This is a genomic window from Brevundimonas sp. GW821-FHT02A10 (assembly GCF_059422025.1).
On sequence record NZ_JBWKWC010000006.1, the window covers coordinates 52,513 to 105,904 of the forward strand.

Annotated in this window: 59 protein-coding genes, 1 tRNA gene and 1 pseudogene (2 of these 61 running past the window's edge); 34 read left to right on the forward strand and 27 right to left on the reverse strand. The window is 67.5% G+C overall.

From position 1 onward, the window contains the following. Both AC07U0_RS15310 and AC07U0_RS15315 read left to right on the forward strand, forming a co-directional pair. Positions 1–86: the 3' end of a c-type cytochrome gene (locus tag AC07U0_RS15310; protein ID WP_494720839.1), read on the forward strand. 757 nt of this gene lie to the left of the window's left edge; only the last 86 of its 843 coding nucleotides appear in the window; the start codon falls outside the window, past its left edge; the stop codon is at positions 84–86. 33 nt (positions 87–119) lie between these two features. Then, the gene (locus AC07U0_RS15315; RefSeq protein ID WP_494720840.1) at positions 120–659 is read left to right on the forward strand and encodes a hypothetical protein; all 540 of its coding nucleotides are present in this window, start codon (positions 120–122) and stop codon (positions 657–659) included. Positions 660–663: 4 nt separating this feature from the next. Here AC07U0_RS15315 and AC07U0_RS15320 read toward each other — a convergent pair whose 3' ends face one another. Continuing rightward, positions 664–1,926 (reverse strand): DNA polymerase IV, encoded by a 1,263-nt coding sequence (locus tag AC07U0_RS15320; protein WP_494720841.1) that lies wholly within the window; start codon positions 1,924–1,926, stop codon positions 664–666. 127 nt (positions 1,927–2,053) lie between these two features. On the opposite strand from AC07U0_RS15320, the gene AC07U0_RS15325 reads away from it, so the two are divergent. Further along, the gene (locus AC07U0_RS15325; protein ID WP_494720992.1) at positions 2,054–2,443 is read left to right on the forward strand and encodes a response regulator; all 390 of its coding nucleotides are present in this window, start codon (positions 2,054–2,056) and stop codon (positions 2,441–2,443) included. Beyond that, positions 2,440–3,804: a PleD family two-component system response regulator gene (locus AC07U0_RS15330; RefSeq protein ID WP_494720842.1), complete on the forward strand. Its 1,365-nt coding sequence runs from the start codon at positions 2,440–2,442 to the stop codon at positions 3,802–3,804. Before AC07U0_RS15325 ends, AC07U0_RS15330 begins: the two co-directional genes overlap by 4 nt. 78 nt (positions 3,805–3,882) lie before the next feature. Here the strand turns inward: AC07U0_RS15330 and rpmG are convergent, their stop codons facing one another. From rpmG to AC07U0_RS15355, 5 genes are all read right to left on the reverse strand, one after another. Beyond that, a complete protein-coding gene (gene rpmG / locus AC07U0_RS15335; RefSeq protein WP_207870951.1) occupies positions 3,883–4,050 on the reverse strand; it encodes a 50S ribosomal protein L33 in 168 nt (55 codons plus the stop codon). Between the two features lie 83 nt (positions 4,051–4,133). Continuing rightward, on the reverse strand, positions 4,134–4,535 hold the full coding sequence (locus tag AC07U0_RS15340) for a DUF5990 family protein (RefSeq protein ID WP_494720843.1): 402 nt from the start codon (positions 4,533–4,535) through the stop codon (positions 4,134–4,136). A gap of 4 nt (positions 4,536–4,539) precedes the next feature. Continuing rightward, positions 4,540–5,178 carry an NUDIX hydrolase gene (locus tag AC07U0_RS15345; protein WP_494720993.1) on the reverse strand — a complete coding sequence of 213 codons (639 nt, stop codon included), beginning with the start codon at positions 5,176–5,178 and terminating at the stop codon, positions 4,540–4,542. A 104-nt stretch (positions 5,179–5,282) separates the two neighbouring features. After that, positions 5,283–5,639: a VOC family protein gene (locus tag AC07U0_RS15350; RefSeq protein WP_494720844.1), complete on the reverse strand. Its 357-nt coding sequence runs from the start codon at positions 5,637–5,639 to the stop codon at positions 5,283–5,285. Next, on the reverse strand, positions 5,636–6,289 hold the full coding sequence (locus AC07U0_RS15355) for a hypothetical protein (protein WP_494720845.1): 654 nt from the start codon (positions 6,287–6,289) through the stop codon (positions 5,636–5,638). The genes AC07U0_RS15350 and AC07U0_RS15355 overlap by 4 nt, the downstream gene beginning before the upstream one ends. Positions 6,290–6,441: 152 nt before the next feature. Here AC07U0_RS15355 and AC07U0_RS15360 point away from each other — a divergent pair, with 152 nt between their 5' ends. Then, entirely contained in the window at positions 6,442–6,960 is a 519-nt protein-coding gene (locus AC07U0_RS15360; RefSeq protein ID WP_494720846.1) for a TetR/AcrR family transcriptional regulator, read from the forward strand. Position 6,961: 1 nt separating this feature from the next. On the opposite strand, the gene AC07U0_RS15365 is transcribed toward AC07U0_RS15360, so the two are convergent. Both AC07U0_RS15365 and AC07U0_RS15370 read right to left on the reverse strand, forming a co-directional pair. Beyond that, positions 6,962–8,134 carry an MFS transporter gene (locus AC07U0_RS15365; protein ID WP_494720847.1) on the reverse strand — a complete coding sequence of 391 codons (1,173 nt, stop codon included), beginning with the start codon at positions 8,132–8,134 and terminating at the stop codon, positions 6,962–6,964. 11 nt (positions 8,135–8,145) lie between these two features. Then, entirely contained in the window at positions 8,146–9,180 is a 1,035-nt protein-coding gene (locus tag AC07U0_RS15370; protein WP_494720848.1) for an aldo/keto reductase, read from the reverse strand. Between the two features lie 99 nt (positions 9,181–9,279). On the opposite strand from AC07U0_RS15370, the gene AC07U0_RS15375 reads away from it, so the two are divergent. Further along, complete coding sequence (locus AC07U0_RS15375) at positions 9,280–10,188, forward strand: LysR family transcriptional regulator (protein WP_494720849.1); 909 nt, start codon at positions 9,280–9,282, stop codon at positions 10,186–10,188. On the opposite strand, the gene AC07U0_RS15380 is transcribed toward AC07U0_RS15375, so the two are convergent. The 4 genes from AC07U0_RS15380 to AC07U0_RS15395 form a co-directional block, all read right to left on the reverse strand. Next, positions 10,185–10,751 carry an NADPH-dependent FMN reductase gene (locus AC07U0_RS15380; protein ID WP_494720850.1) on the reverse strand — a complete coding sequence of 189 codons (567 nt, stop codon included), beginning with the start codon at positions 10,749–10,751 and terminating at the stop codon, positions 10,185–10,187. The two genes, AC07U0_RS15375 and AC07U0_RS15380, sit on opposite strands and share 4 nt — an antisense overlap. Then, positions 10,748–13,105, reverse strand: a complete 2,358-nt coding sequence (gene rnr, locus AC07U0_RS15385) for a ribonuclease R (protein ID WP_494720851.1) — start codon at positions 13,103–13,105, stop codon at positions 10,748–10,750. The genes AC07U0_RS15380 and rnr overlap by 4 nt, the downstream gene beginning before the upstream one ends. Before the next feature lie 60 nt (positions 13,106–13,165). Next, complete coding sequence (rcdA, locus tag AC07U0_RS15390; protein WP_494720994.1) at positions 13,166–13,699, reverse strand: protease adaptor protein RcdA; 534 nt, start codon at positions 13,697–13,699, stop codon at positions 13,166–13,168. 146 nt (positions 13,700–13,845) lie between these two features. Beyond that, the gene (locus tag AC07U0_RS15395; RefSeq protein WP_494720852.1) at positions 13,846–14,052 is read right to left on the reverse strand and encodes a DUF1192 domain-containing protein; all 207 of its coding nucleotides are present in this window, start codon (positions 14,050–14,052) and stop codon (positions 13,846–13,848) included. Between the two features lie 76 nt (positions 14,053–14,128). Between AC07U0_RS15395 and AC07U0_RS15400 the strand changes: the two genes are divergently transcribed. Continuing rightward, on the forward strand, positions 14,129–15,100 hold the full coding sequence (locus tag AC07U0_RS15400) for an NAD(P)H-quinone oxidoreductase (protein WP_494720853.1): 972 nt from the start codon (positions 14,129–14,131) through the stop codon (positions 15,098–15,100). A gap of 3 nt (positions 15,101–15,103) precedes the next feature. Here the strand turns inward: AC07U0_RS15400 and AC07U0_RS15405 are convergent, their stop codons facing one another. Then, entirely contained in the window at positions 15,104–16,003 is a 900-nt protein-coding gene (locus tag AC07U0_RS15405) for a beta/gamma crystallin-related protein (protein WP_494720854.1), read from the reverse strand. A gap of 222 nt (positions 16,004–16,225) precedes the next feature. Here AC07U0_RS15405 and AC07U0_RS15410 point away from each other — a divergent pair, with 222 nt between their 5' ends. Continuing rightward, a complete protein-coding gene (locus AC07U0_RS15410) occupies positions 16,226–16,894 on the forward strand; it encodes a DUF1013 domain-containing protein (RefSeq protein ID WP_494720855.1) in 669 nt (222 codons plus the stop codon). 86 nt (positions 16,895–16,980) lie between these two features. On the opposite strand, the gene AC07U0_RS15415 is transcribed toward AC07U0_RS15410, so the two are convergent. After that, a complete protein-coding gene (locus AC07U0_RS15415; protein ID WP_494720856.1) occupies positions 16,981–17,154 on the reverse strand; it encodes a YdcH family protein in 174 nt (57 codons plus the stop codon). 126 nt (positions 17,155–17,280) lie between these two features. Here AC07U0_RS15415 and AC07U0_RS15420 point away from each other — a divergent pair, with 126 nt between their 5' ends. The 5 genes from AC07U0_RS15420 to AC07U0_RS15440 all read left to right on the forward strand — a co-directional run bounded on the left by AC07U0_RS15420 (position 17,281) and on the right by AC07U0_RS15440 (position 20,157). Next, a complete protein-coding gene (locus AC07U0_RS15420) occupies positions 17,281–17,907 on the forward strand; it encodes a UbiX family flavin prenyltransferase (RefSeq protein WP_494720857.1) in 627 nt (208 codons plus the stop codon). Then, complete coding sequence (locus AC07U0_RS15425) at positions 17,904–18,371, forward strand: TIGR02444 family protein (RefSeq protein WP_494720858.1); 468 nt, start codon at positions 17,904–17,906, stop codon at positions 18,369–18,371. Before AC07U0_RS15420 ends, AC07U0_RS15425 begins: the two co-directional genes overlap by 4 nt. A gap of 56 nt (positions 18,372–18,427) precedes the next feature. Continuing rightward, positions 18,428–18,652 carry a YdcH family protein gene (locus AC07U0_RS15430; protein ID WP_207870958.1) on the forward strand — a complete coding sequence of 75 codons (225 nt, stop codon included), beginning with the start codon at positions 18,428–18,430 and terminating at the stop codon, positions 18,650–18,652. Positions 18,653–18,742: 90 nt separating this feature from the next. Beyond that, complete coding sequence (gene tgt / locus AC07U0_RS15435) at positions 18,743–19,852, forward strand: tRNA guanosine(34) transglycosylase Tgt (RefSeq protein WP_494720859.1); 1,110 nt, start codon at positions 18,743–18,745, stop codon at positions 19,850–19,852. 2 nt (positions 19,853–19,854) lie between these two features. Continuing rightward, a complete protein-coding gene (locus tag AC07U0_RS15440; RefSeq protein WP_494720860.1) occupies positions 19,855–20,157 on the forward strand; it encodes a hypothetical protein in 303 nt (100 codons plus the stop codon). Here AC07U0_RS15440 and AC07U0_RS15445 read toward each other — a convergent pair. Then, positions 20,154–20,690, reverse strand: a complete 537-nt coding sequence (locus tag AC07U0_RS15445) for a hypothetical protein (RefSeq protein ID WP_494720861.1) — start codon at positions 20,688–20,690, stop codon at positions 20,154–20,156. The two genes, AC07U0_RS15440 and AC07U0_RS15445, sit on opposite strands and share 4 nt — an antisense overlap. A gap of 92 nt (positions 20,691–20,782) precedes the next feature. On the opposite strand from AC07U0_RS15445, the gene AC07U0_RS15450 reads away from it, so the two are divergent. The 4 genes from AC07U0_RS15450 to AC07U0_RS15465 all read left to right on the forward strand — a co-directional run bounded on the left by AC07U0_RS15450 (position 20,783) and on the right by AC07U0_RS15465 (position 24,062). After that, a complete protein-coding gene (locus AC07U0_RS15450; protein ID WP_494720862.1) occupies positions 20,783–21,565 on the forward strand; it encodes an ATP-binding cassette domain-containing protein in 783 nt (260 codons plus the stop codon). Beyond that, entirely contained in the window at positions 21,558–23,111 is a 1,554-nt protein-coding gene (locus tag AC07U0_RS15455) for an ABC transporter permease/substrate-binding protein (RefSeq protein WP_494720863.1), read from the forward strand. Before AC07U0_RS15450 ends, AC07U0_RS15455 begins: the two co-directional genes overlap by 8 nt. Next, positions 23,108–23,578, forward strand: a complete 471-nt coding sequence (locus AC07U0_RS15460; protein ID WP_494720864.1) for a YybH family protein — start codon at positions 23,108–23,110, stop codon at positions 23,576–23,578. Before AC07U0_RS15455 ends, AC07U0_RS15460 begins: the two co-directional genes overlap by 4 nt. Before the next feature lie 70 nt (positions 23,579–23,648). Then, entirely contained in the window at positions 23,649–24,062 is a 414-nt protein-coding gene (locus AC07U0_RS15465; protein WP_494720865.1) for a cupin domain-containing protein, read from the forward strand. Position 24,063: 1 nt separating this feature from the next. Here the strand turns inward: AC07U0_RS15465 and AC07U0_RS15470 are convergent, their stop codons facing one another. Beyond that, entirely contained in the window at positions 24,064–24,591 is a 528-nt protein-coding gene (locus AC07U0_RS15470) for a gamma carbonic anhydrase family protein (RefSeq protein WP_494720866.1), read from the reverse strand. Positions 24,592–24,882: 291 nt separating this feature from the next. Between AC07U0_RS15470 and AC07U0_RS15475 the strand changes: the two genes are divergently transcribed. Next, complete coding sequence (locus tag AC07U0_RS15475) at positions 24,883–25,674, forward strand: PhoH family protein (RefSeq protein WP_494720995.1); 792 nt, start codon at positions 24,883–24,885, stop codon at positions 25,672–25,674. Between the two features lie 58 nt (positions 25,675–25,732). Here AC07U0_RS15475 and AC07U0_RS15480 read toward each other — a convergent pair whose 3' ends face one another. Further along, entirely contained in the window at positions 25,733–26,548 is an 816-nt protein-coding gene (locus AC07U0_RS15480) for a DUF2306 domain-containing protein (protein WP_494720867.1), read from the reverse strand. A gap of 198 nt (positions 26,549–26,746) precedes the next feature. Between AC07U0_RS15480 and AC07U0_RS15485 the strand changes: the two genes are divergently transcribed. Next, positions 26,747–27,715, forward strand: a complete 969-nt coding sequence (locus AC07U0_RS15485; protein WP_494720868.1) for a helix-turn-helix domain-containing protein — start codon at positions 26,747–26,749, stop codon at positions 27,713–27,715. On the opposite strand, the gene AC07U0_RS15490 is transcribed toward AC07U0_RS15485, so the two are convergent. Further along, complete coding sequence (locus AC07U0_RS15490; protein WP_494720869.1) at positions 27,712–28,941, reverse strand: cation:proton antiporter domain-containing protein; 1,230 nt, start codon at positions 28,939–28,941, stop codon at positions 27,712–27,714. The two genes, AC07U0_RS15485 and AC07U0_RS15490, sit on opposite strands and share 4 nt — an antisense overlap. Before the next feature lie 318 nt (positions 28,942–29,259). On the opposite strand from AC07U0_RS15490, the gene ppdK reads away from it, so the two are divergent. From ppdK to AC07U0_RS15510, 4 genes are all read left to right on the forward strand, one after another. Next, entirely contained in the window at positions 29,260–31,950 is a 2,691-nt protein-coding gene (gene ppdK, locus AC07U0_RS15495; RefSeq protein WP_494720870.1) for a pyruvate, phosphate dikinase, read from the forward strand. A 6-nt stretch (positions 31,951–31,956) separates the two neighbouring features. Next, positions 31,957–32,673, forward strand: a complete 717-nt coding sequence (locus tag AC07U0_RS15500) for a hypothetical protein (RefSeq protein WP_494720871.1) — start codon at positions 31,957–31,959, stop codon at positions 32,671–32,673. Between the two features lie 75 nt (positions 32,674–32,748). Further along, positions 32,749–33,654 carry a 2-dehydropantoate 2-reductase gene (locus AC07U0_RS15505; RefSeq protein WP_494720872.1) on the forward strand — a complete coding sequence of 302 codons (906 nt, stop codon included), beginning with the start codon at positions 32,749–32,751 and terminating at the stop codon, positions 33,652–33,654. A gap of 176 nt (positions 33,655–33,830) precedes the next feature. After that, positions 33,831–34,358 (forward strand): porin family protein, encoded by a 528-nt coding sequence (locus AC07U0_RS15510; protein WP_494720873.1) that lies wholly within the window; start codon positions 33,831–33,833, stop codon positions 34,356–34,358. A 74-nt stretch (positions 34,359–34,432) separates the two neighbouring features. Here AC07U0_RS15510 and AC07U0_RS15515 read toward each other — a convergent pair whose 3' ends face one another. Continuing rightward, positions 34,433–34,714, reverse strand: coding sequence for a hypothetical protein (locus AC07U0_RS15515; protein WP_494720874.1), 282 nt, complete (start codon positions 34,712–34,714; stop codon positions 34,433–34,435). Between the two features lie 200 nt (positions 34,715–34,914). Between AC07U0_RS15515 and AC07U0_RS15520 the strand changes: the two genes are divergently transcribed. Next, positions 34,915–36,111, forward strand: coding sequence for a M48 family metallopeptidase (locus AC07U0_RS15520; protein ID WP_494720875.1), 1,197 nt, complete (start codon positions 34,915–34,917; stop codon positions 36,109–36,111). Between the two features lie 4 nt (positions 36,112–36,115). Here the strand turns inward: AC07U0_RS15520 and AC07U0_RS15525 are convergent, their stop codons facing one another. From AC07U0_RS15525 to AC07U0_RS15540, 4 genes are all read right to left on the reverse strand, one after another. Continuing rightward, a complete protein-coding gene (locus tag AC07U0_RS15525; protein ID WP_494720876.1) occupies positions 36,116–37,237 on the reverse strand; it encodes a beta-ketoacyl-ACP synthase III in 1,122 nt (373 codons plus the stop codon). A 74-nt stretch (positions 37,238–37,311) separates the two neighbouring features. Continuing rightward, the gene (locus AC07U0_RS15530; RefSeq protein WP_494720877.1) at positions 37,312–39,375 is read right to left on the reverse strand and encodes a capsule polysaccharide biogenesis protein; all 2,064 of its coding nucleotides are present in this window, start codon (positions 39,373–39,375) and stop codon (positions 37,312–37,314) included. A 32-nt stretch (positions 39,376–39,407) separates the two neighbouring features. Then, positions 39,408–40,253: an HpcH/HpaI aldolase/citrate lyase family protein gene (locus AC07U0_RS15535; RefSeq protein ID WP_494720878.1), complete on the reverse strand. Its 846-nt coding sequence runs from the start codon at positions 40,251–40,253 to the stop codon at positions 39,408–39,410. 27 nt (positions 40,254–40,280) lie between these two features. Next, on the reverse strand, positions 40,281–40,775 hold the full coding sequence (locus tag AC07U0_RS15540) for a GAF domain-containing protein (RefSeq protein ID WP_494720879.1): 495 nt from the start codon (positions 40,773–40,775) through the stop codon (positions 40,281–40,283). Positions 40,776–41,141: 366 nt separating this feature from the next. On the opposite strand from AC07U0_RS15540, the gene AC07U0_RS15545 reads away from it, so the two are divergent. Both AC07U0_RS15545 and AC07U0_RS15550 read left to right on the forward strand, forming a co-directional pair. Beyond that, on the forward strand, positions 41,142–42,572 hold the full coding sequence (locus AC07U0_RS15545) for a tetratricopeptide repeat protein (protein WP_494720880.1): 1,431 nt from the start codon (positions 41,142–41,144) through the stop codon (positions 42,570–42,572). Between the two features lie 14 nt (positions 42,573–42,586). Next, on the forward strand, positions 42,587–44,209 hold the full coding sequence (locus AC07U0_RS15550; protein ID WP_494720881.1) for a hypothetical protein: 1,623 nt from the start codon (positions 42,587–42,589) through the stop codon (positions 44,207–44,209). A gap of 1 nt (position 44,210) precedes the next feature. On the opposite strand, the gene AC07U0_RS15555 is transcribed toward AC07U0_RS15550, so the two are convergent. Beyond that, positions 44,211–45,377, reverse strand: coding sequence for an aminotransferase (locus AC07U0_RS15555; protein WP_494720882.1), 1,167 nt, complete (start codon positions 45,375–45,377; stop codon positions 44,211–44,213). A gap of 143 nt (positions 45,378–45,520) precedes the next feature. On the opposite strand from AC07U0_RS15555, the gene AC07U0_RS15560 reads away from it, so the two are divergent. Continuing rightward, positions 45,521–45,658 carry a hypothetical protein gene (locus AC07U0_RS15560; protein WP_494720883.1) on the forward strand — a complete coding sequence of 46 codons (138 nt, stop codon included), beginning with the start codon at positions 45,521–45,523 and terminating at the stop codon, positions 45,656–45,658. A gap of 20 nt (positions 45,659–45,678) precedes the next feature. Here AC07U0_RS15560 and AC07U0_RS15565 read toward each other — a convergent pair. Continuing rightward, positions 45,679–45,754, reverse strand: a tRNA-Ile gene (locus tag AC07U0_RS15565). A gap of 195 nt (positions 45,755–45,949) precedes the next feature. Here AC07U0_RS15565 and AC07U0_RS15570 point away from each other — a divergent pair. Both AC07U0_RS15570 and AC07U0_RS15575 read left to right on the forward strand, forming a co-directional pair. Continuing rightward, complete coding sequence (locus tag AC07U0_RS15570) at positions 45,950–46,711, forward strand: SIMPL domain-containing protein (RefSeq protein ID WP_494720884.1); 762 nt, start codon at positions 45,950–45,952, stop codon at positions 46,709–46,711. An 87-nt stretch (positions 46,712–46,798) separates the two neighbouring features. Then, positions 46,799–48,040, forward strand: coding sequence for a dipeptidase (locus AC07U0_RS15575; RefSeq protein WP_494720885.1), 1,242 nt, complete (start codon positions 46,799–46,801; stop codon positions 48,038–48,040). Between the two features lie 530 nt (positions 48,041–48,570). Here the strand turns inward: AC07U0_RS15575 and AC07U0_RS15580 are convergent. Continuing rightward, positions 48,571–48,646, reverse strand: a pseudogene (locus AC07U0_RS15580). A gap of 429 nt (positions 48,647–49,075) precedes the next feature. On the opposite strand from AC07U0_RS15580, the gene AC07U0_RS15585 reads away from it, so the two are divergent. Next, positions 49,076–49,762 carry a hypothetical protein gene (locus AC07U0_RS15585; RefSeq protein WP_494720886.1) on the forward strand — a complete coding sequence of 229 codons (687 nt, stop codon included), beginning with the start codon at positions 49,076–49,078 and terminating at the stop codon, positions 49,760–49,762. 115 nt (positions 49,763–49,877) lie between these two features. After that, complete coding sequence (locus AC07U0_RS15590) at positions 49,878–50,351, forward strand: hypothetical protein (RefSeq protein WP_494720887.1); 474 nt, start codon at positions 49,878–49,880, stop codon at positions 50,349–50,351. Here the strand turns inward: AC07U0_RS15590 and AC07U0_RS15595 are convergent. Further along, positions 50,348–50,794, reverse strand: coding sequence for a tRNA (cytidine(34)-2'-O)-methyltransferase (locus tag AC07U0_RS15595; RefSeq protein ID WP_494720888.1), 447 nt, complete (start codon positions 50,792–50,794; stop codon positions 50,348–50,350). The two genes, AC07U0_RS15590 and AC07U0_RS15595, sit on opposite strands and share 4 nt — an antisense overlap. Positions 50,795–50,992: 198 nt before the next feature. Here AC07U0_RS15595 and petA point away from each other — a divergent pair, with 198 nt between their 5' ends. The 3 genes in view from petA to AC07U0_RS15610 are tightly spaced (at most 14 nt apart) and all read left to right on the forward strand, a layout consistent with a single transcriptional unit that may run on beyond the window. Continuing rightward, the gene (gene petA / locus AC07U0_RS15600) at positions 50,993–51,529 is read left to right on the forward strand and encodes a ubiquinol-cytochrome c reductase iron-sulfur subunit (protein WP_494720889.1); all 537 of its coding nucleotides are present in this window, start codon (positions 50,993–50,995) and stop codon (positions 51,527–51,529) included. 14 nt (positions 51,530–51,543) lie between these two features. Beyond that, entirely contained in the window at positions 51,544–52,872 is a 1,329-nt protein-coding gene (locus AC07U0_RS15605; RefSeq protein ID WP_494720890.1) for a cytochrome b, read from the forward strand. A gap of 5 nt (positions 52,873–52,877) precedes the next feature. Continuing rightward, on the forward strand, positions 52,878–53,392 hold the 5' portion of the coding sequence (locus AC07U0_RS15610) for a cytochrome c1 (RefSeq protein WP_494720891.1). 346 nt of this gene lie beyond the right edge of the window; 515 of the gene's 861 nt are visible here — the first part of the coding sequence; its start codon is at positions 52,878–52,880; the stop codon falls past the right edge of the window.

The window sequence follows — 53,392 nt, forward strand, 5'->3', positions numbered from 1 at the left end:
CTCGCGAGAACTTCAGCGCCTTCACCGATGCGGACATCGCCGCAATCCACGCCTATCTGACCGCGCGGGCGGAGAAGGCGCACTAGCTGGATCGCCGATCTTCGGATTTACTCGCCAGCATGACCGTATCGCCCCTTCTGCGCCGCTCGTCCGCCGTGTTCAGGCGGGGGGTGGTGGTGTTCTACTGGCTGCTTCTGCCGGTTCTGCTGGCGCTCGTCATGGCATGGGCCCTCAGCGCGGTTCTGCAGCCCGCCAGCGTCCGGAACTGGTCGGGCCTCGCCGCGCTCGTGGCCTTTACGGCCCTCATCGCCTGGCGGCTCTGGCTCAATCGACGGGCGGCGGGGCTGACAGGGGCCTTGCCGGGACCGGCACGCCTGGTGAAGGTCTTTCTGCCTCTGGGTTTGCTGGCCCTTGCGGGCTTTCTGGCGGTGGCGCTGGGACTGGGCTGGATGGCGATCGGGGTCTTGGCGGCGCGGGATCTGGGTCTGGCCGGCGCGTTGAGCGCTCCCGAGGGGCGCATCGATCTGTTCCAGATCGGCGCCGGGGCGGTGGTGGCGGTGATCGGTCTGGCCCTGTGCGCGCCGTTCTGGCGGCGATTGACCGCCAGGGTTCCGGCGGCGGTTGCCGAGGTCAGCGAACCGGCGGCTCTTCAGGACTGACTGGTCAGCGTTTGAGCGCCCGCCCGGCCACCACTGCGTCCTTGCCGAACCTCGCGCGCAGCTTGTCGATGGTGGTCTCGGTCTTGAGGGCGCGGCTTTCGGTGGAGGCGAACAGGCTGGTGGGGCCTTCGACGGCATCGACGACATCCGCCATGCCGATGCCGATCAGGCGATAGGGCAGGCCGAGTTCCGGCTTGAGCAGGTCGCGGCCGATGGCGAACAGGGCGCGGGCGGTCTGGATCGGTTCGGGGGCGGTGATCCGGCGGGTGATGATCTTGAAGTCGGTGCGGCGCAACTTGAGCACCACCACCCGGCTGGCCACGCCGTCGCGCCGCGCCTTGGAGGCCAGCTTCTCGCACAGGGGCCAGAGCTCGGCTTCGAGATCCTCGGCGGTGGTCAGATCGGTGTTGAAGGTGGTCTCGGCGCTCATCCCCTTGCGGTCGTGCTCGGGGCGCACCGGGCGATTGTCGCGGGCGTGGGACAGGTCGTGCAGCCGCAGGCCCGCCTCGCCGTAGCGTTTGACCAGATCCTTCACATCGGCGGCGGCCAGGTCGCCGATGGTGTTGAAGCCGTCGCTCCTCAGGGTCTTGCCGAACACCGGCCCGACGTGGGGCAGGGCGGTGACGGGACGGGGCGCCAGAATGGCCCGGGCGTCGCGCTTGGAGACGACCGAGAAGCCGCGCGGCTTGTCCATCTCGGAGGCCATCTTGGCGAGGAAGCGGTTGGGCGCCAGGCCGATGGAGACGGTCAGCCCGGTCTCGTCCTCGATGCGCTTCATCAGCCGGATCAGTTGCAGGGCCGGCGGGCCACCGTTCAGCCGTTCGGTGCCGGCCAGATCGATCCAGGCCTCGTCCAGCGACAGGGTCTGGACCAGCGGGGTCAGCTCGCCGACGAAGCCGAAGATACGCTGTGATTCAAACACGTACTTCGAGAAGTCGGGCTTGATCACCACGGCGTCAGGACAGGCCTTGAGCGCCTTGAACATCGGCATGGCCGAATGGACGCCGTACAGCCGCGCGACATAGCAGCAGGTCGAGACCACGCTCCGCACCCCGCCGCCGACGATGACCGGCCTGTCGCGCAGTTCGGGCCGGTCGCGCTTCTCCACCGAGGCGTAGAAGGCGTCGCAGTCGAGGTGGGCGATGGTCAGTTGGTCCAGCTCGGGATCGCAGATCATCCGGCGCGAACCGCACTCCGGACAGCGCCCGTCGCCCGGCGCCTCGGCCCCGTTCCACAGACAGTCGCGGCAGATCGCCGTGATGGCCAAATCTGATTTCTCCGGGCCGGTTCCGGCTTCACGTCAACTTAAGACCCGGGCGCCCATATTGCACGGGAAGAAGGCGACCCAGCCTCCACGCCGTAGCGCGACCGGAGGCGAACCAGACCAGGTGATGATGTCCAAGAAAGTCCTCATCGTCGAGGATAACGAGCTGAACATGAAGCTGTTTCATGATCTGCTCGACTCGCAAGGGTACCAGACCCTGCAGACCCGCGAAGGGCTGCAGGCGATGGCTCTGGCGCGTCAGCACATGCCCGATCTGATTCTGATGGACATCCAGCTGCCCGAGATCTCGGGTCTCGAAGTCACCAAGTGGCTGAAGGACGACGAGGAGCTGGCCCACATCCCGGTCATCGCCGTCACCGCCTTCGCCATGAAGGGCGATGAGGAGCGGATCCGTCAGGGCGGCTGTGAGGCCTATATCTCCAAGCCGATCTCGGTGATGCATTTCCTCGAGACCGTCCGGAAGCACCTGGGCGCGCCCGTGCCGGTGACCGGCCGATGACCGCGCGCATTCTGGTCGTCGACGACGTCGAGCCGAACGTCCGTCTGCTCGAGGCCAAGCTGACGCTCGAATACTATGACGTCCTGAGCTGCCACGACGGTCTGACGGCCATCAAGCTGGCCTCGGCCGAGAAGCCCGACATCATCCTGCTGGACGTCATGATGCCCGGCATGGACGGGTTCGAGACCTGCAAGCGGCTGAAAGCCGACCCCGAGACGCGTCATATCCCGGTGGTCCTGGTCACCGCCCTGGATGGCCGCGAGGACCGTATCCGCGGGCTGGACGCCGGCGCCGACGACTTCCTGACCAAGCCGCTGGACGATCTGGTGCTGTTCGCCCGGGTCCGGTCGCTGGTCCGGCTGAAGCTGATCATGGACGAGCTGCGCGAGCGCGAGGAGAGCGGGCGTCGCCTGGGCGTCTCCACCGACGGCGCGGGGCGTCTGCGCGGTTCGGGCGGTCGGGTCCTGATCGTCGACGACAATGAGCGCCAGTCGGCGAAGATCGTCGAGGAGCTGTCGCGTGAACACCGGCCGGTAGTCGAGACCGACGCGGGCGCCGCCCTGATCGCCTCCAAGGGTCTGATCGATCTGATGATCGTCAATACGGCGGCCGACACCTTCGACGGCCTGCGCCTGATCGCCCAGGTGCGTTCGGCCGAGCCGACCCGCCACCTGCCCATCCTGGCCATCGTCGACGCCGCCGAGCGGCCGCGTCTGGTCAAGGCGCTGGAGCTGGGCGTCAACGACATCTTGTCCAAGCCGATCGATTCGGAAGAATTGGCCGCGCGGGCCCGGACCCAGATCCGCCGCAAGCGCTATACCGACTTCCTGCGCGAGAAGCTGGACTACAGCCTCGAGATGGCGGTCACCGACGCCCTGACCGGGCTGCATAACCGTCGCTACATGGCCGGCCAGCTGCAGGCCTTCGTCCAGCGCGCCAATCACGGCGGCGATCCCGTCGCGGTGCTGGTGCTGGACATCGACCACTTCAAGTCGGTCAACGACGGCTTCGGCCACGACGCCGGGGACGAGGTCCTGACCGAGTTCGCCGTGCGGCTGGCGACCAATGTCCGCGCCGTGGACCTGCCCTGCCGTCTGGGCGGGGAGGAGTTCGTGGTGGTCATGCCCGACACCACCCTGGCCGACGCCCACCGCATCGCCGACCGTATCCGCCGCGACATCGGTCTGGCCCCGTTCCGGGTCATGGGCGGCAAGGAACACCTGACCGTCACGGTCTCGATCGGGGTTTCCGCGACCCTCGGATCCGACGACACCCCCGAGGCCCTGCTCAAGCGGGCCGACGAGGGCGTCTATGAGGCCAAGGCCTCGGGCCGCAACCAGGTCATCGCCAGAGCGGCCTAGTCGGCGGGCGCGACCCCAAACGAAAAACGCCCGGTCATCGCTGACCGGGCGCTTTCAATTCAGGCAGTTGGCCAGATCTTACTTGATCTTGCCTTCCTTGAACTGGACGTGCTTGCGCGCGACCGGGTCGTATTTGTTGACGACCATCTTCTCGGTCATGGTGCGGGCGTTCTTCTTGGTGACGTAGAAGAAGCCGGTGTCGGCGGTCGAGTTCAGGCGGATCTTGATAGAAGCTGGCTTGGCCATCGGAATTACCTCTGCGACGGCGAAAGCCGCTTAAAATAAGAGGCGCGGAACATACTCAGGCGCGCCCGGAAGTCAACGTGGATTCAAACGGCGCGCCACGGTTCGATGGGTTTGACCGTCGCGCAGGCCGGAAGACCGTCCTTGTCGCGGCCCGGAAGGGTCACCGCAAGGGTCTTTCCGGCTCTCGCCTGATCCAGCAGGGCGCCAAGCTGGTGGACGTCGATCTTGGCGCGGCGGCTGACCGTCGTATGGCCGCCAGCCTGCCCTCCGATGGCGATATAGACGAAGCGTCGCTCCGGCCCCTCGCGGCGCACGAATGGCCCCGTCAGACGGTTGTCGTCGGACAGCTTGGCCGGCACGTCGAACGACAGGGGCGCGTCGGTAGCGACCACCGGGCCTACGGGGACCGACTTCTGGTCCTGAAGGCTGTAGGTCATGCCCGGAACCGGGTCGGCGATGGTCAGGCGCAGGGTGATTCCGGTCATGGCGTCAGTCCCTTGTGATCACATGCGATCCGCGCACGAAGCGGACGAAGGGCGGGACGCGACCCGGATCGGCGCGGCGCTCGGCCGCCTCGCCCAGCACCATGCGGGTGATGGCGGGCAGCTCCAGCGTCCGGGCTTCGGCCAGGGGCATCCAGGCGATCTCGTCCAGCTCGCCCGATCCTGCGGTGGGTTCGGGCGTCAGCAGGCCCGAGGCCTCGGCCATGAAGAAACGGGCGTCGAAACGGCGGGTGCGGCCCGGCGGGGTGATGGCGCGCGCGACATAGGTCAGGACCGACAGGTCAGGCAGGGCGCCCACGGACCGGAACTCGCGCCAGCCGCCGGCGACGGAGGCGATGGGGGCCGGCCGCGCCAGCATCATCCCCGTCTCCTCGAAGGTCTCGCGGATGGCGGCGAGGGCCAGAGCCCGGGCGCGGCGGGCCGGCACCTCGGCCTCCAGCCGCGCGGCCTCGACCAGGTCGCCGGTGGAGGCGGCAGTGAAGTCGCCGCGCTCGACCCGACCGCCGGGGAAGACCCATTTGGAGGCCATGAAGACGTGCCCGGGCGCGCGGCGGCCCATCAGCACCTCGGGACCGGAGGCTCCATCACGGAAGAGAATCAGGGTCGCCGCGTCCCTGGGCCGCATCCGCCCGCCGACGCGCGGGGCGTCCTTCAGATCCTGCCGGGCGTCGAAGGGTTCGGTCTCACTCACCCAGCCGTCATAGGACCGGGGCGAGGGCGTGAACAGGGTCAGCGAACCGCGCGGCCGATGCGGACCAGGGTCCCGTTGGGATCACTGACCGCGAACTCATAGGTCCCCCGGGGCTTCAGGTGCGGCGTGCCCGGCTCGATGATCAGGTCACGGACCCGGTCGGCGACGGCATCGACATCCTCGACATAGAGGTAGAGGCCCAGCGGATTGTCCTCGACTGTCGCCGGCCAGCCCGTGACCCGGTTCAGATGCAGCCGCCAGCCGCGCCCGTCGGCCAGCAGCCGATAATGGCCGTGGTCACTGATCACCTCCAGCCCCAGCCGGCGATAGAAGGTGGTGCTGACCTCCAGGTCGCTGGCGGGCACGATGGCGGCGATATGGTGGGTGTCGGTCATCGAATCTGGCCCCGGATCAGCTGGACGGCGACGATCAGCGACCAGACGGCGAAGACCGTCAAGGCGATCACGGCGGGCATCAGGCTGAAGTCGCCGTGGCCGTGGATCAGCCACCAGCCCGAGAGGATGGCGACCCCGACGCCGAGACCGCCCGCGACCTTGGTCATCAGGCCCATCCGCAGCATCCGCACGGCCCAAAGGGCGCAGGCGAGGCCGATCAGGATCATGCCGAAGAAGGCCAGCACCTGATTGAGGGAGCCGAAGGGCGAGGCCTGAAGCCGGGCCAGCTCGTGATTGGCCGCGTGGGCCATGATCCGGGGCACGGCGAAGCCGTTGACCAGGGCCGCGCCGATCAGGGCGGCCATACCGCCGTTGAAGGCGAGGGCGCCGGCCCGCACCGACAGATACTGCTCGCCCAGCCGCCGCGGCAGGACCGAGGCTCCGGCCATCAGGACCAGGATGCAGGCGATCATCCCGCCGTGGACCAGTCCATTGCTCCAGTCGCGCATCAGATGGCCGTCGTCCGGCCCGTGCAGGGAGGTCGGGTGGTGCAGCATCAGGAACAGGGCCGCCAGGGTCCCGCTCAGCATCAGCCCGCCGCCGAGACGGTCCTCTGCTTGTGTGTTCGAGTTCGTGGTCTCGTCGGTCATCCGCCCCTCCTGAAATGGTCGCACGAGGGTGGCGAGGTAGGCGGGGCAGGGCGAGGGACGATCGGGCGCGGAGTCCGTTTCCGGACTTTCGCTGTCATTTGTCCGGAACACGACGGCTGAACAGGGGCCGGCGGATGCCCTATCGTGGGTGAATGACCCATGACGCGCAGGAGACGGACCGACGCATACGCCGCACGCGCGCGGCGATCTCGGAGGCCTTCATCCGGCTGATGTTCTCGCGCCGCTACGACGCGATCCGGACGGCGGATGTGATCGCCGAGGCCGGGGTCGGGCGCTCGACCTTCTACGAGCATTTCCGCAACAAGGACGAGGTGCTGGTCGCGGTCATCGACCCCCTGTTCGACCCGCTGGCGGACGCTGCCATGGGGCGCGGCGACATCTACCGGCTGCAGGCCATGCTGGCCCATCTGTGGGAGCAGAGGTCGCTGGGGCGGATGCTGTTCGCCTCGGGCCTGCTCGACAAGCTGCAGCGCAAGCTGGCGGCGATGATCGCGGCGAGGCTGGAGGATGCCGGCAGCGAGGGACCGGCGGCCCTGATCGCGGCGGGGGCGGCGGCGGGTCAGCTGGCCATGCTCAAGCAGTGGATGACCGGGGAGGTCTCTTGCCCGACCGCTGACCTCGCCCGGCTGATGGCGAAGCGGGCGGCCTAGCTCAGGCCGCCCCCTCGGCCGTCGCGACTACCCGCCGAGGCCTCGCGAGGAACAGGGCGAAGATCAGACCCGCGGCGGCGGCGACCGCTCCGGCCAGAGCGACCGCGGGAAGGCCGAGGCCGCCCGCGATCACCGCCCCGCCCAAGGCCGCGCCGATGGCATTGCCGAGGTTGAAGGCGCCGATATTGACGGCCGAGGCCAGGTTGGGCGCGTCGGCGGCGGCGGTCATGACCCGGACCTGCAACGGCGGGACGAGGGCGAAGCTGGCCACGCCCCACAGGAAGATCACGATCGCGCTGGGCGCCGCGAAGGGCATGACGAGGGCGAAGGCGACCAGCAGGACGGCGAGGGCCGCCAGGGTGACGATCAGGGTGCGGTCCACCGACCGGTCCGCGAACCGCCCGCCCAGCCAGTTCCCGAGCGTGAGGCCCAGGCCATAGGTCACCAGCATGGCGGTGACGAAGCCGAGGGAGGCGTGGGTCTGCTCCTTCAGGATCGGGGCGATATAGGTGAAGACGGTGAACATGGCGCTGGATCCGATCACGGTCAGGGCGAGGGCCGAGAGGACCGATCCCTTCGTCAGGACGCGCAGTTCGTCGGCGACATTGCCGCCCGTCGGCGCGGGCAGGGCGGGCAGGGTCAGGCGCAGGGCGGCCATGACCACGGCGCCGATCCCTGCGATGCCCCAGAAGGAAGCGCGCCAGCCGAGCACGTCCCCGGCCCAGGTCGCGAGCGGCACCCCGACGACATTGGCGATGGTCAGGCCCATGAACATGGCCGCGACCGCGCCCGCCCGCTTGTTCGGTGCGACCAACCCGGCGGCGACCACCGAGCCGACGCCGAAGAAGGCGCCGTGGTTCAGGGAGGTCACGATCCGGGCGATCAGCAGCATCGTATAGTCGGTCGAGACCGCCGACAGCAGGTTGCCCACGGTGAAGATGCCGACGAGGCCGATCAGCAGGGCCCGTCTGGCAACCCGGCCGGTGGTCAGGGTCATCAGCGGCGCGCCGAGCATGACGCCGAGCGCATAGGCGCTGATCAGCAGGCCCGCCGTGGGGATGGAGACGCCGAGGTCGGTGGCGATCACGGGGAGCAGGCTCATGGGGGCGAACTCGGTCACGCCGATGCCGAAGGCGCCGGCGGCGAGGGCGAGGAGGGGGAGGTTCAGTTTCATGGTTGGGCGTCTCAGACGAGCGGCGGGTTGAGGCGGGCGAAGCCGGCCTGCTGGCGATAGGGGGTGTGGGGATAGGCGGGCAGGACGTCGCTGGCCGCGTCGAGGACCGCGACCTGTTCGGGCGTCAGGTTCCAGCCGACCGCGCCGAGGTTCTGGCGCAGCTGTTCCTCGTTGCGGGCGCCGATGATGACTGACGACACGGTCGGGCGCTGCAGCAGCCAGTTCAGGGCGATCTGGGGCACCGTCTTGCCGGTCTCGGCGGCGACGGCCTCGAGCGCATCGATGACGCGATAGAGATGCTCGTCGTCGACCGGCGGGGCGAAGACGGCGGTGTCGTGCAGCCGGCTGCCAGCCGGGATGGGGGCGTCACGACGGATCTTGCCGGTCAGCCGGCCCCAGCCGAGCGGGCTCCAGACCAGGGCGCCGATGTTCTGGTCCGCCGCCAGCGGCATCAGGTCGGCCTCATAGGCCCGGCCGATCAGGGAATAGTAGACCTGATGGGCGACGAACCGGGGGCGGGCGTCGCGGTCGGCGATGCCTTGCGCCTTCATCAGGGCCCAGCCCGGATAGTTGGAAACGCCGGTGTAGCGGACCTTGCCGGAGTTCACGAGCGTATCGAGCGTGGCCAGCAACTCCTCGGCCGGGGTCGAGGCGTCGAAGGCGTGCAGCTGCAAGAGGTCGATATGATCCGTGCCGAGCCGCTTCAGGGCGTCCTCGACCGAACGGATCAGCCGGCTGCGCGACACGCCCCAGTCGCCGGGACCGTCGTCGGTGGGAAGGCCGGTCTTGGTTGAGATCAGGACCTGATCGCGGCGACCTCTGATGGCCTCGCCCAGCACCCGTTCGGAGGCGCCGTCGGAATAGACGTCGGCGGTGTCGAACAGATTGACCCCGGCCTCCAGACAGATGTCGATCAGGCGGCGGGCTTCATCGACGTCGCTGGTGCCCCAGGCGCCGAACAAGGGGCCGGAGCCGCCGAACGTTCCCGTGCCGAAGCTGAGAACGGGCACGCGCAGGCCCGAGGCGCCGAGTTGACGATATTCCATGACTGACCGCTCCATTGTGTGCCGGCACTGTTTGACAGCGCACAAATGGACGACGCGCCCGGTCAGGTTTAGTGGGGTCTCAGGCCAAGGATATTTGCTTTGAACGCACAGACGCCCACGGGTGGAACGGATCGGGCGCGGGAGATGGAGGTCTTCGCCGCCGTGGTCGATGCGGGCAGCCTGTCGGCGGCGGGACGACGGCTGGGGCTGACGCCCTCGGCGGTCGGGCGGACCGTCGACCGCATCGAGACCCGGCTGGGCGTGCGGCTGATGCTGCGAACCACGCGGCAGCTGACCCTGTCCGCCGAAGGCCAGTCCTATCTGGCGGCGGCGCGGCGCATTCTGGCCGATATCGAGGACGCCGAGCAGTCGGTCGCCGACCAGGGCGCGCCGAGGGGGCGGCTCAGGGTCAGTGTCGCCCTGGCCCACGGACGGCTGGTCATTGTGCCGTTGCTGCGGGAGTTCACCGCGCTTCATCCGCACATTCTGGTCGATATCGGCCTGACCGACGGGCTCGTCGATGTGGCGGCGGGGCAGGCGGATGTGGCCATCCGTTTCGGCCTGCTGGCCGACAGCGGCCTGACGGCGAGGAAGCTTGGCGAGACCGGGCGGGTGGTGGTCGCCTCGCCCGACTATCTGGCGCGGCGTGGCGAGCCGAGGGTTCCGGAGGACCTGCTGACCCACGACTGCCTGAACTTCAACTTCCGCCGGGCCGAGCCGGTCTGGCCGTTCCGGCGCGACGGGCGCGACTTCGCCCTGACGGTGCATGGGCCGGTCGAGGCCAACAACGGCGAGACCCTGACCCAGCTGGCGCGGGACGGGGTCGGGATCACCCGGGTCGGGGCGTTCAGCGCCGTGGACGATATCCGCGAAGGGCGACTGGTCCCCCTGCTGGAGGCCTTCAATCCCGGCGACCGCGAGCCGATCCACGCGGTCTTCGTAGGCGGCGCCAATATGCCGGCGCGGGTCCGGGTGTTCGTCGACTTCCTGACGGAGCGGCTGGCCTAGCCGACCTTCACGCGTTCGCAGTGGCCGGCGAAGCCCGCGACAAAGGCGGCGAGGCGGCGTTTGACGGCCTCGTCGGTCAGCTCTCCGTTCTCGTTGAAGACCGAACCGGCGCGCTGGACCATCAGCCGCTCTCCGGCCCAGTGGTCGGCGCCGAGGGTGCGCAGAACGGGCAGCCAGGCGGCCTGTGACAGGATGGTGCCGAATCCGCCGGGCGAGGCGCCCAGCACCGCCACGGGACGTCCGCCGAAGATGCGCCCGATGTCGGACGAGGGGCGGCTGAGCCAGTCGATGGCGTTCTTGAACACCCCGGGGATGCCGTTGTTGTACTCGGGCGTGAACAGCATCAGGCCGTCAGCGCCGACGATCAGGTCCTTGAGCACCGTGACGGCGGGAGGGATGCCCTGATCCCGTTCCAGATCGCCGTTGTAGAGCGGGATGCCCTCGATCGAGCCCGCGACCAGCTCCACGTCGGGCGGGGTCATGCCTTGCGCCGCATGCAGCAGGGCGGTGTTGAAGGAGCCGGCGCGCAGGCTGCCGGAGACGCCGATCAGTCGAACCGTCATTTGCGCTTGCCCTTTCTCACGCCCTTCAGTCCGCCGGAGGGCTTGCCCCCACGCGGAGGCTTGGGACCGCCGGGACGGCCGGAGCCGCGCTTGGGCGGGCCGTTGCCGCCGGGACCGCGATCGCGGGCGCGGACGCCGTAACGGGGGGCGGGGGCGTTGGGGTCGCGGGGCTCGGGATCGGACAGCATCTCGAACAGCAGGCCGCCGGTGACCGGGGTGGCCTCCTTCAGCTTCACCTGCACGGCGCGGCCCAGGGTATAGCGCTGGCCCGAGCGTTCGCCGACCAGGGCGTGGGCGCGATCGTCGTGGGTGAAGTATTCGTCGCCCAGCGAGGAGACGGGCACGAGGCCGTCGGCGCCGGTCTCCTCCAGCCGCACGAACAGGCCGAAGCGGGTCACGCCGGTGATGCGCCCGTCGAAGGTCGCCCCGACCCGGTCCTCGAGGAAGGCGGCGACATAGCGGTCCATGGCGTCGCGCTCGGCGGCCATGGAGCGGCGCTCGGTCTGGGTGACTTGCTCCGCGATGGCCTGCAGCTCGGCGATCTCGCGGTCCGTCAGTCCGTCCGAGCCCAGTTTCAGCGCGCGGATCAGGCCCCGGTGCACGATCAGGTCGGAATAGCGCCGGATCGGCGAGGTGAAGTGGGCGTAGCGGTCGAGGTGCAGGCCGAAGTGGCCGACGTTGTCCGGCGAATAGACCGCCTGCATCTGGCTGCGCAGCACGACCTCATTGACGACGTCGGCGTGCGGGCCGTCGCGGGTCTGGTCCAGCAGCTTGTTGAACCGCTTGGTCGTCGCCGGCTCGCCCTTGTTCCAGGGCATGGCGATGGTGGTCAGGAAGTCGGCCAGGTTGAAGATCTTCTCCTGACTGGGCGCCTCGTGGACACGGTAGATCAGGGGGACCTTCTTCTGCTCGAGCGTTTCCGCCGCGCAGACGTTGGCCTGGATCATCATCTCCTCGATCAGCCGGTGGGCCTCAAGGGATTTGCGCGGGACGATGGCGGCGATGCCCCCGTCCTTGCCCATCAGGATGCGGCGTTCGGCGCTTTCGATCTGCAGCGGGCTGCGCTTCAGCCGGCCCTTCAGCATCGTGTGATAGGCGTTCCACAGCGGGTACAGGATCGTGTCCATGATCGGACCCGTCGTGTCGTCCGTCCCGCCGCCGTTCTCGACCCCGTCGATAGCGGCCTGGGCCTGCTCGTAAGAGAGCTTGGCGTGGCTGCGCATCAGGCCGCGATGGAATTTGTGGCCCGTCTTCTTGCCCTCCTTGTCGAAAACCATGCGCACGGCCAGGGTGGCGCGGTTTTCGCCTTCCTTGAGGCTGCACAGGCCGTTCGACAGCCGCTCGGGCAGCATGGGCTCGACGCGGTCGGGGAAGTAGGTGGAATTGCCCTTGGCCCGGGCCTCGCGGTCGAGCGCCGTGCCGGGGCGGACATAGGCGGCGACGTCGGCGATGGCGACCCAGACGATCCAGCCGCCGGGGTTCTTCTCATCCTCGTCACGCTGGGCGAAGACGGCGTCGTCGTGGTCGCGGGCGTCGGCCGGATCGATGGTGACGAAGGGGATGTCGCGAAGGTCGTCGCGGCCCTTCAGCGTGGGCAGGTCCTGGTTTTCTGCCTCCTTCTCGACGGCCTCGGAGAAGCCGGTCGGGACGCCGTGGGCGTAGATGGCGATCAGGGAGGCGGCGCGGGGATCATCCTCCTTGCCGATGACCTCGAGGATCTTGCCGCGCCTGGGGCCGTGGCGATGGTCGGACTTCTCCGCCGTGGCCAGGACCAGGTCGCCGTCGCGCAGGTCCTCGGCCAGCAGAGGCGGGATGAACAGCACGTCCTTGGAGCGACGGTCGACGGGCTCGACCCGCGTTTCGCGGTTCGACTTGCGGATAACCCCCAGAATGCGACCGTGACCGTTGTCCAGCTTCTTGACGACGCGGGCCTCCCAGCCGTCGTTTCCGCGCTCGAACTTGACCAGCAGGCGGTCGCCCATGCCGGGCGCCGGGCCGGTCTTGCCGGACTTGTCGGGGATCAGGACGGCGCGCGGGGCGTCGGCGGCGGCCTCGACCAGCCGGACATAGAGTTCGCCGTCGATATCCTTCTCGACCACATCGACCACGCCGACGGGGGGCAGGGCGCCGGCCTCGGAGAAGCCCTTCTTGCCGCGCTTGCCCAGCTTTCCTTCAGCCTCAAGCTCGCGAAGCATTTCGCGCAGGGCGCGGCGTTCCGCGCCTTTCAGGCCGAAGGCGCGGGCCAGATCGGATTTGTCGGCTTCACCCGCCTCGCGCAGAAAGCGCAGCAGGGTTTCCTTGTCGGGAAGGCCGCCGGTCGAGGGACCGGACGGGCGGCGGGGAGGTTTGACCATGAATCGAGGTTAGCGCGGATCGCCCGCGCGCACCACGGAGCCTTGAGACGGGGGCAGGCCTTAGGAGCGGAAGGCCGCTTCCAGCATGCCCAGCTGGCTGAGGACCGGATTCGCCTCCGCCTCGGCGGGGGCGTCCAGATACATGCGGCGGTCCAGATACAGCACCCGGTCGTGCAGCTTCTCGGCCCGGACGACATATTCGATCAGGGCGATGGGCAGTTCGGCGTGGCTCGGCTCGCTTTCCAGCGGGCGGGCGGTCAAACGATAGCGGGCATCGCAGGCGGCCTCGGGCTCCATGTCGCCTTCACGGACGGCGCGCTGGACCAGCAGCCAGGAGGCGACCTGCATCAGCCGGGTCGTCAGCTTCATGCTTTCGGCGGCATAGGCCAAGGCCGCGGCGCGCGACAGCAGTTTGGATTCGCGACGACCGTCGCCGTCGAGATAGGAGGCGGTGTCCTCGACCAGCTCCATGCCTTCGCGGAAGGTGCGCTCGAACAGTTCCGAACGGGCGAAATCATGGATCTCCGCCGCACGGCTGCGCGCGCGGGTCGGGTCGCCGGACTGGGAATCGTCGCTGGCCATCAACTCAATCATACTCATGGAAATCGTGCGCGTCCGTCTCGTTTTCAGCGCACAACGGCGCCGCTGTGATCGGGTGTGCAACCGCCATGCCATGAACGGGGACGCGCGAAAACCATTCCGGGACGTCCATCCCCACCAAAACCGTCATCTGTGTTCTGTCAGGAGCGGAAGTTGAACAGGGCGTCGGCGGCGTTTTTCTTGGCCTGTTTGCCGTCGATGGCGGCCCGGGCCCGGTCGATTTCGGCCTGCAGGGCCTCGATCCGCTCGTTCAGCTCTTCCACCGAATAGAGGTCCAGGTCTTCCTTGGCGAGGGCGGTCAGGGTCGCGCCGCGTCCCGAACGGGGCTCCAGATCTTCGAACGTCATCGTCGCCTCCATGGTCAGGGCCGGTACGGACGACTATCTGAGCGCTCACCTCATCCTGATTGCAAGGTTTGCCCGAATGCGGACGATCGAGATCACCGGCGGCGCCGGTCCCGCCGAGGCCCTGAAGCCGGGCGAACGCGCCGATCCGCAGGTCGGTCCCGGACAGATCCGCATCCGGGTAAAGGCCGCCGGGGTCAATCGTCCCGACCTGCTGCAACGCCTGGGCTACTATCCCGCACCGCCCGGCGCGCCGGACATTCTGGGCCTTGAGGTCGCGGGCGAGGTGGATCAGGTGGGGGAGGGCGTCAACCGCTGGAAGACCGGCGACCGGGTCTGCGCCCTGCTGGGCGGGGGCGGTTATGCCGAATACGCGGTGGTCGACGCCCGGCACGCCCTGCCGATCCCGGAGGGGCTGGATTTCATTCAGGCCGCGGCCTTGCCGGAGACCGTCTTCACCGTCTTCACCAATGTCTTCGAGGGTGGGGCGCTGAAGGCCGGCGAGACCCTGCTGATCCATGGCGCGACCAGCGGTATCGGCGTCACGGCCATCCAGATGGCCAAGGCGGCGGGCGCCCGGGTCATCGCCACCTCGCGCGGGCCGCAGAAGACGGCGGCGGCGAAGGCGCTGGGCGCCGACATCAGCCTGGATGCGAAGACGGATGATCTGGCCGCAGCCCTGGCCGAGGCGGGCGGGGTCGATGTGGTGCTGGACATGGTGGGCGCCGACTACGCCGCCCTGAACCTGAAGGCGCTCAAGCCCTTCGGCCGCTGGGTGGTGATCGCCACGCTTTCGGGCGCCAAGGCCGAGGTCAATCTCTCGGAACTGATGATGAAGCGCATCGTCCTGACCGGCTCGACGCTGAGGGCGCGGCCTGCCGACGAGAAGGCGCGGCTGGCGGCGGCAGTCGAGGCGACCGTCTGGCCGTGGGTGGAGTCCGGGGCGGTGCGACCTCCGGTGGAGGCGACCTTCCCGCTGGAACAGGCCGATCAGGCCCACCTCCGGCTGGAGGCGGGCCATCACATCGGCAAGGTGGTCCTGACGGTCTGAAGCCTACCAGCCGCGAACGGGACGCAGCGACGAGATCCGGTCGTTGACCATCGACGAGTTCAGGTTGCGGACGTCACCGGTGAAGGTCTGGCAGGTGCCCCTGAAATAGGGATCCGTGCAGACTTCCCAGGTTCCGTTCATCTGCATGGAGCTGATGTTGTCGTTCAGCTGGCGACGACCGAGGTTGGGCATTTCGCCATTGAAGGTCGCCGAGGCGCCGCGGAAATTGGCGTCCTCATAGACGGTGATCGAGTTGCGGCCGCCCCAGCCACCGCCGGGGCCGCCGTTGCCCGGGCCGTTGCCGCCGCCCCAGCCGCCGCCGTTGTTGCCCCCGCCGTTGCCGGGACGGTCATCACGTTCGAACCGGCCGAGCGTGCCGGTGCAGGTCAGCAGGCCATTGCTGTTGCCGATATCGCCACGGCACAGGCCGAACTCGATCGAAGTCGAGCGACGGTCGCGGCGGGTGTCGAGGCATTGGGCGTAGAGGCGGCCGTTCTGGATGCGGGCGTCGTTGCAGCTCTGGGCATAGCTGCCGTTGGGGAGGCGGCCGTTGTTCCCGCCGCCCCAGCCACCACCGTTATTGCCGCCACCGTTGTTGCCGCCGCCGTTGTTGCTCTCGAACCGGCCCTGGGCGCCGTTGCAGACCAGCAGGCCGTCGTTATTGCCGATGTCGCCGACGCAGCGGCCGTATTCGATCGAGCTGACGCGTGAGCCGCGGCTGCTGGTGCGGCATTCGGCATACAGGCGGCCGCCATCAATTCGGGCGTTCGAACAGCTCTGGATATAGCTGCCGCCGGGCTGGCCGCCGCCGTTGCCGCGCTGGGCGCTGGCCGACATCGGGGTCAGCAGGGTCAGGGCGGCCACGGCTGCGGCGGAAATTGAGAGGCTGGTCTTGATCGACATGGTGTTCCCTCCAGAACGACTGCGCGGCCGAAGCCGCCTTGATCCTCACGCTCGTCTACTCAACCTGAACCGTAGCTGTACGACGATGACAGTTCTTGTCACGCAGCGTTTTCTTTTGCAGCGAAACGGCCTATATCCCGACCATCGCGCCCGGCCGAAAGGTCGGGCGCCGTTGTATCCAGAACCCGCCAGATCGGGTCGAACCTTCCGGGACTTACGCCCATGACCGACATCCTCATGCCCAAGGCCACTGCGGTCTGGATGGTGGATAACACCTCTCTGACCTTCGAGCAGATCGCCGATTTCTGCGGCCTGCACCCGCTGGAAGTCCGCGGCATCGCCGACGGCGACGTCGCCCGCGACATCCGCGGCGTCGATCCCATCACCGGCGGCCAGCTGACGCGCGAAGAACTCGACAAGGCCCAGGACAACGCCGACTACCGCATGCAGGCCGTGGTCAGCCGTCACGCCGAACTGCTCAAGTCCAACAAGCCGGCCCCGAAATACACCCCGGTGTCGCGCCGTCAGGACCGTCCGGACGCCATCGCCTGGTTCGTGCGCAACCACCCCGAGGTGACCGACGCACAGATCGCCAAGCTGCTGGGCACCACCAAGTCCACGATCGAGAGCGTGCGCAACCGCACCCACTGGAACAGCCCCAACATCAAGCCGGTCGATCCGGTCACCCTGGGTCTGGTCGGTCAGCTGGTGCTCGACGACCTGATCTCCAAGGCCGCGGCCAAGAAGAACAAGGACGACCTCAAGAAGGGCGGTGGCGTCCTGCAGCCGGTCGAACCGGAAGTCGTCGAGGAAGAAGAGTTCGTCCCCGAGGCGGCCGAGCGCCGCACCGCCGAACCGACCGCCGCTTCGGTCTTCGGCACCAAGGACTAGGGCTTTCCGCAGCGGAACAGCAAAAAGGCCCCGGGATCGCTCCCGGGGCCTTTCCAATTTCGCACTCGTCTACTGCTACCCCCGGGCTATCCCGCCCGGGCCTCGAGACTGGTAATCTCCTCCTTCAGTCGGAGCTTTCTTCGCTTGAGCTCCCTGACCTGCAGCGGATCCGTAGCCGGGTGGCCCACCTCCCGCTGGATCGTCTCATCCAGCTGGCGGTGACGATTTCCCAGTTCGCGGATACGAGCTTCGATGGTCATGGCTTGCGCCTCCATGTCTAAGGGACCACACAGTGAGCGCCCGGATCAGCGGTCTGGGAAATCACGGTTGAGTGACGTCGCCAAGGCCTTGAAACTGCTCCGGACCCGGTGAGTCTGACCCCCAAAATGGACCCTGATGTGAACGGAGCTGTACGGAACCCTGCGACCTCTGGACGCCCCCGGCTTGTGGTCGGCGTTTCAGGCGCTTCAGGCGTGATCCACGGCGTCCGCGTACTGGACGCCCTGCGAGAGCTGGATGTCGAAAGCCATCTGGTGGTGACCCGCGCGGCCCTGCTGACCCTGTCGCAGGAGACCGATCTGACGCCCGACGACCTGACCGGCCGCGCCGATGTGACGCACAGGCTGAACGACGTAGGGGCCTCGATCGCCTCGGGCTCGTTCCGCACGCTGGGGATGATCGTTGCGCCCTGTTCGGTGCGGACCATGAGCGAGATCGCGACGGGAGTGACGTCCTCGCTCCTGACCCGCGCGGCCGACGTCGTGCTCAAGGAACGGCGGCCGCTGGTGCTGATGGTGCGCGAGACGCCGCTGCACCTGGGCCACCTCAGGACCATGACCGCCCTGGCCGAGATGGGCGCGACCATCGCCCCACCTCTGCCGGCCTTCTATGCCAAGCCCTCCTCCATCGCCGAGATGGTGGACCAGTCCGTCGGGCGAGCGCTGGACCTGTTTGGGCTCGACTGGTCGCCGGTGAAGCGCTGGGACGGTCTCAAGGGCCCTGCAGAAGAATGAGCGGCCTCTGGGATTGGGCGCTCAAGGCCTATGCGGCGCCGGGCGTTGCAGACGCCTGTCTGCATCTGCAGGACGCCGCCGAACAGAATGTGCCCCTGCTGCTGTGGGCCGCCTGGGTCGCGGAGACTGGCCGCCAGCCTGACGAGGACGACATCGAGGCCGCCTGCGACACCGCCCGGGCCTGGGACGGGAGCGCCGTCTCGCCGCTGCGCGCCATCCGCCGGACCCTGAAGGCGCCGATCCCGGACATGGACGACGTCGCGCGCGAGGCCGTGCGCGAACAGATCAAGGCGGCGGAGCTTCTGGCCGAGCGCAAGCTGCTGGAGGCGCTGGAAGCCCTGGCCCCGGCGCCGTCCGGTCCGCCGCGCCGCGCCATCGAGGGGCTGGTCGAGACGGCGCGTCTGTGGGCCCGCGTCATTCCTCGTCCGGCGTTGGTCGTGCTCTCGGAACGCCTTCCGGCCTGAGCGCCGGTCAGGTATAAATCCAGCAGCCGTTCCGGGGGGAAGGGCAGGACTGATTCATGAACGACGACCAACCTTTCCTGACCGACGACGAGCTGGCGCTGCACGACGAGGTCAAGCATCTGCGGCAGGAGCACGCCGACCTGGACGCGGCGATCGAGGCCCTGGGTCACATGCCGATCCCGGACCAGCTGCGTATCGCCCGGCTGAAGCGCAAGAAGCTGCAGCTGCGCGATGAGATCGTGAAGATCGAGAGCCAGATCCTGCCGGACATCATCGCCTAGGCCGGCTGACGGCGGCGGATCGCTTTTTCACAGTTTCGCCCCACGCGATCCTGTATGACGCCCGATCTCTGAAGACGCCCGGATCCCGCTTTGCCCTTTCCGTTTGAAATCTCCGCCACCGAAGGCCGCGCCCGCACCGGCGTGCTGAAGACCTCGCGCGGCGACATCCGCACCCCCGCCTTTATGCCCGTCGGCACCGTGGCCACGGTCAAGGCGATGACAGTGGATCAGGTCAAGCAAACCGGCGCCGACATCATTCTGGGCAACACCTATCACCTGATGCTGCGCCCCGGGCCGGAGCGGATGGAGCGTCTGGGCGGGCTCCACAAGTTCATGGGTTGGGACAAGCCGATCCTGACCGATTCAGGCGGCTTTCAGGTCATGTCCCTCGCCGGCATTTCCAAGGTGAAAGAGGAGGCGGTGACCTTCTCCAGCCATATCGACGGCTCCAAACACGTTCTGTCGCCGGAACGGTCGATCGAGATCCAGGCCGACCGGATCGGCGCCGACATCTCGATGCAGCTGGACCAGTGCGTCGCCTACCCCGCCGAGAAGGACGCCGCGCGCAAGGCGATGGAGCTGTCGATCCGCTGGGGCGCGCGCTCCAAGGCCGCTTTCGGCGTGCGTGAGACGCAGGGCCTGTTCGGCATCCAGCAGGGCTCGACCTTCGAGGACCTGCGTCGCCAGTCCTCGGAACAGCTGCAGGAGATCGGCTTCGACGGCTACGCCATCGGCGGTCTGGCCGTGGGCGAGGGGCATCAGGCCATGTGCGAGGTGCTGGATTATGCGCCCGAGATGCTGCCCGCCGACCGCCCCCGCTATCTGATGGGGGTGGGCAAGCCCATCGATCTGGTCGAGGCGGTGTATCGCGGCGTCGACATGTTCGACTGCGTCCTGCCGACCCGGGCCGGGCGGCACGGTCAGGCCTGGACCTGGGACGGGCCGATCAACCTCAAGAACGCCCGCTTCGCCGAGGATCAGGACCCGCTGGACCCGACCATCGACGGGCCGTCGTCACAGTATTCCAAGGCCTATCTGCACCATCTGGTCCGGGCCGACGAGATCCTCGGCAAGGTGCTGCTGAGCTGGCACAACATCGCCTTCTTCCAGGCCCTGACCGCCGCAATGCGCGACGCCATCGCCCACGGCCGGTTCGAGCAGTTCCGGCACGACTTCCACGCCCGGCATACGTCGAACTGATCATGCGCATCGAGAAGTCAGGCTTCCACGCCTACAACACCTACCTCGAGGAAGCGCCCCGCCCGGACGGCAACGAGAGGGCGCTGCACCGGCACGTCATCATCATCGGCGGCGACAAATATTCCTTCTTCGCCCACTGGTCCGGCAAGTTCGCGCACAAGGGCGAGAAAATCTCCTTCGACTGGGACTGGGACAGGACCGGCGAGTTCCGGAATATCGAGAAGACCTCCTTCGAGGCCTTCACGAAGGACGGCTCGGTCCAGATCCGGGGCGACCGCAGCGATACGGTCCGCCGCCCGCGTTAGCGCTGGCTCCCGCCCCTCGGCCTGAACCAAGCGGGTGAGGCCGGCGGGGCGCAGTTTAGCTGCATGCCCAGTCCCTTGAGGAAGGCGCGGCGCAGGCGGCCGGCCTCGATAGCGTCCTGAACCGTCTTCGAACGGGCCTGGGCGCCGGTCAGCATGCGGATCCAGTTGCGATAGGGGATGAAGTCGGTCGCGGCGTTCTTGATCGCGTCCAGCGCGGCCTTGGCCAGGGCGTCCTGAGTCCGTTCGTTCAGGGTCGAACCGTTCGGGGCCGGCGGTTCGTCGCGGTCGGGACCGAGCGCCTCATCCAGCCGCATCACCTCGGCGCCGACGGTCGAGCACTGGTTCAGATTGCGCTGGTCGTAGGGGTTGGCCTGGGCCTGCAGCAGCACTGTCGGGATCTGGTCGCGGCGGACGTTCAGATCCACCAGCGGCGCGGTGACGGCGTCGCCGAAGCCGCGCTGTACCTGTCCGGCGGTCGAGCAGCCGCCCACAACGAGACACAACAGGGCAATGGACGGCAACGAAATACGCATGCCGCCATTCACCACGACGGGCCCGTTCCGACAACACTCGCTTTGGGCTCCGACCTGACCCATTGTGGAGCTTCCTCATCCAAAGGCCGCCGATGACGTCAGCCCTGATCCTGTCCGGCCTCGGAAAGTCGTTCGACGGCGGCCGGATATGGGCCGTGAAGGACCTGTCGCTGGAGGTGGCGAAGGGCGAGTTCCTGGCCCTGATCGGCGGCTCGGGCTCGGGCAAGACGACCCTGCTCAAGATGATCAACCGGCTGATCGAGCCCGAAGCGGGCGAGGTCCGCATCGACGGGGCGCTCAACACCGCGACGCCCGCGCCGGAGTTGAGGCGGGGCATCGGTTACGTCTTTCAGGGAGCAGGCCTGTTCCCGCATATGACCTTGGCGGAAAACGTCGCGGTGACGCCGCGCCTGCTGGGCTGGTCCGAGGCGGAGATCGCGGCGCGCGTCGCCGAACTGATGGATCTGGTTGAACTGCCGGTCGGGGTCTGGGGCGCCCGGCTTCCGGCCAGCCTGTCGGGCGGCCAGAGGCAGCGCATCGCCTTCGCCCGGGCGCTGGCGGCGCGGCCGTCGCTGGTGCTGCTGGACGAGCCTTTCGGGGCGCTGGACGCAATCTCGCGCGATGGCCTCGCCGAGGCCTATCGCCGTCTGCACGACAGTCTGGGCCTGACCACGGTCATGGTCACCCACGACGTCAACGAGGCCCTGCTGACCGCCGACCGGCTGGGCGTGATGCGTGAGGGACGTCTGGTCGCAGCCGGGCCGCCCGCCGAATTGATGGGGGAGGGCGTCGACCCGTATGTCCACGACCTGCTGGAGGCCCCACGTCGGCAGGCCGCCCGGATCGCCTCGAAATTCGGGGGCGCGCATGGATAGCCCCGTCGCCGCCGCTTGGGCGCGGTTGCCCGACTATCTGGGCCAGCACGTGATCCTGAGCGCCCTGGCCCTGTTGCTCGGCGCGGCGATCAGCCTGCCTCTGGCGGTGCTGGCCAGCCGACGACCCGCCCTGCGCTGGCCGCTGATGACCGGATCGGGCCTGATCCAGACCATTCCGAGCCTGGCCTTGCTGGCGCTCTTCTATCCGCTGTTGCTGGGGCTTTCAGGCCTGACGAAGAGCCTGTTCGGCGTCGGCTTCTCGGCGCTGGGCTTCCTGCCCGCGCTTCTGGCCCTGACCCTCTATTCCATGCTGCCGATGGTCCGGAACACGGTCGCGGGCCTGACCGGGCTCGACCCAGCGTTGCTGGAGGCAGCGCGGGGCGTCGGCATGACGCGGCGCCAGTCCCTGTTCCGCGTCGAGCTGCCGCTGGCCGCGCCGGTCATTCTGGCGGGGGTGCGGACCAGCGCCGTCTGGGTCATCGGAACGGCGACCCTCTCGACGCCCATCGGCCAGACGTCGCTGGGCAACTACATCTTCACCGGCCTGCAGACCGAGAACTGGGTGTTCGTCCTGTTCGGCTGTCTGGCCTCGGCAGGGTTGGCTCTGGTCGTTGACCAGCTGCTTGGCCTGATCGAGAGCGGGCTGGCCAGGCGCAGCCGCAGGCGCGTCATCGCGGGCGCCGCGGTCCTGCTGGCCGGGCTCGCGCTGGCTGTCGCCCCCACCCTGATCCCCAAGCCCGCCACCTATGTGATCGGCTCCAAGACCTTTTCGGAGCAGTTCATCCTCTCGGCCCTGATGGCGGACGAACTGAAGGCGAAGGATCTGAACGCCTCCGAGCGTAGCGGTCTCGGCTCCACCGTCATCCTGCGCGCCCTGAGCCAGAACGACATCGACGTCTATGTCGAATATTCCGGCACCGTCTGGGGCACGGCCATGGGCCACACCGACAATCCGGGCCGGGAGGAAGTCACCAGACAGGTCACGCAGTGGCTCAAGGACAAGCACGGGATCACCGTCCTGGGCGGCTTCGGCTTCGAGAACGCCTATGCCCTGGCCATGCGCCGCGACCGGGCGGCGGCGCTGAACATCCGGACGCTCGACGACCTCGGCTCTCGTTCGGAAAGCCTGAGCATCGGGGCCGACTATGAGTTCTTCTCCCGGCCCGAATGGACCGCGCTGAAGACCGGCTACGGCCTGAACTTCCGGCAGCAGAAACAGTACCAGTCGACCTTCATGTACCGGGCGGTGGTCGACGGAGACGTGGACGTCATCTCCGCCTTCTCCAGCGACGGGCGGATCGCGGCGGATGATCTGGTCGTCCTGGCCGATCCGAAGGGCGCGATCCCGCCCTATGACGCCCTGATCCTGATCGCGCCGAAGCGGGCGAACGACGCCCGGCTGCGCGCGGCCCTCGAGCCCTTGATCGGCGCCGTCTCCGTCGAGGCCATGCGCGAGGCGAACCAGCAGGTCGACGGCGACACGAACAAGCAATCTCCCGCAGCCGCGGCGCGGTGGTTGAAAACGCAGCTGAGGCCCGCCCCGTGATCCGCACCGTCCTCGCCGCACTCATCCTGTGTTTTGCCTTCGCCGCCCCGCTACGGGCGCAGGAGGCGTTCGATGAGACGACCGAACGCGCCGCCATCCTGACCGTCGTCTCCGATATGCAGGCGGCGTGGAATCGGGGTGACTACCGGGGCTACATGCAGGGCTTCAAGAACCCCGACGTGGTCTTCGTCTCGGGTGGGAAGATCAAGAACGGCTGGCAGGGCGCGCTGGACGACTACATCCGCAACTACGGCCCGACGCCGGAGAGCCGCGGAACCCTGACCTTCTATGACATGACGGTGGAGTTCCTGGCCCCCGACGCCGCCCAGCTGATCGGCCATTACCGGCTGGACCGGCCTGAGCGGCCGATGGAGGGGATCAACACCCGGCTCTTCCGCAAGATCGACGGCCGTTGGGTGATCGCCCTGAACCACGTCTCCGCCTATGAGGTCGCTCCTTCTCAGTAGGGCGACCGGTCGCAGTGTCCACCGGTGTCATTGCGGGCTAGTCTTGCGGCCTCGACTCTGGAGACCCGCCATGATCCTCGCCGGACTGTTCGCCGCCGCCCTGATCGCCCAAACCGCCGAGCCGCGCCCGATGGTTGTGGTGAAGGAAACCGATGTGCAGGTCGAGCAGTCGCCGCCGCCGCACAACGGCGTGGGTCGCAGCACCGCCTTCCGCCTGTCGGACGCGGCTCCGGGCCGGAACTTCGAGTTCCGCAAGCGCGTCCTGCACCCGGGCGCGACCATCGGCCTGCACGTCCTCACCCATGACGAGATCTATTATGTCGTCAGCGGGCAGGGGGAAGTGGCCTCGGACGGCCGCACCGAGACCATGGGTCCGGAGACCGCCGCCTATCTCTATGAAGGCGCCGACGTCGGCATCAAACAGGTCGGCGAGGAGCCCCTGGTCCTGATCATCGCCTATCCGCTGGCGGCGAGGACGCAGTAGGTCAGAGCGGCTTCAGCTCCGCCGCGAACCGCTTCCAGTTCTGGACATAGTGCTGCGCCGACATCTCGAGCGCGGCGATCTGCCCCTCGTTCAGTTCCTTCACCACCTTGCCGGGCTGGCCCACGACCATCGATCCGTCCGGAATGACCTTGCCCTCGGTGATCAGGGCGTTGGCCCCGATCAGGCAGTTCTTCCCGATCACCGCCCCGTTCAGAACCACGGCCCCGATGCCGATCAGGCTGTTGTCGCCGATGGTGCAGCCGTGAAGCATGACCTTGTGCCCCACAGTGACGTTCGCCCCGATGGTCAGGGGCACGCCGGCGTCGGCGTGCAGGACGCTGAGGTCCTGGATGTTGCTGTTTTCACCCACTGTCAGGATATCCGTGTCACCGCGCAGCACGGACCCGAACCAGACGCTGGCGCCCGGTTTCAGAATCACGTCCCCTAGCACCACAGCATTGGGCGCTATCCAGTATTCCCCCTCGGGTGGAAGCTGCGGTTTCTTGTCGCCAAGCGAATACACAGTCATCACAACACCGTCACATCTAAGGAAAAAGAGCGCTTTAAGCTCTCGTAAACCACGTTAGCATCAAAGTGTTGATGCGATTCGAGACCGGTCTTTCTGGTCCCGGATCCGTAACCGGATCAAGCCCGGTCCGGTCTAGCCCAGGGGAACGTGAGTGACGCGTTCGGTTCGGCGGCGAGAGTCCTCGCCGGAGATTGGCCTCTCTTCCGACCCCGGACGGCGTATCGCCGCTTCCCTTCTCCTCCCCACCGTCGTTCGAGGCGATGCTTTTGAAGCATCGCCTTTTTTCATGCCCTGGAGGCAATCATGACCAAGCGTGCAGCCCTGAAGCGCCAAGCTCGTGAAGGCGTTTTCGATTCCAGCTCGTTCATCGAGGATTCGAAAATCCGCCGTCTGCCGACATCGCACAACAACAGTCATCAGGCCGCATGGTCGCCCCATCCCTCGAACGATCGGGACCAGGGCTATCTGAAGACCCTGAAACCCAAGTCCGAAGGGCAGGCCGAGCTTCTGAACGCCATCGACACCTCCAACCTGTGCGTGGCGCTCGGCCCGGCAGGCACCGGCAAGACCTATCTGGCCGTGGCCAAGGCGGTCGAGGCGCTGGAGGCCGGCAAGGTCGGCCGCATCGTCCTGAGCCGCCCCGCCGTCGAGGCCGGGGAGTCGATCGGCTTCCTGCCGGGCGCCATGGAAGACAAGCTGGCCCCCTATCTGCGGCCCCTCTACGACGCCCTGTCGGACCGGCTGTCGATGAAGCGGGTCGGGGCCCTCATGGCAGAGGGTCTGATCGAGATCGCCCCGGTCGGATACATGCGCGGCCGTACGCTGAACAACGCCTTCATCGTCATCGACGAGGCCCAGAACTGCACCTACACCCAGCTGAAGATGCTGCTGACGCGACTGGGCTGGCACTCGACCATGGTCGTCACCGGTGACCCGGGCCAGACCGACCTTCTGCCCTCGCTCTCGGGCCTGGCCGACATCGCCCAGCGTCTGGAAGCCGTGCCGGAAATCTCGGTGGTGCGCCTCGCCGAACAGGACATCGTCCGCCACCCGCTGGTCGCGAGCATGATCGGCGTCCTCTGACGCTGGATAAAGACTGAACGGTTCGGGGCGCGCTTCGCGAGAGGCGCGCCCCTTTCTGTCAGAGGTAGGGCCCCCACATCAGGGCGAAGGCTCCGACCGACCCCAGGGCCGTCCAGGCGGCGGCGGCCAGCACCAGTCCGGCCACGACGATGCGGAAGATCAGCCAGCTGCTGCGTCCAGCCATGAAATAGAGCTCCAGCACCGCCAACGGGATCAGATAGCTGCCGAAGGTCAGGACGATGTCCGCAGGACCCGACATGGTCTTGGTCATGCCGACGGGACCCTGGTTGATCAGGACCCAGCCCATCAGCCCGACCCGCAGGAACCAGACCCCGCTGACCACCATGAAGGCCCGCATGGCCCAGCGCCGATGGCTGTCGAACCGGCGTCTGATCGCCTCACGCCAGGCGAGTCCGGCGAAGATCAGGATCAGCAGACCGTTGATGCCGATGGCCACGGCGGAGACGACGGACAGATACGATCCGCGCGCCACGGACATCCACAGGCCGCTGAGCGCCAGGAAGCAGGCGATGACCAGAAAGCTTCTGCCGGTCCAGCGGTGCAGGGCGGGAAAGCGCCGTCTTAGCGCCGGTATCAGCTGCATCAGCCCGCCGAGCGTCACCACCGCCGCCAGCAGGACGTGGGCGGCGAACACCAGATTGCCGACGCCGTCACCCTCGACATAGCCGGTGATAAGGGGCTTGTCGTTCCAGGCCGCGAAACGCCCCGACAGGGTGCGAACGCCGTAGAACAACACAATGAAGACGATGAAGGCCGTCTGGCCGGCCGCGGCGACGACGAACCAGGCGACGCCCGCCCGGCTGAGCAGTTTCGCGCCGACGGGGGGAGGCGGCAGGGGGAGAGAGGTCGACATGAGGGCTCCGGACACGACCCCGGGACAGGGTCTCGCCGACGCTGCAGGTCGGATATCTCTGCCGTCTCGCCGATTTGAAAATCGGCCAGAAAGAGTTGGGCGAGGGGTTTGACGCCGGGGGCGGCGGACCGACACAGTGCGAAAGACCGCGACGATCGCGGCCGACGGGATGACCGGATGGCGATGACGACCGCCTCTATGACCTCAGGGACAACCGGCCCGTGGCGCGCGCCCGGCCGACTGGCCGCCTATGGGATCGCCATGGCGGTGTCGTTCGCCTGCTATGCCGTCGGCCATGTGCTGAACGGCGCGGGCGGATTGGCCGGGCACCTGCTCGACATGATCGGGTTAGGCGCCTGCGGTTGGGCCTGGCTGATCGCGCGCGCCCTGTTCGATTCGGCGAAGCACGACGCCTGGTGGCCCCGGATCGTGGTGCTGGTTCTGGTCGTCAGCGGCGCCCTGACGGTGCTGTCCTTGCCGACGGGCCCGCGCCAGACCGCTGAGAATATCTATGCCCTCAGTGGATCAGCGGCCCTGCTGCTGACCTTCTTCGAGCCCTTCCATCGTTACCGGCGCGACTTGCCGCAGAGTGAGAAGCGGTTCCGGCTCGCCTTCGTGATCGTCTATGCGGCCCTGGTCACGGTTTCGATCCTGGCCCCGCACGGCCCGGCGGTGACGGCGGCTGCGGCGTATCGGCTGGACCTGATCAACAGCGGTTGCGCTTTGGGCGGCCTCGTCGCCGGGGCGGCGGCGATCGCGTGGCGGCTGCGGCATCCGCTGGCTGAGCTGGCGCGGCCCACGCGGCGTGCGCCGACGGCCGAGGATCAGGAGCTCGCCGCCCGTATCCTGCGGCTTCTGAAGGAACAGCAGATCCACGCCGAGCCGAACCTGAAGGTCGCCGACGTCGCCGCCCGTCTGGGCCAGCCCGAATACCGGGTCTCCCAATGCGTCACCGGTGTGCTCGGCTTCGAGAACTTCAACCGGATGATCAACCACCACCGCATTGAGCGGGCCAAGGCGCTGCTGCGCGACCCGGCTCGCCGGCCGATCCTCGACATCGCCTTCGACTGCGGCTTCGGCTCGGTCGGGCCGTTCAATCGCGCTTTCAAGGCCGAGGTCGGTGTGACGCCACGGGCCTTCCGCGCCTCGACGGGCGAACAGACCTAGACCACGTCCACCAGCTTCACCGGCTTGTCCGCGACCGGGGCGGGGGGCTTCGGCTTGCCGCCAAGACGATCAGTCAGGGCGAAGACGAAGGGGTTCAGCGAGATCGACAGCAGGGCGGCGGCCAGGATCAGGTCGTGGGTCTGCTGGCTCAGCGCGCCGAGAGAGACGCCCAGCGCGGCGAGGATGAAGCTGAACTCCCCGATCTGGGCCAGGCTGGCTGCGATGGTCAGGCTTGTCGCCTTGTCGAGCTTGAAGGCGAAGGTGATGGCCAGGGCCGCTACGGCCTTGCCGACGATGACGATGCCGAGGATGCCGAGCACGGTCAGCGGCTTGTTCACCAGGATCATCGGGTCGAACAGCATCCCCACCGAGACGAAGAACAGCACGGCGAAGGCGTCGCGCAGGGGCAGGGACCGCTCGGCCGCATTGTGACCCAGCGGCGAGGAGTTCAGCACCAGACCGGCCAGGAAGGCGCCGAGCGCGAAGGAGTGGAACATCCAGTAGGCGATGAAGGCGATGCCCAGGGCGATAGCCAGAACGCCGAGGGTGAACAGCTCGCGCGACTTGGTGTGGGCGATCCGGACCAGCACCCAGGGCAGGACGCGCGGGCCGATGAACAGCATGGCGCCGACGAAGACTGCGACCTTGCCCAGCGTCCAGCCGATCGACTTGGCCAGTTCGGCGCCGCTGAGTTCATGGCCAGGCTGGACGATCAGCAGTGGCAGCATGACCAGGGCGATGACGATGACCAGATCCTCGACGATCAGCCAGCCGACGGCGATGCCGCCGATCTCGCCCTTGACCTGCCGCCGCTCCTCCAGCGCGCGCAACAGCACGACGGTCGAGGCCACCGACAGCGCGAAGCCCATCAGCGCCGCCTCCAGATCGCCCATGCCGAGCAACCGGCCCAGCCCCCAGCCGAGCGCGGTCGCGGCGCCGATCTGAACGAGAGCCCCGGGCACGGCGACCTTGCGGACCTTCATCAGGTCGGCGGGTGAGAAGTGCAGGCCGACGCCGAACATCAGCAGGATGACGCCGATCTCGGCCAGCTGGGGCGCCAGCTCCGTATCGGCGACGAACCCGGCCGTATGCGGCCCGACGATGATGCCCGCCACCAGATAGCCGACCAGAGGCGACAGTTTCAGCCGGTTCGCCAGCATGCCGAACACGAAGGCGAGGACGAAGCCCCCGACCAGGGTGAGGATCAGGCTGTCGGCATGCGGCATCGGCGCTCCTTGAGGGGGCTCGTGGGTCTGATTGTGGTGAAGCTTTCAGTTGGGGCCTGAAGCGCCTCATGACAAGGTGACGCATTGTCTCGCATGCGGGACGCGCGCGCTAAACGAGTGGAATTACCCTTGCAGGGCAAGGAATTGATTGGCGCCCGGACGAGGTGCGGCCCATAAATTGTTACGGGAACCGCCATTTTCCTCACGCTTTGTTACAGCCCGGGCTCGCCTTCGCAGTCGCAGCAATGTAGTCAGGCGCGCAGGAGCGGGGGCAACCCGCCAACGACACGACAGACTGGCTAACTCAGGGGCTAAGGCATGACTCAGTGGGTGTACGGTTTCGGCGGCGGGTCCGCCGACGGCGACGCGTCGATGAAGAATCTTCTCGGCGGCAAGGGCGCGAACCTGGCCGAGATGTCTTCGCTGGGCCTGCCGGTCCCGCCGGGCTTCACCATCACCACCGAGGCCTGCGTCCACTACTATTCGAACGGCCAGACCTACCCCGAGACCCTGGCGGCCGAGGTCGCCGCAGGGCTGAAGAAGGTCGAGGGCATCGTCGGCAAGACCTTCGGTGACGCCGCTAACCCCCTGCTGGTCTCGGTGCGCTCGGGCGCGCGGGCCTCGATGCCGGGGATGATGGACACCGTTCTCAACCTGGGCCTCAACGACCAGACGGTCGAGGGGCTGGCGAAACTCTCGGGCGACCGCCGCTTCGCCTTCGACAGCTACCGCCGTTTCATCACCATGTATTCCAACGTCGTGCTTGGCCTGAGCCACGACGACTTCGAAGAGGTGCTGGACGACCACAAGGACCGTCTGGGCGTCACCGTCGACACCGACCTGTCGGCCGCCGACTGGGAGAAGGTCGTCGCCGAGTACAAGACCGTGGTTGAGCGCGAACTGGGCCAGCCCTTCCCGCAGGACCCGCAGGACCAGCTCTGGGGCGCCGTCTCGGCCGTCTTCGCCAGCTGGATGAACGACCGGGCCAAATTCTATCGCCGCATGCACGACATCCCCGAAAGCTGGGGCACGGCGGTCAACGTCCAGTCGATGGTGTTCGGCAATATGGGCGAGACCTCGGCGACGGGCGTGGCCTTCACCCGCAACCCCTCGACCGGCGACGCCCGCCTGTACGGCGAGTTCCTGATCAACGCCCAGGGCGAGGACGTGGTCGCGGGCATCCGCACGCCGCAGTCCCTGACGAAGGTCGGCCGCGAGGAGATGGGCGAGACGGCCCCCTCGATGGAAGAGGCCATGCCCGTGGTCTTCGCCGAGTTCGTCGACGTCGTCGGGCGGCTGGAAAGCCACTACCGCGACATGCAGGACATCGAGTTCACGGTCGAACAGGGCCGTCTGTGGATGCTGCAGACCCGCAACGGCAAGCGCACCGCCAAGTCGGCGCTCAAGGTCGCCGTCGACCTAGCCGCCGAGGGTGTGATCACCGAAGAAGAAGCCATCAGCCGCGTCGAGCCCGCCGCGCTCGACCAGCTACTGCACCCGACGCTCGACCCGAAGGCCGAGCGCAAGGTCGTCGCAGCCGGCCTGCCAGCCTCGCCCGGCGCCGCGACCGGCAAGATCGTTTTCGACGCCGATGCGGCCGAAAAGGCCAGCCAGCTGGGCGACGCCGTCATTCTGGTGCGTGAGGAGACAAGCCCTGAGGACATCCACGGCATGCATGCGGCGCGCGGCATCGTCACGGCGCGCGGGGGCATGACCAGCCACGCCGCGGTCGTGGCGCGCGGCATGGGGCGCCCCTGCGTCTCCGGCGCCGGCGAGATCCACATCGACGAAGCCGCCCAGACCTTCACGGCGCGCGGCCGCGTCTTCAAGGCCGGCGAGGTGATCACCATCGACGGGTCGAAGGGCGAGGTGCTGGACGGCGCCGTGGCCATGATCGAGCCCGAGCTGACCGGCGACTTCCAGACCCTGATGAGCTGGGCCGACAAGGTCCGCCGCCTGAAGGTCCGCGCCAATGCCGAGACCCCGCTGGACGCCCGCACCGCGCGCGGCTTCGGCGCCGAGGGCATCGGCCTTTGCCGCACCGAACATATGTTCTTCGACGAAGAGCGGATCGCCGCCGTGCGCGAGATGATCCTGTCCGACGACGAGGCCGGCCGTCGCGTCGCCCTGGCCAAGATCGCCCCGTTCCAGAAGTCGGACTTCGTCGAGCTGTTCACGATCATGGCCGGCCTGCCGGTCACCATCCGCCTGCTCGACCCGCCGCTGCACGAGTTCATCCCGCACACGGACGAAGACATCGACGCCCTGGCCGAGACCTCGGGCATCGACGCCGCCAAGTTGAAGAAGCGGGCGCGCGAGCTGCATGAGACCAACCCGATGCTGGGCCACCGGGGCGCTCGCCTCGGCGTCGCCTATCCGGAAATCTACGAGATGCAGGTCCGGGCCATCCTCGAAGCCGCGCTCGAGGTGAAGAAGACGGCGGCCGAGGCCCCGATCCCCGAGATCATGCACCCGCTGGTCGCCCTCGGTCTGGAAATGAAGTTCCTGCGCGAACTGACCGACCGGACCGCCAAGGCCGTCTTCGCCGAGGCCGGGGACACGGTCGATTATCTGGTCGGGACGATGATCGAACTGCCGCGCGCGGCCCTGCGCGCCGCCGATCTGGCCGAGCACGCCGAGTTCTTCTCCTTCGGCACCAACGACCTGACCCAGACGACCTTCGGCATCAGCCGCGACGACTCCGGTCGGTTCCTGCAGGCCTATATGGACAAGGGCATCTTCGAAACCGATCCCTTCGTCCGCCTCGATCAGGACGGCGTCGGCGATCTGATCCGCATCGCGGCCGAGCGCGGCAAGACGGTGCGTCCGGACATCAAGATGGGCATCTGCGGCGAGCACGGCGGCGATCCGTCGTCGATCGCCTTCTGCGAGACCGTGGGCCTGACCTATGTGAGCTGCTCGCCGTATCGCGTGCCGATCGCCCGTCTGGCCGCCGCCCAGGCCGCCCTGTCCGTCCGCTCGGGAACGGAACGCGAAAAGGATCGCTAACAGGGCATGCCCGCCCCGCACCTGACCTGGACCGTCCTGCCGCATGGCGAATTGACGCCGGTCGATGAGGGGGTGCTCACGGTGGTGGGCAAGATCGGCATGCCGATGGGCCAGCTGGATCGTCGCATGACGGTGGTGCGTCTGGCGGACGGCGGACTGGTCATCTTCAGCGCTATCGCCCTGGAAGAAGACGAGATGGAGCGGCTGGAGGCCTTCGGGACGCCGGCCTTCCTGATCGCGCCGGACGCCATGCATCGGCTGGATGTCGGCATCTGGAAGGACCGCTATCCGGACGCACAGGTGATTGCTCCCGCGGGCGCGCGCGACAAGGTCGCCGAGGTCGCTCCCGTGGACGAGGTCGCCGCTGATTTCGGGGATCCCGATGTGACCCTGCTCGATGTGGCGGGCACGGAACAGCAGGAACTCGCGCTGGAGGTCCGGCGCGCAGACGGCCTCACGCTGGTCCTCAACGACATCGTCGGCAATATCCGCGACGCTCACGGCCTGTCTGGCGCCTTCCTGAAGCTGACCAAATTCGCCGGCGACGAACCGCATGTGCCCAAGCCGGTCAGGAAGATGATCAAGGACAAGGCCGCGCTTGCCGCCCAATTTCGCGCCTGGGCCGCGCGGCCGGAGCTGAAACGCATTCTGGTCTCTCACGGGGAGATCATCGCCGACGATCCTGCCGGCGCCCTGAACCGGCTGGCGGACTCCCTGGACTGACGCCCTGAACCAGCTTGGCGCGGTTGTGACGGTTCACCGGTGTCATTAGATGGGCGTCCCAGCCGGAGCCCTGCCATGACCGCATCCAAACTGTCCGTCGCCGTCGTCGGTCCCGGCGCCGTCGGCGGAACCATCGCGGCCTGGATCTCACGTAGCCCCCTGGTCGGCGACCTGACCCTGTGCGCCCGGTCGCCGCTGGACCGGCTGGTGGTCGAGGCGCCCGACGGGGCGATCATCGAGGCCGATCCGCGCGTGGTCACTGACCCCGGCCAGATCACGGCGCCCGTGGATTGGGTTCTGGTCGCGACCAAGGCCTATGACGTGGCGTCGGCCGCCGCCTGGCTGAAGCCTCTGCTCGGTCCGGAGACCCGGGTCGCGGTGCTCCAGAACGGCGTGGAGCACGTCGAGCGTTTCACCCCCTTCCTGCCTGCCGACCGCATCGTGCCGGTGATCGTCGACGTGCCGGCCGAACGGACGGCGCCGGGCCGCATCCAGCATCGCCGCAACGGCACCGTCACCGTCCCGGCCGGGGAGGCGGGCGAGGCCTTCGTCACCCTTTTCGCCGAGAGCGTAATCGAGGCTTCAACCACTGACGACTTCCTGACCGCCGCCTGGACCAAGCTGTCACTGAACTGCGCCGGGGCGATCAACGCACTGACCGGCGAGCCGGGCGGGGTGGTGCGGGCCGAGGGCATTGCGGACCTGACCCGCGAACTGGTGTGGGAGTGCGTGCGTGTCGGCCGGGCTGTCGGCGCCGATCTGGGCGATCACATCCCCGACTGGGTGGTGGAGCGGGCGATGACCTCGCCGGCGGACTCGGTCAACTCCATCCTTGGCGATCGACTGGCAAGGCGGCCGATGGAATGGGATGCGCGCAACGGCGTCATCGTCCGGTTGGGCCGGATCCACAGCGTCGAGACCCCCGCCAACGCCATGGCCTCGACCCTGCTGGCGGCGGTCGGATGGTCGGCCGGATGCTGATTTCTGCGACGGTTATGTAACGGCCTTCCGCGAACGCGGTCTGTGTCAGTTGGCGCACACTTACCGGACTGTAATGGTTTGGCCTTGGAACGGCCAAGCCGCATGCCCATTTAACAACTCGCTGGATGGGGCTGATGACCTCGCAAGTCATCACATCTAGGAGTTAATAAGAAACAATGCGTAACATTCTTCTCGCTACCGCTGCTCTCTCGCTGTTTGCTGTTCCTGCTATGGCGCAGACTGTGACTTCGCCGACCTATTACGGCACTCTGGGCTACACTCAACTGGACACCGACAATGCCGATCTCGGCGCGGTGACCGGCCGCGTGGGCGCCAAGCTGCACCCGAACTTCGGCGTCGAAGCCGAAACCTCGTTCGGCGTCGGCCATGACGACGTCAATGTCGCCGGTGTCAGCGGCAAGGTCGAGCACCGCTATGACGTCGCCGGCTATGCCGTCGCCAGCCTGCCGGTGACCTCCAACATCGACCTGTTCGCCCGCGCCGGTTACGGCGTGACCGAGGTCAAGGGTTCGGCCGCCGGCATCGCCGCCAGCGACCACCTGACCAGCTGGAACTACGGCGCCGGCGCGACCTACAACCTGGACGCCCGCAACGGCATCCGCGCCGACTACACCTATCGTGACTTCCAGCACGACCAGGGTGGCGCCGACACCTATGCGCTGAGCTTCGTCCGCAAGTTCTGATCGCGTACGTCGGAAACGACAAAGGGGCGGCTCGCGAGAGCCGCCCCTTTTGCATGTTCGGATTGCCGGCTTCGTCAGCCTGGTTCGGCGATCAGGGCCCAGCGCATCGAGCCCTCGCCGAAGGGGCGGGTGAACCACTGGGAGTAGCGTTCGAAGGCCTCGACCACGGCGTTCCGCAAGTCCGGCGCGACGGGTTCGCCGCGGTTGCGCTTCATGGCGGCAACGCAGTCGATGACGACGTTCTGATGGGCTGAACCGCCCAGACTCTTGAGCACCAGCGCCACATCGCGGGCGAGGGATTCCAGGAACGAAAGTTTCTCGTTCGGCGCTGCAGAATTCTTCTGGTTCTGGCTCATCGGTCAGGTCACCCCACGTGCACACAGTCTCGATTCAAGTCTTCCTCGCAAACTCGCCCCCTGCGTGCAAGCGGGGCCGGGGGCTTTGCGGTAGAATGTTTGTGAAGCGGCCTGCCTTTCGAGCGCCGCCTTTCTTCGAATTTAGCTGACAAACCCCGCGACCCGGCGTCCTCTGCCCCCTTCAAAGAGGGGGCTCAGACATGACGACATTCGATCCGGACGCGGCGACCGCCGCCTGGTTGGCGACGCTTTCGCCGGCCGATACGGCCAAGGCGGTGGCCTATACCCAGGGCGGGCACTGGCTGATCCTGTGGGGCTTCGTGGTCTCCATCGTGGTCGCCTGGATCATCGTCCGCACCAATCTGCTCGGGCGGATCCGCGAGGGCATCGAGAAGCGTAAGGCCCGGCCGGTTCTGGCCTCCTTCCTCGTGGGCCTTGTCTATCTGGCCTTCAGCTGGGTGCTCAACCTGCCGTGGTCGATCTACACCAGCTGGTATCGCGAGGGTCAGTACGGCCTGACCGAGCAACCCTTCATGGGCTGGTTCGTCGAGGGGCTGATCAGTGCGGCCATCTCGACGGTGGTGATGTCGCTGGTTCTGGTCGGGCTCTACGCCCTGATCCGGCGTGCGCGGAAGCTCTGGTGGGCGTGGGGCGCGGCCCTGATGGCCGTGGTCATCGTCATCGGTCTGGTCGTGTCGCCGATCCTGATCGAGCCCCTGTTCAACACCTATACGCCCGCGCCGAACGGCCCGGTCCGCGATGCGGTTGTGGCGCTCGCGAAAGAGACCGGCACCCCGTCGGACAAGATCTATATCTACAATGGGTCCAAACAGTCGGACCGCTACACCGCCAATGTCTCGGGTCTGTTCGGCTCGGCGCGGGTGGCGATGAGCGACGTCATGTTCGCCAAGGGCGCCGACCTCGCCGAGGTCCGCGGCGTCGTGGGTCACGAGATGGGCCACTATGTGCGCGGCCATATCCTCTGGATCGTCGGCGTGATGATCGTCCTGGTCGCCCTGGCCTTCTGGCTGACCGACCGTCTCTATCCGGTGGCGAGGAAGCTGCTGGGCGCGAACAAGGTCGGCGACATCCGCGATCCGGCGGGCCTGCCGATCGTGATGGCGGTGCTCGCCTTCCTGGGCTTCATCGGCACGCCCTTGATGAACACCCTGACCCGCGTCACCGAGGCCGACGCTGACCACTTCTCACTGGTTCACGCCAATGAGCCGGACGGCCTGTCCAAGGCCCTGATCAAGACGGCGGAGTATCGCGCGCCCTCGCCGGGCAAGCTGGAGGAGATCCTCTTCTATGACCACCCCAGCGTCGGCAATCGCATCCACAGCGCCATGATGTGGAAGGCGACGCATCCGGCGGGAACGCCGGCGGCGAAGCCTTGAGGGGCTAGGCGCGCTTCCTGACGAACACGGTGCCGGCTGAATAGCCGGCGCCGAAGCTGCAGATCAGGCCGGTGTCGCCGGGTTCGAAGCCGTCGTGACGCAGGTGGAAGGCGATGATCGACCCGGCCGAGGAGGTGTTGGCGTATTCGTCCAGGACGATGACGTTCTCTTCCGGCGTCGGGTCGCGGCCCAGCACCTTGCGGCCGATGAACTCGTTCATGTTGATATTGGCCTGGTGCAGCCACAGGCGCTTGAGTTCGTGCGGATCGAGGCCCAGCTCGCCGGCGTGGTCGACGATCATGTCGGACACCATCGGCACCACGTCCTTGAACACCTTGCGGCCCTGCTGGATGAACAGCTTGTCCGGCTTGCCGATGCCCTCGGGCGCCGCGTTGTTCAGGAAGCCGAAATTGTTCCGGATGTTGTTCGAGAAGACGGTCTTCAGCCGGGTGCCCAGGATATCCCAGCCGCCGGGTCCGGCCTGATCCTTCGCCTCGACGATCACGGCGGTGCAGACGTCGCCGAAGATGAAGTGGCTGTCGCGGTCCTTGAAGTTCAGGTGGGCCGAACAGACCTCGGGGTTGACCATCAGCACCGCCTTGACCGAGCCCGAGCCGATGAAGTCGGCGGCGGTCTTGATGCCGAAGGTCGCCGAGGAGCAGGCGACGTTCATGTCGAAGCCGAAGCCCTCGATGCCCAGCGCCTGCTGGATCTCGACGGCCAGAGCCGGGTAGGGGCGGGGCATGTTCGACGCGGCACAGAGCACGGCGCCGATCTCGCTAACCGGCTTGCCCCAGGCCTCGATGGCCTGTTTCGCGGCGGCGACGGCCATCTCGGCCATGATCGACAGCTCGTCGTTGGAGCGTTCGGGGATGTTCGGCGCCATCCGCTTCGGGTCGATGATCCCGGCCTTGTCGAGCACGAAGCGCGACTTGATGCCCGAGGCCTTCTCGATGAACGGCACCGAGGAATGGGTCAAAGCCGCGACGTCGCCCTCGGCGATTTCCATCGCGTGGTCGGCGTTCCATTGGTCGGCCCAGGCGTTGTAGGCCTCGACCAGCTCTTCGTTGGAGACTGACTGTTCGGGCGTGAACAGGCCGGTGGCGGCGATGACGGACGGGATCATATCTACTCTACCCTGACGCTCGACGGGCGGCGCCTCGGGCACGAGGGGGCGGTCCGTTCTTTTTCTGGACCCGTCTAATAGGCCGGTGGAGGCGTCTGGTCGAGAGAGGCTCTGATCCCTCTCCACCACCGGTTTATCCGGCCGCGCGGCGGGGCGGGCAGGGGCGTATCGCGCGCCGCGATCAGGGCCTCGACCAGATCCTCGGCCTCGCACGGCCAGCCCGTGGGCGTAACGTAGAGCGGATAGTCGATCAGGGTCGCGTGCAGCAGGTCTTCCAGCGAAACCTTGCGGCCCCGGCGTTCGAACGGCCCGGTCCGGTCATCGGTCAGACCCCATCCCGCATAGAAGGGCCGGCCATAGGTGGTCACCGCCTTGCCGCGCATCAGGGCCTCGAACCCCGACAACGAAGTCAGGGTGACCAGCCGGTCGCAGGCGTTCAGACAGTCGATGATGTCGAGATCGTCGGCGACCGCGTCCACCGCATCCATCGCCCCGGCGTCCAGAAGTCCCGGGCGGTTGCCCGCGGTGACGTCCGGGTGGTTGCGATAGATCAGATGCGCGTCCGGAAAGTCCCGCCGCGCCGCCTCGACCAGCCCGGAGTTGGTGCGGATGTCGGTGCAGCCTAGCCGGATCGAGCGGTCGTTCTCGACCTGGCCCACGACCAGCAGCCGCTCCCGGTCCGTCGGCCATCCAGCGGGCGGTTCGCCCTTCAGATTGTATTTCGACAGCCCGGCCTCGACGATCCGGTCACGCAGCCGCGCGGCGCGGCTCAGGGCCGTGGCGTCGTAGTCCTTGGTCGCGATCAGCGTCTCCAGACGGCTGGGGCCGGTGGCGTCGTAATAGACGCCCAGATCGTCCAGCACGACCGACAGGGCGCCGAAGAAGTCCGAGCCCAGGCCGCGCGAGCGGATGAAGCCGTCCTCCATGCGCACCGTCGGCGCCGTGGTCGCGGCGGCGGCCTGAAGGATCGGCGGGCTCTCCTTGCCGGCCCACCAGATGAACTTGCCGTGGCGTTCCTCGGCGGCTTTCGCGGCGTTGCGGGCGAACCAGTGATAGCGGACCTCGCCGCGCGGGGAGTTGAGCAGCTTGCGGATCGGCGGGCGCTTGGCCGGGGCGAAGCCGGCGGCGGCCCAGAAGCCCTGCAGCCGCCCGGCCCGGTCGCGCAGCCGGATCAGCCTGTCCAGCGCCTGCTCGGCCTCGCAGCGCTTGCCCGTGATCGGATCGACATAGCGGGTGTAGCGGATCAGGGCGGCGGCGCTGACCTGTTCGATCGTTCGCGTCTCACCCCGGCGACCTGTGTCGACGGCGTCCGTGGTCAGGCCCCAGCCGGAATAGAAGGGCGCGCCGAAGCAGCGGACCGGCAGGCCGCGCAACAGGGCCTCGAACCCCAGAGCCGAGGTCACGACATAGACGGCGTGCACATGGGCCAGCAGGTCGGCGGGCCGGACGTCGGTGTCGATCAGGGTGACGCGGTTCAGATCGGCCGTGGCGATACAGCCCTGTTTGCGCCCAGCCGCCACCGCGGGATGGCGTTTGACGATCAGTTGGGCGTCCGGCTCGTCGCGGCGCGCGGCGGCGATCATGTCGCTGAACGACTGGGTCGTCGCCATTCCGTAGCCGATCGAGGCGTCACCCAGGGTCTGGTCCACGATCAGGACGCGCCGGCCGGGCTTGAGCAGGCTCTGGTCCAGCGGCCCGCCCATATTGGTCTTGGACACGCCAGAGGCCACGATCCGGTCGATCAGGCCGCGCGCCCGGGCCGTCAGGGCGGCGTCGCACCAGTCGGGCGCCGTGCGGATCAAATCCTCCAGCCGCGAGGGCCGGGTCGCGTCGTAATAGACGCCGAGGTCGTCGACGATCAGGCTCAGCGAGGTCGCCCCGCTCTCGCCAAGACCGACCGAGCGCAGGAAGCCATCCTCGAGCGCCACGTAAGGGATGCCGCGTTTCTCCGCGAGCCGCCGCCCGGCCGCCGCCGTCGGCTTCATGCCCCAACCGAACACGGCCTTCACATCGGGGCCGGGCAGGGCGCCGAGGGCGTAGTCCGGCAGAAACTCGGCCAGAAACGGGACCTTGAGCACGCCGGGCGCGCAGACCCAGGCGGGGGTCTTTGTCGATGATGAGAGGGGCGAAGCAGTCACGGTTCGTGTCTACGGGCGGTCGCGGTTCGCGCCTAGCCCCCGCTGGCCATCCGATGCCGCTTCAGCAGCCGCTCCGCCGAGGCGAGATGCAGCCGTTCGACCATGGCGCCGCCCACGCGGATCGCGCCCTTGCCGTCCGAGGCCGGGTCGGCGAAGGCGGCGACGATGGCCTCTGCCTGGGCCACCTCGGCGGGTGAGGGGGCGAAGGCGGCGTTGGCGACAGCGATCTGGGACGGATGGATCAGGCTCTTGCCGTCGAAGCCGTAGAGCCGGCCCTGCGCGCATTCGGTGGTCAGGCCTTGGGCGTCCTCGATGCGGTTGAAAACTCCGTCCAGCACGGCCAGTCCATGCATCCGCGCCGCCGCCACCGTCGCCGCCAGCCAGGGCTTGAGCGGTTCGCGATCCGCAGACGGACCCGTCCCCAGCGTCGCCGCCAGATCATTCACGCCCAGCATCAGGCCCGCCAAGGCCCCGCCGGCCCCGGCGATGCTCTCCAGCCGCATCAGGGCCGCCGGGGTCTCGATCATGGCGATCAGGGTGGCGCTTGCGGGCAGGGCGGCGTTCAGGGCGCGCACGGCCCCGGCGCTCTCGACCTTGGGCGCGACGATCAGCCCGACCTCGGTCCCCGCCAGCGCCTTGAGGTCCTCGACGCCCCATTCGGTGTCGAGCCCATTGATCCGCACGCCCAGCCGCGGCCCGAAGCCGCCAGCGCGAACGGCCTCGACGGCGGCGGCGCGGGCCTCTGCCTTCATCTCCGGCGCGACGGCGTCTTCCAGATCCAGCACGGCGACGTCGCAATCCAGCGTCCGCGCCTTCTCGATCGCCCGCGCGTTCGACGCCGGCAGATAGAGAACGCTTCTCCAGAGTTCGGTGGTCATGCGGTCGGTCCCTCGCTCGCCCGAAACCTAGGCGGCGAAGACGGCCTTGAGCAAACGCTCCAGGGCCTCGGCGTCCACTTCGTCGAAGGCGGCCTTCTCGGTCGCATCCACGTCGAAGACGGCGATCAGGGCGCCCGAGGCGTCGAACACCGGAACCACGATCTCACTCTCCGAACGGCTGTCGCAGGCGATATGGCCCGGGAAGGCATGAACATCTTCAACGAGCTGGGTCTGGCCGGTCTCGGCCGCCGTACCGCAGACGCCGCGCCCGAAGGCGATCCTCAGACAGCCCAGGGTGCCCTGATAGGGGCCGACCACCAGTTCACGCGGCTTGTCGGCGTCCACGACATAGAAGCCGGTCCAGAAATAGGCGTCGAAGGCGTCCGCCAGCATGGAGGCGACCGTCGCCATCCGGGCCGTACAATTCGTTTCCCCATCCAGAACCGCCAGGATTTCGGCCTCGACCTCGGCATAGGCCTGGGCTTTGTCGGCGGGACGGTCGGATCGGGCGACATAGGACATCGGGAGGCTCGCGGGCGTCGAAAGGGGGCGTGAAGGGCGCATATAGGCCTCTTCGGTGCGCTCCGCGACCTGTGCGCGTCTTGACGCACTCGCCTGTGAGGCGAGCCCCGCAAGTCACTGAAATCCGGGGGTAAGTCCCGCAGAGTCGCAATTTGGTCGTTATGCGGCAACGCTTTGTTGCAAAAGCGCGTTAACCATACTGCAAAGTCACTAGACCCGAACGCCGGTTTGCGGAATGGTTAACACCGCTAGTTTGGCTAAGGTCGCGTGGCGCATGGGGATTCGGGGACGGGGATGAGCGAGGGGGACGACAATCATCGGGCCGGCCACCGAGCTGGCCAAGGCTCTGAACGGGGCTCGCGCAACATGCGCGGGCCGCTGACGGCTGTCGCCGCCATTGTGGCTCTGGCCGTTGTGGCCGGAACCGTCGCCAGCTGCGGCGATCACGGCCCGACCTTCTGGCGTCAGGGCGGGGGCGGCAACGCCAACGCCTGTCCGCGCCCCGCCTCCCTGACCGGATCTGAATTCAACGCCCAGGAAGCAGGCCTGCGCGCCCTGCGCCGGGCGGCCTTCCGCGGCGACTTCTTCGCCCAGCTCGAGCTGGGTCAGCGCTACGCCGCCGTGCGCGCCACCGACAAGAATATCGAGGATCCGATCGAAAGCTCGGTCTGGACCGGCATGGCCCTGGCCAACGACCAGGGCTATTCGCCGATCAACCGCGCCGAGCGCCGGGGCATGTTCGGTCGTCTGCGCTCGCTGTCGCGCTACGATGACTGTCGCGCCTGGGAACGCCACGAGGCCTACAACCGTCTGGACGGCCAGCTGTCGCGCATGTCGCGCGACGAGCAGGAAGAGGTCCGCGACCGGATGATCTACATCCTGTCGACCCAGGACGCCCAGGGCTTCCGCACCCTGGCCCGACTGCACGATTCCCTGTTCGGCCCCTTCGGCGAGCCCGAGGACAATCCCGAAGGCCGCGAGGCCTATGGCCGCAAGGACGGAGCCAGCCGCGACGAGCAATGGCGCGGAACCCGCTATTCGGCGGTCAATCTGTTCCAGCGCAACGACGTCGACGCCTATCTCTACAACTACCTCGCAGTTCAGACGGGTGACGTCGGCGCCTATGTCCTGCTCAAGGACTTCGAGCGCTCCTCGCCCAGCCGTGCGGCCTCCGGCGCCTTCGTCGAGGCCAAGGCCCGCCAGTGGGTGCCGCCCTACGAATTCTATCCCAACGACGCCCCGGCCTCGGGCGTGCCCTTCTCGGACGAGAGCCGTCCGCGCGGCGACGCCTATGACTACGCCCTGTCGCGGATGCAGACGGAGATGCCATTCGTCCACGTCGGGCGGGCGCTCAAATATCTGGGCGTGGTCTCGGTCGTGCCGACCGAGCCGAACCGCCTGACCAAGCACGAGATCGAATCCTTCGAGGCCATGCTGGGCCATCCGATGGATTCCTACCTCTCGCCGCTGGAGAAGGTGCGCGCCATCCAGCTGGCGGCTATGAACGGCTCGTCCGAGGCCCAGCTGGTGCTGGCGGTCATGTATTCCGAGGGCATCGGGGTGCCCCCCGACTACGCCCGCGCCTTCCACTGGTATTCCCTGGCCGACAAGCAGGGGAATCCGGAGGCCAAGTTCGCCATGTCCACCTTCTTCGCCCTCGGCGTCGCCGGGGTGGCGGATCAGGACAAGGCCGAGGCTGTCGCCTACCGCATCGATTCCGCGCTGGCGGGCTTCGGCCCCTCGGCCTCGCGCCTGCAAGCCGTCCTGGCCCAGGTCTCCCGCTCACCGCGCCGCTAGGAGGCGACTTTCCGATGAAGACGCCGCCGGCTTCCACGTTCCGCCTCCTGACCCTGGCCGCCGCTGCGACGGCCTTGGTCTTCACCGCCTTTGACGCCGCCCCGGCCGCCGCCCAGACCGCGGCGCGGGTCGAGGCGCAGACCCGGCCGAATTTTGGCCTGCTGCTCAGCCCCTCAGCCGGGACGCGCAACCGAAACCATCGCCGCTACGACTACCGCACCTACCGGCCTGACTATCGCCCCGACTGGCGTCCCGGTCCGGGCGCCGGCTGGGGCCCCGGCTACGGCCCGGGCACCGGTCCGAACGAGGTCGTGGTGACCTGTGGCGGCAATCCGGGCAGCGGCGCGATCGAGAATGCCGTGCGCCGCGTTCCGGCGGGCGGCACCCTGACCATTCGCTCGAACGGCGGCGCCTGCGTCGGCTGGATCAACATCGACAAGCCCATGACCGTGCGCGGCTCGGGCACATACGCCGGCCAGATCACGCTTCAGGCGCCCGAAGGCCTGCCCTGCATCACCGTGGCGCCCGGCGTGCGCGCCGTGATCACGGATCTGGCCATGGCCGCCCCCTCCGCCGGCGACGCCCCCTGTGTGGCGGGCGACGAGGCGACGGTGGTGCTGGATCGCGTCTCCCTGCGCTATGTCGGCAATGAATCGCCCTTCCTGATCCGCGGCGGGCAGCTGGACATCCGCAACAGCTCGATCGACGCCAAGACGATGTCGCCGGCCATCCTGGTCGAGGACGGCACCCTGACCGCCGTCAGCGTCAATGTGCTGAACGCCCAGTCGGGCATCGAGGTCGCGCCTGGCGCGGGCGGGCCGTCGCTGATCAGCTCCGTTTATCTGACGGGTGAGCACAATCCGTCCAACTTCGGCCCGCGGTCCATCGGGGTGAACGTCCGCTCGCGCCGCGAGATCGGCGAGCTGAACATCGTGAACAGCCGGATCTGCGGCTATAATGAAGGGGTCGCCGTCGACGGCACGCGCGTCAGCGTCCAGGGCTCGAAGATCTGCCTCGCCGACAAGGGTCTGGTCGTTTACGGCGGCGAGGCCAAGCTGGACGATTCCCGCGTCCGGGCCCGTTACGTCGGGGTCTATGCCGACGCCGGCCGGGCCGTGGTGACCTCCAGCATCTTCTCGGGCGTGGACCAGCCGTTCTACGCCGGGCCGCGCGGCGACATCGACGCCAACCGCAACCGGGTCTGGTCGCGCGGCGACATCTGCGCCCCCGACTTCCGCGACGAATATCGCGGCCGCTACAGCCCCGACTGGAACGGCCGCCGCCGCGACGACCGCTTCACCTGCATGACCCGGCCCTATCCGCAGCAGTGGTGGGCCGAGGAAGAGGGCGCCCTGGGCCTGCCCTACGTCAACGACGCCTACACCTTGCCGGGTCTGGCGCGGTTCAACGCCGGCTGTGGCTGGTACAGCCGCGATGGCGGGTTCATCGACGAGCCGCGCTACTTCGGCGAGGTCCGCTGGGGCCGCCGCAACCCGCCGCTGCCCTATGCCGCCGATCCCCGCTACGACCGTGGCTGGATCCGCCAGCAGGAGCGGCTGCGCGAGGACTCCTGCCGATTCGCCGCCTCGCCGGGCCCCGGCCCGCGCGGACCAGACGGCCCGGGACCGGGATACTGACCTAGCCGGCCAGGGCGTCCCGCGCCCGGCCCAGCCTGACGATCGCCTCGTCCAGCACGGCGTCGGCCTTGGCGAAGCACAGGCGCACGATTCCGGTCGGCCGCCCCTCGCCGGTCATGAAGGCCGAGACCGGGATGGCCGCGACCCCGAACCCGGTCACCAGCCGAAGGCAGAAGTCCTCATCGTCCAGATCGACGCCTGACGCCTTCAGGTCCACGCACAGGAAGTAGGTCCCTTCGCTGGCCGTGGTGACATAGCCCCGCGCTGTCAGTCCGGCGGCCAGCCGGTCGCGCGATCGTTGCATCTCGGCCCGCAGGGTCGTGAACCGGTCTTCCGGCCAGGCCAGCCCCTGCGCGACCGCGGTCTGCAGATTGGGGGCGGTGGCGAAGGTCAGGAACTGGTGCGCCTTGGCGACCGGATCGACGACTTCGGGCGCGCCGCAGACGAAGCCTATCTTCCAGCCGGTCAGGCCGAACATCTTGCCCGCCGAGCCGATCTTCAGGGTGCGCCCCGCCATCCCCGGTTCGGCCAGCAGCGACCGGTGTTGGCGGCCGTCGAAGATCACATGCTCCCAGACCTCATCGCTGATCGCGATCAGGTCGTGCTCGACGCAGAAGCGGGCGACGGTCGCAATCTCCTCCGCATCGAAGGCCCGGCCGGCGGGGTTCAGCGGGTTGTTGAACATCAGGGCCCGGGTCTTCGGTCCCGCGACGTCCTTCAGCAGGTCTTCGGTGATCCTCCACTCGGGTGGGCTCAACCGGACCCGCACGGCGACCCCGCCGGCCCGCTCGATCAAGGGCACATAGGCGTCATAGACCGGCTCGAAGACCACGACCTCGTCGCCGGGCCGGACCACCGCCAGCACCGAGGCGGCGATGGCCTCGGTCGCACCCGAGGTGATCAGCACGCCTTCGGTCGTCAGGGGAACGCCCTGCAGCCGCCCATAGTGCTCGACCACGGCGGCGCGCAGCTCGGGCAGGCCGCGCGAGGGGGCGTACTGGTTGGAGCCATGGAGCACGGCGTCGGCCGCCGCCTGCCTCAGCTCCTCAGGGCCCGGCGCATCGGGGAACCCCTGACCCAGGTTGATCGCCTCGTGGGTCCTCGCCAGACCCGACATGGTCTCGAAGACGGTGGTGGGCATGTTCTCGAAGACGGGATGAAAGCGCATGCGCCGAGCCAAGCCCGGGAACGCTCCGGTTTCAAGGCCCCGGAACACCCGCTGGGGTTCCTATAACTTTGGTACGGGTCTCGATTAACCCTGTTCCTCAACGGCTCCGCTTGTGGGCAGGGTGGCGCCGGGAGGACTAAAAAATGCTGATTCTGGTGTCCGTTATCGCGCCCGTGGTTGTCGCCTGCTTCGTGCTGCCGACGATCCGCGACACCCTGGTCATCCACGATCGCCTCTACGGCCGTCAGCGGATGCGCAGGCAGAATCGCGATCACCACTGAGGCGACTGGCCCAAAGGCTTTGGTAGGCCTGGAGGGACTCGAACCCCCAACCAGACCGTTATGAGCGGTCGGCTCTAACCATTGAGCTACAGGCCCCCAAGGTCGAAGGGTGGGCCTAGCAGGCGAGGGCCCGGCTGCAAAGCCGCCTCCAGTCTGTCGGCGATTTCATCCCGATGAACGAAGCCTGACCGTAATGCTGACGTCGTCGTTCAGGAGGAAGGGTCCAAAGGAACACTCATGGCGGTCACGCATTTCGCGGGCCGTTAAGGTTCGTTCCCAGGAGACCCCCAGATGACCCTCAAACTCCGCACCCTGGCCGTCGGCGGCGCCCTGATGGCCGCGACCGCCCTGACGGCTCCGGCCGCCTTTGCTCAATCCGTCGGCAATGCTCCGGTGAGCAGCACCATCCAGATGATCCAGACCCAGCCGTCGCTGAACCTGTCCGCGACCGGCGAGGTCAAGGTCGCGCCCGACATGGCCACCATCACCTTCGGCGTGGTCACCGAGGCCGCGACGGCCCAGGAGGCCATGGCCCTGAACGCGACGCAGATGACCCGGGTCGCCGCCGCCCTGCGCCGGGCCGGGATCGCCGAGCGCGACATCCAGACCTCGGGCCTGAACCTTCAGGCCCAGTACGACTACGTCCAGAACGAACCGCCCAAGCTGCGCGGCTATCAGGCCACCAACCGGGTCACGGTCAACATCAACGACCTGAGCAAGGTCGGCACGACGGCCGACGCCGTGGTCGCCGCGGGCGTCAACCAGATCGACGGCATCTCCTTCGGCCTCAAGGATCCGAAGACCGCCGAGGATCAGGCGCGCCGTCTGGCCGTCCAGGCCCTGCAGGCCAAGGCGCGGCTCTATGCCGAGGCGCTCGGCGTCCAGCTGGGCGGCATCCGCTCGCTGAACGAGGGCGGCGGCTATGCGCCCCAGCCGCCGATGCCGGTCTTCGCCATGGCGCGGATGCAGTCCGCCGGCGCCGACTCGACCCCGGTCTCGGCCGGCGAGCTGTCGGTGAAGATCGACATCACGGGCGTCTACGACATCCGCTAAGCGGACTTCGTTGATCAGGTGAGGGCCGGGGCGTTGACGCGCCCCGGCCCTTGGCCTGTTCTGGGCCTCCCCAACCGGAGGTTTCTGATGATCCGCACCGCCCTTCTGACCGCGATTTGCCTCGCGGCCGTCGCCGGCCCTGTTCTGGCGCAGGATGCTGCCGGGGAGGCGAGGGTGCTGGAGATCCTCAAGACCACCCCGCTGATCGACGGGCACAACGACCTGCCCTGGGCCCTGCGGGAGAAGCACGGCAACGACCCCCGCGCGGTCGATCTGACGACCGACCTCACCGCGACGGGGCTGCACACCGACATTCCCCGCCTGCGCGCGGGCGGGGTCGGGGCCCAGCTGTGGTCGGTCTATGTCCCGGCGGACATCACCCCCGCTGAGGCGGTCAAGGAGACCTTCGAACAGATCGACACGGTGCGCCGCATCGTGGCCGCCCATCCGGACGTGTTCGAGCTGGCCACGACGGCCGACGACATCGAACGCATTCACCGGTCCGGCAAGATCGCCAGCCTGATCGGCATGGAGGGCGGCTATTCGATCGACGATTCCCTGGGCCTGCTGCGGGAGTTCCAGGCCGCCGGGGCGCGCTATATGACCCTGACCCATTCGAAGACTACCTCTTGGGCCGACAGCGCCACCGACGCGCCGAAATGGGGCGGGCTCAATCCGTTCGGCGAGGCGGTGGTTCACGAGATGAACCGCATCGGGATGATGGTCGACCTCTCCCATGTCTCCGAAGAGACAATGCTGGACGCCATCCGGGTCTCGGAGGCGCCGGTGATCTTCTCCCACTCCTCGGCGCGGGCGGTGACGGGTAACCGGCGCAATGTGCCGGATACCGTGCTGAGGCTGATGCCCGCGAACGGCGGCATCGTCATGGTCACCTTCGTGCCAGGCTTCGTCAGCGCGGCCATCGCCGACTGGAACCGGCAGTTCGGGGAGGAGGCGACCCGTCTGGGCGCCGACCCCTCGGCCGAAACCCTGGACCCGGCGCTGGCGGCCTGGGCCGAGGCCCATCCGAAGCCTCACGCCACGATCGCCGACGTCGTGGCCCATATCCAGCATGTGAAGGACGTCGCGGGCATCGATCATGTGGGTCTGGGCGGCGACTTCGACGGGGTCGACAGCCTGCCCGACGGCATTACCGGCGTGGACGCCTATCCGGAGATCCTCGCCGCCCTGATGGCCGCCGGCTGGACCGAGGCCGACATCCGCAAACTGGCCGGCGAAAACATGCTGCGGGTCATGCGGGCCGTCGAGGCCGTGGCGCGGTCCAAGGCGGACGAGCGGCCGGGAATGGCGATCAATACGGCGGGGTGAAGTGGCCGCGCCGCGAAAAGGGCGGCCAGACCGTGCCAAACCGTGCCAGTCGTGGCGGTGTCAGTGCGCGAAACAGGGTGACAGACTGCCAGATCCTGCCACCGATATCGGGCGATTTCAGTGGGTTAGGTTTTTCGGCGTCTCGCGGACTGCCAGATTATGCGAAATTCGGACGCCGAACCTGAGGGCGGCTCGGGACGGGGTGCGATGTCAAAGACCGCCGTGGAGGTGGGAGGGGAGGGGGAGCGGTGCAAGGCGGATGTAGGATTAAATTCTTATTTTGTCGGAAGGGGCCCCAAACTTCGTCATCCTCCGGCGAGCGCAGCGAGACCGGGGGACCCAGCGGCGCCGAAGGCGATCTGGTCAGCCAGGATATTGAATCCTCGTGTCCGCACGGGTTCGCGCTGTCGCGCGCCGCTGGGTCCCCCGGTCTGCGCCGCAAGAGCGGCTTGCCGGAGGATGACGAAAGACGAGATGGGCATTAACCGCGAGGCCGATTTGCAAAGTCCACGAGGCCGTAACGCAATAGCGGCCAACGACAGGGATCGAACCTGCACCCCGGGAGGATCGCTGCTGCGATACGTCTACCTATTCCGTCACGTCGGCGGTTCGATCATAGCATGCGCGTACAGGCGGCGCGACGGTTCGCAATGAGCGTGAGGCACCCACGCCGACATGCCCCCGTCATCCTCGGGCACGACCCGAGGACCCGGCGTTGAGTTCGGTGGCCCGTCGGCGCTGGCCCGCGACCCGTGACGATCGCATCCGGCCATCCGCGCGCTGACTCGTGGGGCCTCGGGAGGGGCCCGAGGATGACGCATATTGGATGGATCGGCCCGGAAACCACCTCAGGCAGCAAGGAACAATCCACTAACAAGCGTCAAAAACTGCTACACGGAAACCGACGATGCAGTGACGGAAAACCCAGTCCCCGCCTGAACTCAGGGCAAGTTCTCATAGGCGTGTTTTGATGCCGCCTCTTTATCTAGTATTAGGGGCCAATACAGCTACACCCCGAGGAACGGATACACCGCCTTGCGCCAGAGCGAGTTCATCAACAAGCGCCAGTTCGATCAGCTAGACTACTCGATCCGATTTGCTGCTGAGATCGGTCTTCCCCTGAACACGATGACAACGATCCAGTTTGGAGCAACAGCGTGTGAGCCCGAAAACGTCGGGCCCGCAATCCGTCGTCTTATCAGGGGCTACTTCACGCCGTGGCTTCGACCGACGCGCGCCTATCCCGTCGATCACCGCCCTGCCGCTTGGTACTATGTCGTTGAGAACGTCCACGAGCATGATCATCATCCTCATGGAACCCATGTCCATTGGGTGGCGCACATTCCGGAAGGCCGTCGCGCGCCATTTGAGACGAAGCTCCCGCATTGGGTGCGGCGCGTCGCGGGAGAGGTATTTGACCGAAACGTCGCCATACATGTCCGTGACGCGGACACGCCACGAGGCGCTGCTCGATACTTTGGTAAGGCACTAAAGCCCCACGATGCAAAGCGTCGGCGGATCCGTCCAGAACCCCAAGGTCTAGTCTTTGGTCGCCGGTTGTCCATTAGCGAGGCGATCAACGTCACGGCCATAAACGAGCATCGCAAGCGGCTTCGGGCGGCAAGCGTCGCCCCGAACAGTGTGGCCGCCGAAGCGCTGGCCTCGCCTTGGCCGGCGAACGATGCTGATCGCTACGCCGATGTCCCTTGGCAATCCGCTTAGGGCTGATCTGATCTCCTGATCCAACGATGCCAGCCCCGCTGACGAAACCTGATCCCCGCTTGCCTCCCGCGGTGGCACCTCCATCTGATTTCCGGTGGCTGTCGGAGGGTGACCCGTGTCCAGGTTCGAGATGTTTCTGGCGGCCCGCGATCCCTGGCGGCTCGGCACCCTGTATTTCAGGACCCGGAGCCGACTGGCCCGGCTCGGGCGGCAACTCCGGTATCAGCCGATGCCCCGGGGCGGGTGGGGCGAGGGGTGGCGGGTGCTGGTGTTCCGGTACGGGCAGCGGGGCGAGCCGCCTCAGGAACTGCATGTGCTGGCGCCGGTGCGTGGCGAAGCCTTCGACTGGGAGCGGTTGAAGCGTATGATCCGGGGCGAGATCCGGCCGGTGTTCGCGCATGAGGCCGGCGTCCTGACCGGAGAGATGCGCTGGGCGGGCCACCATATCGGCGTGACGACCGAGGCATTCGGGACGCAGAGGCTGCCGATGGCCCCGCTGATCCCCGGTGACTACCGCGGGGGCGTGGACGTGGGGCTGGTCCTGCTGGACGTGCGGGCGGCGGAAGGCGTCGAGGACGGTGGGGTCTAGGCCGGGCGCACCTGCCGCAACCCCTCCCACAGCCCGATCCCCGCGCTGACCGACAGGTTCAGCGAACGCGTCTCCGGGCGAATCGGGATGAAGACGCGGGCGGCGGCGGCGGCGTGGACGTAGTCGGGGGAGCCGACGGTCTCGCGACCGAACAGCAACACGTCGTCGGGTTCGAAAACGAAGTTCGACAGGCTGGTCGCGCCCCGGGTCGTGAACAGGACCAGCCGGCCGGGCGCGCGGTCGCGCTGGAAGGCGTCCCAGTCGGAATGCCGTGTCATATGGCCCAGAGGGCCGTAATCGAGGGCGGCGCGCTTCATGGCGCGGTCGTCGAAATTGAAGCCGACGGGCTCGATCACATGCAGTTCGACGCCGAAACAGGCGCCCAGGCGGATGCAGGCGCCGACATTCTGCGGGATGTCCGGTTGAAAAAGGGCGAGACGCATTCTAAGCCCCTAATACGCGTGGCCTGGGGGCTTGTCGCGGTCCAATTTGCGACTGTTTCGCAAGAAGCATCAGCAGCTTGCGGGCAATGACCGTGGGACGGGCCGGGTTAACCCGCGTGACTTCGCAAGCGACATACTGCCGACGTGACGGCTCCACTTTCGGGTGTCCGGGGACGACGGCCAATAAGAGGGTGAAACGTGGCCGAACCGGTCGTTACAGAGGGCGTCGAGTCTGACGCCACCCGCCGTGACTTCATCCATATCGCAGCCGGGGCCATGGCCGTCGGCGCGGGGGCGATGGTGGCCTGGCCGCTGATCAACCAGATGAATCCGGCGGCGGATACGCTGGCGCTTTCGACCATCGAGTTCGACGTGTCCAAGGTCCAGGAAGGCCAGCAGGTCGTCATCACCTGGCAGGGCAAGCCCGTGTTCGTGCGCTATCGCACGGCCAAGGAAATCGCCGAGGCCGTCAATCCGACCGGATCCCTGAAGGACCCGGAAGAGGACAGCGCCCGCGTGAAGCCCGGCCATTCCAAGTATCTGGTGGTCATCGGCTCGTGCACCCACCTGGGCTGTATCCCGACCTTCGGTTCGGGCGAGTACGGCGGCTGGTTCTGCCCGTGCCACGGCTCGGTGTACGACACCTCGGGCCGCATTCGTAAGGGACCGGCGCCGAAGAACCTGGTGGTTCCGGACTACGCCTTCCTGACTGACACCCGCATCAAGATCGGTTGAGGCCAGACCAGACCATGAGCGATCACGAATCCACCTACGTCCCCAAGACCGGCATCGAGAAGTGGCTCGACGCCCGCCTGCCGATCGTCCGTTTCGGCGCCGACTATCTGTCGCTGCCCACCCCGAAGAACCTGAACTACTGGTACACCTTCGGCGGCATCCTGACGGTCTGCCTGATGATCCAGATCATCACCGGCATCGTCCTGGCCATGCACTATACGCCAAACACCGCCCTGGCCTTCGCCTCGGTCGAGCGCATCATGCGCGACGTGAACGGCGGCTGGCTGATCCGTTTCGTCCACGCCAACGGCGCGTCGATGTTCTTCATGGCGGTCTACATCCACATGCTGCGCGGTCTCTATTACGGGTCGTACAAGGCGCCGCGGGAGATGATCTGGATCCTGGGCTGCGTGATCTTCTTCCTGATGATCGCCACGGCCTTCCTGGGCTACGTCCTGCCGTGGGGCCAGATGTCCTACTGGGGCGCCGAGGTCATCACCAACCTGATCGGGGCGATCCCGCTGATCGGCGAGCCGATCCTGATCTGGTTGCGCGGCGGTCCGGGCATCGACAATGCGACGCTGAACCGCTTCTTCTCGCTTCACTATCTGCTGCCGTTCGTGATCTTCGGCGTGGTGGTGCTGCACCTGTGGGCGCTGCACACCTCGGGCCAGAACAACCCGGTCGGCATCCTGATCCCCAAGGATCGGGAGAAGAAGGACATGGTGCCTTTCCACCCGTACTACACGGTCAAGGACGGCTTCGCCCTGATCCTGTTCCTGATGCTGTTCTCGCTGTTCGTCTTCTTCATGCCGGACGCCCTGGGCCACGCCGACAACTACATCCCGGCCAACCCGCTGCAGACCCCGGCGCACATCGTGCCCGAGTGGTACATGCTGCCCTTCTACGCGATCCTGCGCGCCATCCCGGACAAGTTCGGCGGCGTGGTGGCGATGTTCGGCGCCATCGGCGTGCTGTTCATCCTGCCCTGGCTGGATACGTCCAAGGTGCGCTCGATGCGCTATCGCCCGACGATGCGGACCTTCTTTGTGGTCTTCTGCCTGGTGGGCCTCGGCCTCGGCTGGTGCGGCGGGCAGCTGCCCGACAGCCACGTCATCCCGAACATGACGACGTTCAACCTGATCGACGGCGACCTGAACTCCTACCTGTGGCTGACGCGCCTGCTGACGGCCTACTACTTCGCCTTCTTCTTCATCATCCTGCCGCTGGTGGGACTGAAGGAGACGCCGCTGCCGATCCCGGCCTCCATCTCCGAGCCCGTGCTGGGCGGTTCGGACGCCATGACCCCTGCGGCTCCGGCCCAGGCCGAGAAGAAGGGCTGATCGCGATGACGATTTCCATCCGTAAAACCCTGATCGCCGTCGCGGCCTTCGCCGGCCTGACCACGGCTGCGGCCCCGGCCCTGGCCGAGGGCGGCGCCCACCACCTGCGTGACGGGGGCTTCTCGTTCGAGGGTCCGTTCGGCACCTTCGATCAGGGCCAGCTGCAGCGCGGCTACAAGGTCTATCGGGAGGTCTGCTCGGCCTGCCACTCGATGAGCCTGATGCATTTCCGGACCCTGGGCGAGAAGGGCGGGCCCTTCTATGACCCGCACGCCGCCAACCCGGCCGAGAACCGCTACGTCAAGGCGCTGGCGGCCGAGGTCCAGGTCGCGGACATCGACAATGAGACGGGCGAGCCGATCCAGCGTCCCGGCATCGCCGCCGACGCCTTCCCGTCGCCCTATCCGAACCATACTGCGGCCGCGGCGGCCAACGGCGGGGCGGCTCCGCCCGACCTGTCGGTGATGGCCAAGGCCCGCCACGGCGGCGCCGACTACATCTATTCGATCCTGACCGGCTA

What these genes read in the sequence shown, in the direction of transcription:
- AC07U0_RS15315 (WP_494720840.1), top strand. Translation starts at nt 120, where the DNA reads ATGACCGTATCGCCCCTTCTGCGCCGCTCGTCCGCCGTGTTCAGGCGG.
- AC07U0_RS15325 (WP_494720992.1), top strand. Translation starts at nt 2,054, where the DNA reads ATGTCCAAGAAAGTCCTCATCGTCGAGGATAACGAGCTGAACATGAAG.
- AC07U0_RS15330 (WP_494720842.1), top strand. Translation starts at nt 2,440, where the DNA reads ATGACCGCGCGCATTCTGGTCGTCGACGACGTCGAGCCGAACGTCCGT.
- rpmG (WP_207870951.1), bottom strand. Translation starts at nt 4,050, where the DNA reads ATGGCCAAGCCAGCTTCTATCAAGATCCGCCTGAACTCGACCGCCGAC.
- AC07U0_RS15340 (WP_494720843.1), bottom strand. Translation starts at nt 4,535, where the DNA reads ATGACCGGAATCACCCTGCGCCTGACCATCGCCGACCCGGTTCCGGGC.
- AC07U0_RS15345 (WP_494720993.1), bottom strand. Translation starts at nt 5,178, where the DNA reads ATGCGGCCCAGGGACGCGGCGACCCTGATTCTCTTCCGTGATGGAGCC.
- AC07U0_RS15350 (WP_494720844.1), bottom strand. Translation starts at nt 5,639, where the DNA reads ATGACCGACACCCACCATATCGCCGCCATCGTGCCCGCCAGCGACCTG.
- AC07U0_RS15355 (WP_494720845.1), bottom strand. Translation starts at nt 6,289, where the DNA reads ATGACCGACGAGACCACGAACTCGAACACACAAGCAGAGGACCGTCTC.
- AC07U0_RS15360 (WP_494720846.1), top strand. Translation starts at nt 6,442, where the DNA reads ATGACCCATGACGCGCAGGAGACGGACCGACGCATACGCCGCACGCGC.
- AC07U0_RS15365 (WP_494720847.1), bottom strand. Translation starts at nt 8,134, where the DNA reads ATGAAACTGAACCTCCCCCTCCTCGCCCTCGCCGCCGGCGCCTTCGGC.
- AC07U0_RS15370 (WP_494720848.1), bottom strand. Translation starts at nt 9,180, where the DNA reads ATGGAATATCGTCAACTCGGCGCCTCGGGCCTGCGCGTGCCCGTTCTC.
- AC07U0_RS15380 (WP_494720850.1), bottom strand. Translation starts at nt 10,751, where the DNA reads ATGACGGTTCGACTGATCGGCGTCTCCGGCAGCCTGCGCGCCGGCTCC.
- rnr (WP_494720851.1), bottom strand. Translation starts at nt 13,105, where the DNA reads ATGGTCAAACCTCCCCGCCGCCCGTCCGGTCCCTCGACCGGCGGCCTT.
- rcdA (WP_494720994.1), bottom strand. Translation starts at nt 13,699, where the DNA reads ATGATTGAGTTGATGGCCAGCGACGATTCCCAGTCCGGCGACCCGACC.
- AC07U0_RS15395 (WP_494720852.1), bottom strand. Translation starts at nt 14,052, where the DNA reads ATGACGTTCGAAGATCTGGAGCCCCGTTCGGGACGCGGCGCGACCCTG.
- AC07U0_RS15400 (WP_494720853.1), top strand. Translation starts at nt 14,129, where the DNA reads ATGCGGACGATCGAGATCACCGGCGGCGCCGGTCCCGCCGAGGCCCTG.
- AC07U0_RS15405 (WP_494720854.1), bottom strand. Translation starts at nt 16,003, where the DNA reads ATGTCGATCAAGACCAGCCTCTCAATTTCCGCCGCAGCCGTGGCCGCC.
- AC07U0_RS15410 (WP_494720855.1), top strand. Translation starts at nt 16,226, where the DNA reads ATGACCGACATCCTCATGCCCAAGGCCACTGCGGTCTGGATGGTGGAT.
- AC07U0_RS15415 (WP_494720856.1), bottom strand. Translation starts at nt 17,154, where the DNA reads ATGACCATCGAAGCTCGTATCCGCGAACTGGGAAATCGTCACCGCCAG.
- AC07U0_RS15420 (WP_494720857.1), top strand. Translation starts at nt 17,281, where the DNA reads ATGGACCCTGATGTGAACGGAGCTGTACGGAACCCTGCGACCTCTGGA.
- AC07U0_RS15425 (WP_494720858.1), top strand. Translation starts at nt 17,904, where the DNA reads ATGAGCGGCCTCTGGGATTGGGCGCTCAAGGCCTATGCGGCGCCGGGC.
- AC07U0_RS15430 (WP_207870958.1), top strand. Translation starts at nt 18,428, where the DNA reads ATGAACGACGACCAACCTTTCCTGACCGACGACGAGCTGGCGCTGCAC.
- AC07U0_RS15440 (WP_494720860.1), top strand. Translation starts at nt 19,855, where the DNA reads ATGCGCATCGAGAAGTCAGGCTTCCACGCCTACAACACCTACCTCGAG.
- AC07U0_RS15445 (WP_494720861.1), bottom strand. Translation starts at nt 20,690, where the DNA reads ATGCGTATTTCGTTGCCGTCCATTGCCCTGTTGTGTCTCGTTGTGGGC.
- AC07U0_RS15450 (WP_494720862.1), top strand. Translation starts at nt 20,783, where the DNA reads ATGACGTCAGCCCTGATCCTGTCCGGCCTCGGAAAGTCGTTCGACGGC.
- AC07U0_RS15455 (WP_494720863.1), top strand. Translation starts at nt 21,558, where the DNA reads ATGGATAGCCCCGTCGCCGCCGCTTGGGCGCGGTTGCCCGACTATCTG.
- AC07U0_RS15465 (WP_494720865.1), top strand. Translation starts at nt 23,649, where the DNA reads ATGATCCTCGCCGGACTGTTCGCCGCCGCCCTGATCGCCCAAACCGCC.
- AC07U0_RS15470 (WP_494720866.1), bottom strand. Translation starts at nt 24,591, where the DNA reads ATGACTGTGTATTCGCTTGGCGACAAGAAACCGCAGCTTCCACCCGAG.
- AC07U0_RS15480 (WP_494720867.1), bottom strand. Translation starts at nt 26,548, where the DNA reads ATGTCGACCTCTCTCCCCCTGCCGCCTCCCCCCGTCGGCGCGAAACTG.
- AC07U0_RS15485 (WP_494720868.1), top strand. Translation starts at nt 26,747, where the DNA reads ATGACCTCAGGGACAACCGGCCCGTGGCGCGCGCCCGGCCGACTGGCC.
- AC07U0_RS15490 (WP_494720869.1), bottom strand. Translation starts at nt 28,941, where the DNA reads ATGCCGCATGCCGACAGCCTGATCCTCACCCTGGTCGGGGGCTTCGTC.
- ppdK (WP_494720870.1), top strand. Translation starts at nt 29,260, where the DNA reads ATGACTCAGTGGGTGTACGGTTTCGGCGGCGGGTCCGCCGACGGCGAC.
- AC07U0_RS15500 (WP_494720871.1), top strand. Translation starts at nt 31,957, where the DNA reads ATGCCCGCCCCGCACCTGACCTGGACCGTCCTGCCGCATGGCGAATTG.
- AC07U0_RS15505 (WP_494720872.1), top strand. Translation starts at nt 32,749, where the DNA reads ATGACCGCATCCAAACTGTCCGTCGCCGTCGTCGGTCCCGGCGCCGTC.
- AC07U0_RS15510 (WP_494720873.1), top strand. Translation starts at nt 33,831, where the DNA reads ATGCGTAACATTCTTCTCGCTACCGCTGCTCTCTCGCTGTTTGCTGTT.
- AC07U0_RS15515 (WP_494720874.1), bottom strand. Translation starts at nt 34,714, where the DNA reads ATGAGCCAGAACCAGAAGAATTCTGCAGCGCCGAACGAGAAACTTTCG.
- AC07U0_RS15520 (WP_494720875.1), top strand. Translation starts at nt 34,915, where the DNA reads ATGACGACATTCGATCCGGACGCGGCGACCGCCGCCTGGTTGGCGACG.
- AC07U0_RS15525 (WP_494720876.1), bottom strand. Translation starts at nt 37,237, where the DNA reads ATGATCCCGTCCGTCATCGCCGCCACCGGCCTGTTCACGCCCGAACAG.
- AC07U0_RS15535 (WP_494720878.1), bottom strand. Translation starts at nt 40,253, where the DNA reads ATGACCACCGAACTCTGGAGAAGCGTTCTCTATCTGCCGGCGTCGAAC.
- AC07U0_RS15540 (WP_494720879.1), bottom strand. Translation starts at nt 40,775, where the DNA reads ATGTCCTATGTCGCCCGATCCGACCGTCCCGCCGACAAAGCCCAGGCC.
- AC07U0_RS15545 (WP_494720880.1), top strand. Translation starts at nt 41,142, where the DNA reads ATGCGCGGGCCGCTGACGGCTGTCGCCGCCATTGTGGCTCTGGCCGTT.
- AC07U0_RS15550 (WP_494720881.1), top strand. Translation starts at nt 42,587, where the DNA reads ATGAAGACGCCGCCGGCTTCCACGTTCCGCCTCCTGACCCTGGCCGCC.
- AC07U0_RS15555 (WP_494720882.1), bottom strand. Translation starts at nt 45,377, where the DNA reads ATGCGCTTTCATCCCGTCTTCGAGAACATGCCCACCACCGTCTTCGAG.
- AC07U0_RS15560 (WP_494720883.1), top strand. Translation starts at nt 45,521, where the DNA reads ATGCTGATTCTGGTGTCCGTTATCGCGCCCGTGGTTGTCGCCTGCTTC.
- AC07U0_RS15570 (WP_494720884.1), top strand. Translation starts at nt 45,950, where the DNA reads ATGACCCTCAAACTCCGCACCCTGGCCGTCGGCGGCGCCCTGATGGCC.
- AC07U0_RS15575 (WP_494720885.1), top strand. Translation starts at nt 46,799, where the DNA reads ATGATCCGCACCGCCCTTCTGACCGCGATTTGCCTCGCGGCCGTCGCC.
- AC07U0_RS15595 (WP_494720888.1), bottom strand. Translation starts at nt 50,794, where the DNA reads ATGCGTCTCGCCCTTTTTCAACCGGACATCCCGCAGAATGTCGGCGCC.
- AC07U0_RS15605 (WP_494720890.1), top strand. Translation starts at nt 51,544, where the DNA reads ATGAGCGATCACGAATCCACCTACGTCCCCAAGACCGGCATCGAGAAG.